The sequence below is a fragment of the Priestia sp. 3CA3 genome, from assembly GCF_056836725.1.
In genome coordinates this window covers 1-57,671 of record NZ_JBXENJ010000002.1, presented here as the reverse complement: position 1 = coordinate 57,671, position 57,671 = coordinate 1, and the positions used below count along the sequence as shown (strand labels likewise).

Sequence of the window (57,671 nt, the reverse complement as noted above, 5' to 3'; positions counted from 1 at the left end):
TACGTAGGATACCGACTATTCTTTTCTCAGCCGAAAAAAATGATTTTGAAATAAAGTATTTACAAAAAATAGATAATAATGGTAAGATGTTAGAAATTAAATGCCGTGAAGAGAAAAGTAGACAGCGCGTATTCTTAGCAGAGAGCTCCGGAAGCTGAAAAGGAGCAAGAAAAACGCTGTTGAAACAAGCCTCTGAGCAGCGCATTGGATCTAACGTGATAGTGCGACGGCTGCTTCCGTTACAAAGCTAGAGTATAAGCGAAAGCCGTACTCGACAAGGTTTATATGGCGACATATGAACAAACTAGGGTGGCACCGCGATTCATAATCTCGCCCCTAAGACACATGTCTTGGGGGTGGGATTTTTTTATTGACAAAAATCAATAGTGAAGCGGAGGCCTTTCTTTTATGAAAAGTAAGCTGTTGTCTTGGAAATACCCGTGTTTATTGCTGTTTGGAATTGGCACTAGCAATATCGGCGACTGGATTTATTTGATCGCTTTAAATGTCATGATGCTTGATATGACGAATTCGCCGCTTGCGATTTCAGGGCTATACATGATAAAGCCGCTTGCTGCGCTATGTACAAATATATGGTCTGGAAGCTTAATTGACCGCATGAACAAACGGAAGCTTATGATGGTTTTAGATTGGACGCGCGCCGGGGTCATTGCTTGCCTTCCGCTCTTCTCATCCATACTGATCATTTATGTGCTGGTATTTATCATCAGTATGGCAAGTTCGATGTTTCGTCCGGTATCGATGGTCTATATTACAAAGCTTATTCCAACTGAAAAGCGAAAAAGATTTAATTCGCTGCGCAGTTTGATTGACTCAGGAGGCTTTCTTCTTGGTCCGGCCGCAGCAGGTGCGTTATTTATGGTTGGAACGCCCGCGTTTGCTATCTATGCCAATGCTGCAGCGCTCGTGTTGTCAGGAATGGTTACTTTATTAATGCCTAACTTAGATATAAAAACAAAAACTAAAGAAAATAAACTCTCTGTAAACACCATTCGAGAAGATTGGAAAGCGGTGTTTCGTTTCAGTAGAGCCAACAGATGCATTATAACCATTTATGTATTATTCAGTTTCTTGATGGTCATGGCCACGGCAATTGATTCTCTTGAAGTTTCATTTGCAACAAAAGTCATTCATTTGTCCGAAAGCGAGTACGGGTTTTTAGTGAGCGTAGCAGGCGCTGGTATTATGATTGGCGCAGTTGTGAATACACTGTTTGCTAAGAAGCTGTCCACGAACTTTCTAATAGGTGCCGGCAGTGTAGGAGTATCGCTTGGCTATTTGCTGTATGCGTGTTCGTCTTCTTTTCAAACCATGGGAGCGGGATTTTTTAGCTTATCTTTTGCGTTAGCTTTTGCAAGTGCTGGTTTTCAAACCTTTTATCAAAACAGCATTCCCGTTGACATGATGGGGAGAGTAGGAAGTATCTATGGGCTACTTGAGTCACTGCTAATTATTATGATGACCTTTCTATTCGGAATGGCTGCACACATTGTTTCAATTCAAGGAGCTGTAATTGGTGGAAGCCTGATCATGCTTTTAAGTACGGTTGTATTGTTTTTGTGCACGTTAAAGCCGGCGTTTTATAAAATAAGTTTAGTCAAAAAACAAGGAATCTAACGCATAGGTACTAATGGACAAATAAGCTAAGAAGCCGATAAAAAGAAATGAATACAGAATAAAGGGTGAGAAAGCACAGTGAAAATGAAAGATGCGTTAAAGAAAAAAGGAATGTTTGTTAAAAAATTATCGAATCAAGGTGAATTCTTCCGGAAGCGGTGGGAAAATGAATTTGCAGATGCTTTAAGCGCATCGCAAAAAAAGAAAATTTATATGGATCAGTTTCTGTGGCATACGTTTAGCTATGAAAAGCTTCCTTGCTTGCAAGAGGAACAAGCGGTTCAAGCGTTTGAGAACCAAGTTAAGAACGACTGTTATTTGCTGTTTGAGCATGATGAACGAGTGCTGCAGCTATCTAAATGTAAGCATCTAACAAGCGCTGATTTAAGTGAAAATACAAACATGTATTTAGAAGATTTATATGTCGTAGATAAAGACTTTACATGGACTTATGTGATTACTCATGAAAGCTCATGTGGACCTTACTTTTACCGCACGTAAGTAAAGATAGAGCCTGCCGATTAATACGGCAGGATTTTTGTTATAAAAAACATTTTATAAATTAAAAGTAATTATAGTAATTAAATGGTTTTTTAACTGAATTTATTGGGTATTTATTACTAACTATTATCCATCTCTCTCCTATATCTATATTACCATTTGGGATTTTTTCAAAAAATAGGATATGAAATTAATTTTTTGTATGCTAAGGTAATTACTGCTAGTAAGCTTGTCTTACAAAATTCGGTTTAAAAAGGAGGTTTTTGTATGAAATGGTATTTACATGTGCTAAAAAATTATGCAACGTTTCAAGGAAGAGCAACACGTACAGAGTATTGGATGTTTGTCTTATTTAATTTTATTATTTCTTGCGTGCTTTCAGCTATTGAATTCATGACAGAGAATCCTACATTTTTGTTTACAATTTACGCTGTGGCAGTCCTAATCCCATCACTTGCTGTGACGGCACGTCGACTGCATGACATAGGAAGAAGCGGGTGGTGGCAGCTCATTACTATTATTCCGATTGCCGGAAGTATTTTTCTATTAATTCTTCTTTGTCTACGAAGTGAGTCGCAGTTAAATCGTTTTGATGTACCTAATAAAGTTGCGTAGGACTTAAACGGTTAGGTAGTTTAATTTAATAAGCAAAGAGAGGGTTTAAAAATGTACTGGTATATAAAAGCGTTAAAAAATTATGCGACGTTTCAAGGAAGAGCAACGCGTACGGAGTATTGGCTGTTTACATTATTTGCTTATATCTTTATGATCATTCCATATATCTTGGTTTTTATCGATTCACTTGCAGTATTTGGAGTTATTTTAGTATTACTTTACGGAGCAGCAATGATTCTGCCTTCACTTGCAGTTACTGTTCGCCGACTTCATGATACAGGAAGAAGCGGCTGGTGGTATTTAATTAACTTTGTTCCAGTTATTGGAGGCATTTGGCTGCTCATCTTACTTTGTCAAAGAAGCGAAGTAACAGCCAATATTTACGATACAGACACGCAGGCGTCTTAACCAGAGTAGTTTATTAGTTTAAAAAGTTAGTAAACTAAACGTGCGAATTGTATCTAAATTAAAAAGAGGTTGGGACAAAAGTAATTTAGTTGAAGGGAAATCCGAACTAATTAAGATTCTTGATGGAGAATCCAATTAGTTCGGATTTTTTCATAGCGTGATTGTGAACGTGAATTTTATGTGTATAGGTTCTTCTAGCGCCGCCCGCGGAAAGCGAAGCCTTGCACGGAAATCAACGGCGGTGTCATAAGCGGTTCAGCTCATGTATCTGATTTGTTCGTCTTTAGATTGGATTGATTTCATTATGTCTCAATCTCTTTTTTTCATTTTCCCATACGCTGCTGGGAATTTCTTTTCGAAGAACAGGTGCAATATCACTTGCGAAGCGCTCTAGCTGTTCGCGCTGTTCTGCTTCGCTTAGACCGTCTACGCTGATGCTCAGCACTTCGTTTCCATAAGCATGGTGATAGTCTATTATTTTTTCAATGATTTGCTCTGGGCTTCCTACTAAAGCAGGGCCGTGTTGAACGATGTCTTCTAGTGACGTGAATGGCGATTGATTATGCTTCGCTGCCTCTGTATTGCTAAATGCGTTATAGTATGGACGATAGCGGCGAATCGCTTCTTCCGTTGTATCAGAAATATATAGGCTGCTCGCCCCCGAACCGACGATGGCTTTGCGTGGGTCATGGCCATAATAAGTAAAACGTTCCCGGTAATGGTCAATCAGCGCTTTATATTTAGCCTGAGGGTGAAAGGAATTGGATGAAAATAGCGGCTCTCCATATTTAGCTGCAAGTTCTGTAGACAGCGGGCTTGACGCGCTTCCATGCCAAACGGGAATAGAAGGCTGAAACGGCCGAGGCTGAGTCGTAACGTTAGTTAAAGGCGGACGATAACGGCCGCTCCACGTGACATTTTCTTCTGTCCAAAGCTGTTTTAAAAGAGCGTATCTTTCAGCAAGAGACTCCCATTGTTCTTCTTCTGTAATGCCAAAAAGCGGATAATGACGCGGGTCATTGCCTTTTCCGATAATCAGTTCAAGCCGTCCACCCGACAGGTGATCAAGCGTTGCGTAATCTTCAGCTACTCGTACAGGATCTAAAATGCTTAGAACGGTAACGGTAGTAAGAAGACGAATGTGTGCCGTTTTAGCAGCGATTGCACTTAAAACAACGGGAGGAGAAGAAGACAAAAAAGGAGCTCCGTGTCTTTCGCCGACTCCGTAAGCATCAAAACCTAATTTTTCGGCAAGCACTGCTTGATTTAACACATGCTGAAATTTTTCTTGAGCAGTGAATGTTTCTCCAGTAACCGGGTTCGGGATGTTTTGAATGAGACTAAATAAAGCAAATTTCATACGTTTTACCTCCAAAAGATAAAATGGTGGACGACAATAAAAAAAGCAAACGTACACGCATTATCGTGTCCATTTGCCTCCAGTTGACTGGTAGATATGTAGTTTCAATGTTTTATTAGTTGTATCTTAAGCGGTAGACACCGAGCTGTCAAGATAATCTTTTTCTAAAAACCCACTTGATTTATCGGTTAACTAGTATTATGATGTGAATAATCTTACAAGAAGTAAGCCCACTGGTTAACCAGAGGCTCTTGATGAAGTAGCTGCTTCATCAAGAGCCTCTTTTTATTACATAATAGAGGGATTTAGGGGAGGAACGTATGAAAAAATATTGGCTGTTTTTACTTTCAATTGTAGTAGCTGTGAGCGTGGCAGGATGCGGAACAAACGCATCTTCAAGTGCAGGAGAAAAGAAAGAAAAAGATGTTCAAACGATTGTTGTTGGAACAGGCACTCAGTTTCCTAATATTTGCTTTATTGATGATAAAGGCAAACTGACCGGCTATGATGTAGAAGTAGTAAGAGCAATCGACAAAGAGCTACAGGATTATAAATTTGAATTTAAAACGATGGAATTTTCAAATCTGCTTCTCAGCTTAGAAAGTAATAAAATTGATATGATTGCTCATAACATGGCTCAGAACGCTGAGCGAAAGAAAAAGTTTTTATTTAATGATGAAACATATAATTATTCTCCGCTTTATGTAACAGTTCCTAAAAATCGTAATGATATTCATTCATTAAAAGATTTAGAAGGTAAAAAAATGATTGTAGGAGCTACAAGCAATGCGGCTGTCTATCTAGACAAATACAATCAAAAACACGGCAATAAAATCGATGTAGTTTACGCCGGTCAAGGTGCGGATGATGCCACAACGCAATTAAAAACAGGCCGGGCAGATGCTACGCTTGCGACACCATTTTCCATCGACTTTAGCAATCAAGCGCTAAAATTTCAGCAAAAAACGGTTGGAGATATTGTGATTAATTCAAAAGTGTATTTTATGTTTAACAAAAAAGACGAAAAGTTAAAGTCGGAAGTTGACGAAGCGATTAAAAAGCTGAAAAAAGACGGGACGTTAAAAAAACTCAGCACAAAATGGCTAGGAGAAGACTACACGGTGCAAAATTGACTATAGCAAAAAAAGCAGCTGTCCATACAGCTGCTTTTTTTGCATGATATAAATCCAATAGATAGAAGAAACGATCTGCAAAGAAAACAAAAATTAGTGTATAGTAGAGCTATAAGTACTATAAAAGCAGGACCGCAGTAGGAGGCCATTCATTGATTACGGATTTACAGCGCGGAGATTTCTTTCAAAAAGGACATCGTTATCGCAGAAAACAAATTCATAAGCTTTATAAAGGACAGGAACAAAGCGAAATATCAACGCCAAAAGCGCATCCATATATTTTTATTTTCACAAAAGAAAGCGGAAGTGAATACGGTACAGGGCACGGATGGAACAAAGATAAAACCGCTTTTTTCTATACGGGGGAAGGCCAAAGAGGATCGATGCAGCTCATTAAAGGCAATAAAGCGCTTCGTGAACATTTTTTATCAGGAAAAGCCGTTTATTTATTTCACTACGTGGAGCCGGGAGTGGTCGAGTTTGTTGATGAAGTGACGTATATCAATCATCAATTAGAAATTATGTGGGATTCAGACGGAGAGCTGCGTGAAGCCATTATTTTTGAACTTGAACGAAATTCCGTGATTGAGGAAAAAGCAGCACAGCTGGATGTTTCAGCTTATTCAACTGAACAGCTTCGTCATATGGCGTTAGGGAAAGAAAAAAAGACAAGTATTTATGAACAAACGGCAGCTCTTGGACAATATGTTCACAAACGCGCAGCGGGTATTTGTGAAGCCTGCGGAGAAAGCGCGCCGTTTATCGCAAAAGATGGAAGCTCCTTTTTGCAAATGTACTATCTTTCAAAGCTATCAAAGAGCGGACTCGCTAAACCAAAGGACGCTGCGGCACTATGTCCCAACTGTCATAGTCGTCTACGCTACGGGAAAGATAGTGAAGTATATAAAGAAGATTTGATTACTAAAATTAATGAAAAAGAAGCAGGAAAGAAAAATGAGTAATATCGTCTTTTTCATTTTATAAAAAACCGTCTCTAGGCAGGGTAGCTGCCGAGGCGGTTTTTTGTATGTAGAATGACTTCAAAAAATAAAGACAATAAAGCGTATAAAAATAATAGAAAAACAGATAATGAAAAACTGAAGCTTTCGTTTAGAAAATAGTAAAAGCTGGGGTGATGTGCTGTGGCAGACAAGTATGACTGCGTCATTATAGGTGGAGGAATTGCGGGACTTCAAGCTGCTATTCAGCTTGGAAGATATAAGCGCAGTGTATTGGTTATTGATTCAAAAGATGGACGTTCCAATCTCTGCAAAAATTATCAAAATATATTGGGATGGCCTGAGGGAATAAGCGGGCAAACTCTAAGAGAAACGGGGAGGCAGCAAGCAAAAAGCTACGGCATTCAATTTGCAGAAGAACGTGTCCTTCAGTGTGAAAAAGAAATAGAAGGGTTTAACGTCATTACAAACTCTGCGAACTACGAAGCAGCTACTTTACTGTTTGCGACGGGAGTAGTAGACCGGATTCCGCTTGAACTTCAGCAAGAGCTATATCCTTGTATGGGAAAAACCGTATATGTATGTCCCGACTGCGATGGGTATGAAGTAAATAATAGAAGGGTATTAGTACTAGGGTCAGGAAAAGCAGGAGCCAGTTTATCTCTTACGTTAACATATTGGACAAATGACATTACGTACATTAATCATGACAAAAAAGAGATTGGACCTTTAGCAGATACCTTGATGCAAAAGGGAATTACCTATAAAGAAGCGGCAATAAAAAAAATCATAGCTGAAGCAGAAATGTTAAAAGGAGTCATCCTCGAAAACAATGAAATCGTCTATGGTGAAAGAGGTTTTTTAGCGTTCGGAGGAAATAAAGTTCGAACAGAATTAGCGCATGAGCTCGGAGCAGAACTTTTAGAAAATCAGCACATTATCGTAAATCCGCGTACAAAAGAAACAAATGTTTCAAGTGTGTGGGCAGCAGGAGACATTGTGGCTCATTCTGAACAAGTGACGGTAGCGATGGGAGAAGGTTTACAAGCTGCTATTTGGATACACAAACGCTTGTTAGAGCTTTATGAAAAATAATTGTTTTTTTATAAAAAAGTTAAGATTGCATGTTTTGTTTCCTTTTTGTTAGGGAACTGGAAATAAAAGAGAGATAAAACCTGATTAAAAACAAGGAGAAGGAGTGTCAAAAAAGTGGTATATAGTCAAGCAGTAAGAAAGCCTGAGTTTCAACAAGCGGAATCGGAAGGGTTAAATGAAGCCATTCACGAGTACATAACTCGTCGTACACGTCACAATGCACCGGTTGTGGATGCGCTTCGATATATTATGACCATTGAACATAAACATGAACGTATGCAGATAGCGGCAGAGCTGTTCGGATCAGCTATTCAGCGTGTAAAAGATCAAGATATTGTTCAATATCTAAAAAAATGCGGAAGCTACAAAAGAATTTCTGATACGATGGAATAAAAACGTTTTCTTTGAAAAAGCGCCTTAATGAAAAGGGGCTTTTTTGTTTGCCTTCCTTTTACGCTTGTCAGTACGGCCAAAGATATTTTAACTTATGGACAAGAAGGCGGAAAAATTATGGCTAAAAACGGCTGGCTTGAGGAGCCTCCAAGTATGGAAGACCGAAATAATTTAATTAAATACACGGCTGTTTTCTCAAACATTGTTATTTTTTAAGATGCCAACTTGTGACACATTAAAAAGTAAGAAAATCACGTTATTTATATATGGTTGACGAATCCAACTCACAAGAGAATGGAATAATGAAAATCCAACCATAGTTACAAAATGAAAAGAGCGTTCTTTATAAAAATTATTTAAAAAACAAAAAATGCTGTTACTCTGTTTTGGTGAAGAGAAAAATGGAAACGAACATTTTAATGTATTATATTGAATTGTGTTCTAAATAATTATTTATAGGAAAGGATGGGTATCTTCTTCCAAGAATAGAGTATAATCACAATTATATAAAAAAATGAAGTGCTATGGGGCGAGTTGTATGAAACAATTGATATTACTTACAAGTTTACTAGGATCTTTGCTAATAAGTGGCTGCAATAAGAAAGAAGCCATGAGCAAAGATGAAATGAGAAACACAGCGGAAAACGTAGCTATTGAATATCTAAAAGTAGAAGAAAACATTGATTTCGTGGTGGATGATGTTGAATTTGCGAATGGCGTAGGTGTAGAGTCCGTATCCGTAAATGGTCATGTGAAAGGTCACAAAGAAAAAGGTATCTCCGTCTTCTTGAACACGGCGCAGGACTTTAAAGTACAGGGCCTTGGCAAAGATTAATGTTAAAAAGCAGACCTCCTGTTGCTTTTTCTTTTGTATACGCTATTTTTACTAGCAATTGCTAAGCAAAAAAAATAATTTGTGAAACTATCTTACATAATGATAGACGGGAAAACATTTCATATTTATAATTAAACTATTAAATGAGTAAAAGGAAGGTGAGTTAAAAGTCTTTTGGTTCGTTTTCATAACAAAATAAGGGGGAGATAGTTTGCTAGATCAGCCTGTCATTGCCACGATGCTTATTTTAGGAGTCATCGTAATAGGAGAAATTATATCCATTTTAACACGAGCAAGGATTCCCATGCTTTTAGTATTTTTAATGATGTATCTAGGTTTATTGTGGACAGGTATTTTTCCAAAAGATTTAGCTGAAAAGTCTAATTTTGCAACGGTAGGGGTTATTTTAACAGCTCCTCTTATCGTTCATATGGGTACGCTTATCCCGCTAAAAGTAATGAAAAGACAGTTTAAAGCGGTTCTTATTGCACTTTCAGGAGTGGTTGTTTCAGGCGGTCTTATTCTTCTTGTTATTACGTTTGTTTTTGATTACAAAACAGCTGTGGCTGGAGTAGGGCCTCTAACTGGAGGATTAGTAGCTTTTTTACTAACTTCTGACAAGCTAAAGGAATTAGGTCTTGTTAGCTTAATGACAATTCCAGTTCTCGTTATGGCGTTCCAAGGTGTAATTGGTATGCCGCTTGCCTCCAATTTTTTAAGAAGATATGCGTTAAAACTACGAGAGGCAACTGATGAAAGTCTATTTGTTGCAGCAACTTCAGAAGGGCTAAACATTGAAGAGCCTTCTCCTGCCGCAGCAGCGGTGGTAAAAGAATCCCGATTTAACTCACCCATTATTTTATTATTCAAGCTGTTTGTTGGCGGTGCGCTTGCTATTATGCTTGAACACTTTACAACCATTAGCTATAGCCTATGGTGTTTAGTAATTGGGATTATTGGGACAAGGTTTCATTTTTATGAAGAAAGTATGATGGAAAAAGCCAATGCATTCAGCGTTGCTATGCTGGGACTGGTATTCAGCGTTGTTCTAACGATGGGAAGCATTACGCCTCAAATGCTAATTGAATATTTACCACAGATTGCTCTAATCTTAGTAGTTGGAGCTGTTGGACTCATTGTTGGCGGATTTATTAGCTCTAAGCTTTTAGGATGGCATCCATATAAAGGAATCCCTGTTGCGTTAACTGCGATGTTCGGTTTTCCAGGAGATTACATATTATGTGAAGAAGTAAGTAGAAGCGTAGCGCGTAATAAAGAAGAAGAAAAAGTGATTTTTAACGAACTTTTATCTTCTATGCTTGTAGGTGGTTTTACAACAGTTACGATTGCTTCCGTTGTTATAGCCAGCTTGTTAATGAAGACCATTTAAGTTTAAAAGACTGAAAAATCAGAAAGGTTGGGGTCGAAATGGAAAAATTATATGCAAAGCTAGATGAGCTGTATGGTGAAATTGTGAGTATTCGAAGACATCTGCATCAATATCCGGAGCTATCGTTTCAAGAAGTAGAAACACCAAAATACATTGCGGCATTTCATAGAGAGTTAGGAAACGAAGTGCGAACAGAAGTCGGAGGAAGAGGTGTTGTCGCGTATTTAAAAGGTGGAAAACCAGGACCTACCGTTGCTTTGAGAGCAGACTTTGATGCGCTGCCCATCCAAGAAGAAAACGATGTTCCTTACGCATCTCAAATACCAGGCGTTATGCACGCATGTGGTCATGATGGACACACTGCTTCATTGTTAGGTCTAGCAAAAGCGTTAAAAGAAATAAAAGATGATCTACCGGGTACAATTGTATTTATTCATCAGCACGCAGAGGAAAAGACTCCTGGAGGAGCCATTGCGATGATTGAAGATGGATGTCTAGAAGGGGTAGATGCTATATTTGGAACCCATTTAGCGTCGATGGTGCCGGTTGGCTGTATAGGCTATGGAATTGGACCGATTGCCGCAGCAGCAGATGGGTTCGAAATTCATATTCAAGGTCAAGGAGGACATGGTGCACAACCGCATATGACTAAAGATGCAATTGTAGCTGGAGCCCAAATTGTCATGGCGCTTCAGCAAATTGTTAGCCGGAAGGTAGATCCATTAGAACCTGCGGTAGTGAGTGTCGGATCATTTGATGCAAAAAACGCATTTAATGTTATTGCAGATAAGGTAGTTTTAGAAGGTACTGTGCGAACTTTTAATGAAGATGTGAGAGCGTTAATAAGAAAAGAAATAGAAGAAATCGTAAGCGGAGTTTGTACAGCAGGGGGCATGACCTATAAATTTACTTATCACGAAGGCTATCCTGCCGTTGTAAATCCCAAAGAAGAAACGGAATTTATTATCGACTTAGCAAAGAGCGTTCCAGGAGTTGACGTGATTAAAGAGCAGCCTCCGCAAATGGGCGGAGAAGATTTTGGTTATTATCTTCAGCATGTAAAAGGTGCGTTTGTTATTACAGGAGCAGAGCTAAAAGGCAGAGATCATGTTTACCCGCATCATCACCCTAAATTTGATATCGATGAGCGAGGACTGCTTATTGCTGCGAAAGTCCTTGGTAATGCTGCGGTTGCGTATTTGTACGAAGCTCAAACTATGTTCACAGAAGAAGTAGTAAAATAATAGTTTACAGTATGAATAGAAAACGAGGGTGGGACAAAGCAAATTATGTCCCACCCTCGTTTTTTTAATCCTGAGGTTCTACTATCGTTCCATCATACGCTGACTGGTAAATAGCTCGTATGTCTTTTTCATGAAGAGGCAAAGGACTGCGAGCAAGAATTCGTTTTTGCTGAACCCCATCTTCAGTCAGCTTTTGTAATGCATGTTCTGGAATATCAAACTCTCGAAGCGTTTGAGGAATTCCAACGTCTTTAACAAGTGACTCCAGCTGTTTCACACACTGATAAGAAGCTTTTTCTTCTGATAAAGAGCTAGGGTTTCCGCCCAGTGCTTCAAAAATATCACGCATCTTTGCTACGCAGCTGCTGCGTATGTAACCCATCACATATGGAAGCAGTACGGCGTTTGATTCACCGTGTGAAATATGAAACTGTCCACCTAAGGGATAAGCAAGCGCATGAACACCGGCTACACCTGCGTTAAAGAAAGCAAGTCCCGCTAAATAGCTTCCGTAGCTCATCTGAGTTCGAGCAACTTTATCTTCGCCATTTTCTACAGCTGTTCGTAAAGAAGAGCTAATCATGCGTATAGCCTTTAGTGCTAAGGCGTCTGTTACTGGGTTTGCATTTACCGATACATAAGCTTCAACAGCATGAGTTAATGCATCAATTCCTGTAGCCGCGGTTACTTTAGAAGGTACGCTTAGGGTAAGCTCGGGATCTACAATTGCAGCGTCTGCAAGCAAATAGTCGTGGGTCACAACATCTTTGGTGCTTTCAAGAGATAATACAGAAATATTTGTTACTTCTGAGCCCGTGCCGGAAGTGGTGGGAATTAAAATTTTTGGAAGCCCTTTTTCCGTAATTTGTTTTGTGCCAGTTAAGTTCAAGTATTCTTCTACAGCTCCGTCGTGAACGGCTAAAACGGCCGTAAGTTTTGCTAAATCTAATGCGCTGCCGCCGCCAACTCCAATGACTAAATCAAATTTTCGGCTTTTTGCGTAAGATACGAGTTTTTCACCAAGCGCTAAGGGCGGCTCTGGTGCCGTATCTGCATATACATCTACTTCGTATCCATTTTGGATAAGAGGAGCACTCACTTTATCTACAAGTCCAATGTCTTTTAACACGGGATCTGTGACGATTAAAATATGAGCAGGGTCATATTTTTTTACTTCGGGAAGCAGTTGCTGAAGTGATCCCCATCCTGTGTAGCTGAGAGGGGTGAAAACTAGTTTTGAAATGGTCATTTGTTTGCCCTCCGATTTATAGAAAATTTTTTTATATCAAGCAGCTGCTTGATTTCATTCGTAATAACCTTCAGTAGATTTGCGGAACTGCTGAAATTGATTTGCATCGTGACCAAACCAAACTTGCGAATTAGTTTCATAGGCTAAACGGCGTATACGTTCAACCGTGTTTGCATATCCAAGAGAGTCGTAGATAATACCGGGTGGTTTAACAGGAGGACCATAGCTCTCAGCTGTATAGATTGTATCGGATGCTAAGATAATGCCACCTGTTTCAGGCAAATGAACATGAAGACCAAGCATACCCCAAGCATGTCCGCTTCCAAAATTCAAGACATTAATTCCTTCTGCCAGTTTGATGGTATCTTCGTTTCGTTTAATCGTTTTCCAACGAAGGTCATTTTTTATCCAGGCATCAATGTCAGCCCAAATGTAAGCACCTTCTTTTTGATTGCGTGCATAAGACTGAAGAGTGCCGTTTAACTCATCTTCATGAACGATAACAGTGGCGTTAGTGAACAATTCTAAGCAGCCGGCATGATCAAGATGAAGGTGGGAGGCAACAACAAATTTAATTTCTTTAGGGTCAACCCCTAATTGTTCTAATCGATTTGGTAAATAACATTCTTCTGTAGCGGAGTAAGGAAACATTTGTTGAGTTGCTTCAGTCCAACGCCCTTGTGGTCCCATTGATTCAGGGTTGCAGGCTGTATCAAACAGAATTTTCCCTTCAGGATGATCAATTAATACAGTATAAATTGGAAACTCTACAAATTCCGTAGGTGCATGAGGGTTCTTAACAGTTGCTGGGTTATGCATTGCAAGCATCCAGTTTTTATCCATTTGCATCGAGCCGTTGTCCATCACATAAAGCTTTGGGTTAGGTTTGATAATATTACACATATAATAGCCTCCTAAACGTAGTTGAATTTTTGTTTGCGTTTTCAAAATGACTTTATACTACATTTACCCTATATGCTGGAGAGAATAATCCTTTTTAAAATGGATAGACTCTTTCCTATTCTTTCAACATACTAGACTGCAATTTTTATGCCAGTATTTGAAAAGTAAATATTAGCGCAGTTTTCCTTGGTTCTTATAACCAAGTGCTGAAAAAATTCACCGCTTTTAGAAGGAAAAAGGCTATTGTGCATTGAATGGTTAGTGGTGAAAAGTTTCACCATATGTTGGCGGAAATTCACCATAAGAAAGGAATGCAAAACAATGACTTCTTTTAAAGGGAAAAAAGATTTGACGAACGAAACGTTACAGGCCATCATTGAATTCTCTACGGACGGAATATATGTAGTAAATAAAAAGGGAATAACGATATATGTAAATGAAGCTTATGAAAAAATCACAGGAACAAATAAACGAGACGTATTAGGAAAGCATATGCAAACCGTTATCGATGAAGGATATATTGATCAATCTGTTTCCCTACTTGTGTTAGTAGAAAAACAGCAGCGCTCTATTATGCAAACCATTTCAAGCGAAAGAGACGTTATGGTAACAGGAAATCCAGTGTTTAACAAACAAGGTGAAATAGAGCTCGTTGTGACCACTGTACAGGATATTACACAGTTAAACGCAGTTAAAAAAGAGCTTTTAAAGGTACAAGAGTTTTCGCATATGAATGCAAATAAATACGCTGTAAACGTGAATGGGTCGGAACAGCCCCTAGTGTTTCAAAGCAATAGGGTGAACTTGGTTTATCAGCAAGCCAAACAAGTAGCTCCGTTTCCTACAAGTATTCTTCTATCAGGTCCCTCAGGATCCGGAAAAGAAGTAGTCGCTAACCTTATTCACGATTTAAGCGATAGAAACAATCAGCCATTTATTAAAGTGAACTGCGGAGCCATTCCTGAGCCGTTGCTAGAATCGGAGTTGTTCGGCTATGAAAAGGGAGCTTTTACTGGCGCTCGAACAGAAGGGAAAATAGGACTGTTAGAACTCGCTGATGGCGGAACCTTGATGCTTGATGAAATTGGTGAAATGCCGATTTCCTTGCAAGTGAAACTGCTTCGAGTGTTACAGGAAAAGCAGGTACAGAAAATTGGAGGAACTAAAACAAAAAGTATCGATATACGAATCATTTCGGCAACAAATCAACATCTAGGAGAGCTTATTAAAAAGGGGAGGTTTCGTGAAGATTTATATTACCGTTTAAAGGTAGTCGAAATCAGCCTTCCGCCTCTATCTCAACGTAAAGAGGATATCAGTTTACTGGTTGATCATTATGTTTCCTACTTTTGCAGCTTGTATTACGTCCAAAAGCGCATATCAAATAAAGCGAAGCAAGTATTAGAAGCTTACCAATGGCCAGGAAATGTAAGAGAGCTTCGAAATATGGTGGAGAATATGATTGTGTCTGTTCCTGGAGAAACAATTGAAGCCCATCATTTACCTTTTCATACTTATCATGAAGATGAAAAATGTGATTATTTACCTCTAAAAAAGAAAGTGGAGCAGTTTGAACAGCGACTCGTTAAAGAAACTATTCAACATTGTTCATCACTCCGGCAGGCAGCGAAAGAATTAGGTATCGATCATTCTACTTTGATAAAGAAACTAAAAAGATGGGAATGTAAAGAAAGAGAGGAGCAGGCTTGAGATATGTAACAAAAGAATTAGCTCAGAAAATTGTCGGTAGAACAATGGAGATTATTGATTGCAACATTAACGTGATGAACGAAAAAGGAGTCATTATTGGTTCTGGTGACAAAAAGCGAATGGACCAAATTCACGAAGGAGCGCTAATGGTATTAAAAAGCGGCAGTTCTTACGAAATTACTCAGCAGCAGGCTGACTCGCTGCGCGGAGCCAAACCGGGCGTGAATTTGCCTATTTTCTTTAACGGAGAAATTGTTGGAGTCGTGGGATTAACAGGACTGCCAGAACAGATTCGTAATTACGGAGAGCTTGTGCGTATGGCTGCTGAAATGATTTTTCAAGAAATGATTTTAATAGAGGAAATTCAGTGGGATGAACGATTAAAAGAAGAGGTGGTTCATCAGCTTCTTCAACAAGAAGAGCCGCTGGATTCCTTATTTTTTGAACGAGCGAATCGGTTTAATATTAACTTATACCTTCCAAGAATGGCACTAATTATTAAAGCTGAAAATCGCCATGAAGTTATGAAGGTTGTAAAGAAATACATAGCTAATAATGATCTATACGCTATGCTTCCAGACGGAGTGGTTTTATTGAAATCTATAGAAGCGGGCAGCGCTAGCAGCTATGCTGAACAGCTGGAAAAACAGCTTCGTGCGTCTGGTATGGTGTGTAAGTTATCTGCAGGATCTGTTCAAGCTGACTTTAAAGGCCTTCATGTATCGTATCAGCAGGCGAAAGATACGCTTGCTGTTGGTTCAAAGCTTCATCCAGAAGCTGATTTCTACAGCTATTCGGATTATCAAATTCCCGTACTGTTACGTCAACGCGCCGGTTTTCAAGAAAATCATGATCTGTTGCAATACTATGAAAAGCTTAAGGAATATGATAAGAAAAAAGAGCTTATCGAAACGTTAACGATCTACATAGAAGAAAATGGCGAAGGAAGCACGGCAGCTAAAAAGCTTTTTATTCATCGGAATACGCTAAGCTACCGTCTAGATAAAATTCAAGATATCACGGGAAAAGATCCAAGGAAAGTAAAAGACCTTCTCGAACTGTATGTAGCGCTACTGCTATCTAAAATTTCATAATTGTGCACGTGCATAAAAGATCTTGCGATAGCAAGGTCTCTTTTTGTTGAAGTGACTAATGAAAGAATTAAAGGTAGCGCTTACAATTAGCACTGGGGATAGAAGAAATAAGAAAGGGGATGCTTTATGGACGTTCAAGTAAGCGCATTAGGCGCTATTTGTGCATTAGTAATTGCTATTATATTAATCTTAAAGAAAGTGGCTCCCGCATACGGAATGATAGCCGGAGCTTTAATTGGAGGACTGATTGGCGGAGTTAATATTGCTGATACCGTTAATTTAATGATTGAAGGGGCACAAGGCATTATTCCCGCAGTGCTGCGGATTCTTGCAGCTGGTATATTGGCCGGGGTATTAATAGAATCGGGTGCTGCAGCGGTTATAGCAGAAACCATTGTAAAAAAACTTGGGGAAACAAAAGCGCTTTTAGCTCTAGCGCTAGCCACACTCATTCTTACGACAGTAGGTGTGTTTGTGGATGTGGCTGTCATCACAGTGGCGCCTATTGCTTTAGCCATTGCTAAACGTACGGGTATGTCAAAGCCTGCTATTTTACTGGCAATGATTGGAGGAGGAAAGGCAGGAAATTTAATGTCTCCTAATCCTAACGCTATTGCTGCTTCGGATGCATTCAATATTCCGCTTACATCCGTGATGGCTGCAGGAATCATTCCCGCTGTATTTGGCGTAGCGGTCACTTATCTAGTAGCCAAACGATTAGTGAAAAAAGGAACAATGGTTCAAGCTGAAGAAATAGATACAGTGGATGCAAGCAGCTTGCCGCTGTTTTTAACGGCTATCATAGCACCAATTGTTACGATCGTGCTGCTGGCACTGCGACCGCTTTTTGACCTTAATATTGATCCAATGGTTGCGCTTCCAGCAGGAGGAATTGTTGGTGCCATTGTGATGAAAAAAGGAAAACAGCTTAATACATATGCTATTTCTGGATTAGGGAAAATGTCAGGTGTAGCCATTATGCTGCTCGGAACGGGGACATTAGCAGGAATTATTGCTAACTCTCAGCTAAAAGACGTTATTATTCATGGCTTGTCTGCCATTGGATTGCCAGCTTATGTTTTAGCACCGGTTTCAGGTATTTTTATGTCAGCGGCAACCGCTTCGACAACGGCAGGAACAGCAGTCGCAAGCCAAGTTTTTGGCTCGACGATTTTAGAGCTAGGCGTTTCTGCTTTAGCCGGTGCTGCTATGGTTCATGCCGGAGCGACCGTACTTGATCACCTCCCGCACGGAAGTTTTTTCCACGCAACGGGCGGAAGTGTAAATATGAAAATAAAAGAACGCTTAAAATTAATACCGTATGAATCGCTGATTGGACTCATTATGGCCATTATATCCACGCTTATATTTGGTGTATTAAAGCTATATGGCTAAAAATAAAAGGAGTGTGTGCGGATGAAAATTGTAATTGCACCGGATTCATTTAAAGAAAGCTTAACGGCTCTGCATGTTTGTGAAGCAGTTGAAAAAGGAATAAGAACTCATTTTCCAGACGCTGAGATTAGTAAAGTACCTATGGCAGACGGTGGAGAAGGAACCGTTCAGTCGCTTGTGGACGCGACGGGCGGACAAATTATACAAGCTAAAGTAACGGGACCTTTAGGTAAAGAGGTGGAAGCTTTTTACGGAATTCTTGGAGATGGCAAAACGGCTGTTATTGAAATGGCAGCCGCTTCAGGCCTTCATCATGTCCCTGTCGATAAACGAAATCCGCTTATCACAACAACGCGAGGAACTGGCGAGCTCATTCTTAAAGCGTTAGATCACAAAGTGAAGCATATCATTATTGGCATCGGAGGAAGTGCTACAAATGATGGAGGAGCCGGTATGGCAAAAGCTTTAGGCGCAAAGCTTCTTGATGCTAACGGAGCAGAAATAAAAGAAGGAGGCGGCAGCCTAGATCAGTTAGCCTCTATCGATCTGACAAACTTGGATTCTCGGCTTGCTGAAGTCAAAGTAGAAGTGGCGTGCGACGTAGACAATCCGTTAACGGGTGAAACCGGAGCATCCGCTGTGTTTGGTCCTCAAAAAGGTGCGACTCCGGATATGGTTAAACGGCTTGACCGTAATCTAGCTCATTACGCAGCAGTTATTGAAAAAGAAATAAATATTCATATCCAAAGTGTTTCTGGTGCTGGAGCGGCAGGAGGACTAGGAGGCGGCCTGCTGGCATTTTTATCTGCGGAGTTAAAGCCAGGTGTAGACATTGTCATTGAGGCAACTCAGCTAGAAAGCTATATTAAAAATGCCGATCTTGTCATTACCGGTGAAGGAAGAATAGATGGACAAACCATTTACGGAAAAACACCCATTGGCGTAGCCAAAACAGCAAAAAAGCATAGCGTTCCGGTGATAGCGATAGCAGGGAGCATTGGAGCGGGAAGCGAAGCTGTGTATGAACACGGTATTTCGGCTTTATTCAGCGTCGTGCCCGGGGCAGTGACTCTTCCGGAAGCGCTAGAAAAAGCTGATGAAAATATTGAAAGAACGGCTAAGAACGTAGCGTCAGTTATACGCTTAGGCATCAAGTGAAGAAGTTACAGTTTTTATTGTTCTCTTTTTAATAAATGGTAAAAGGGCTCTTCCATCAAAAGAGGCCTTTTTTTCGTTTAGGGCTGAAGTAAGCTGCTATCATTCTTTTAAATTTTATATAGGAAATAGAACTAAACGTTTTCTGAAGCGTCATAGTAAGTAAGCAGTTCTAAAGGTTCTCTCGCATTCTCGTCTGCTTACTAACTGCTACTTATGGAAAGGAGAGGTTAACGTGCAAAAAAAGTTTAGGTTCTTGAGAATTTTACGAAACATGATAGTAGCTATGTTAGAAATATGCATCATTTGGATTGTAACGAATCAAGTTATAACGGCAGTAGAAAAGAAAAAGTACCCGCCTATTGGTCAATTAGTAGAGGTTAATGGCAGAAATATTCATGTATATACAAAAGGTAAAGGGGAAAATACAATTGTACTACTAAGCGGCTTGGGAACGACTGCGCCTGCACTGGATTTTGAACCTTTAGTAAATGAACTGTCGAAGGATAATAAAGTTGTGGTAGTAGAACCATTTGGATACGGATGGAGTGACATTACGAATAAAAAACGTACCGTAGAAAATAGTGTAAGTGAAATGAGAGAAGCTTTGCAAAAATCGGATATAAAAGGTCCGTATATATTAATGCCGCACTCAGTTTCTGGCGTTTACAGCATGTATTATGCAAATAAATATCCAGATGAAGTAGAAGCAATTATTGGAATAGACCCTACGTTGCCAAAAGCGCTGGATTATTTTAAAGAAGAAGCACTGAATATACCAAGTTTGATGAGTGTTTTAGCGCCAAGTGGACTTGCGCGCTTAGCCCTGCTTACTAGTCCTAATCAGTATCTACCGCTAGCCAAAGAAGGAACGTATACAACAACAAATTTAAAAATGACAAAAGCAATATCCAGCTGGAAAGGCTACAACAAAAACGTCATCGATGAAGCAAAAGAACTGAACAACAATATAAATAAAACCGTCGATATGTCATTTCCTTCAAAGATGCCCGTAATGATTTTTACTAGAAAAGTAGACAAAGAACCAAAAGAGGGAAAATCAAATATTACGTTTTACCAAAATCAATTAAGTCACGTATCGTCTCAAAAGCTAATCGTTTTACAAGGACATCACTATTTACACTGGACGAAGTACAGAGAAATGAGCAAATATGTGAATGATTTTATAGATACATCTATTAATTCAAGTACAAGGAAATAAAGGATATAAGAAAAAGGAGTCCGAACCATGGGTCTCCTTTTTTATAGGAAAGAATCAAATCTAGTTAGCTGTATAGCTATAAATGTTATAATTAACCAATCGCTAGAATGATTTATATATAGAGGAGGCAAATCATGATTAAAGCCGTTATTTTTGATTTAGACGGGACACTATTAGATCGAGACAGTTCGTTAAAATGTTTTATTCAAGATCAATACGAGCGTTATAGTGAAGAGCTAGCACACATACCGAAGCAGGAATACATATCTAGATTTATCGAGTTAGATCACAAAGGCTATGTATGGAAAGACAAAGTATATCAGCAGCTTTTGAACGAATATGATCTTTCGAATCTAACGTGGGAAGGGATGCTAGATGATTACCTTCACTATTTTCCAGCTCACTGCGTTCCGTTTTTACATATGGAGGATGTACTAAAAGAGCTAAAGAAAAAAGGGCTGTTGCTAGGCATGATTACAAATGGTTTTACGGACTTTCAGTGGATGAATATTAGAGCGCTTGGAATTGATCACTATTTTGATACCATACTTGTTTCCGAACAAGAAGGCATTAAAAAGCCGCATAAAGATATCTTTTTGCGAGCATTAAAAGCGCTTGATGTGTCGGCTGAAGAAAGTGTATATATCGGGGATCATCCAGAAAATGATGTGCTTGGTGCAAGAGGGGCGGGCATGCATGCTGTATGGAAAAAAGACGCTTTCTTTGACGGGAATTTTACAGATTCATATGTAATAGAGGATTTAAAAGAGCTGTTGAATGTCATTAATGAGTTTCAAGAGAACTGATGTGAAAAGGAGAAACACGATGAAAACCGAAGTTCGTCTATTGACTGATGAAGATCTTAAAGAAGCAGCAATCATCTATACAAATGTTTTTAGTGCTTCACCGTGGAATGAGCCTTGGAGCATGGACACTGCTTATGCTCGTTTATACAATATCAGTAAAACTCCAGGGTACGTAGGAATAGGTTACTTCCACAGTGAAAATAATAAACTCATAGGATTTATAGCAGGAAATGAAGAACAGTGGGCGAACTATAAGACGTTTTATGTAAATGAAATTTGTGTGTTAAGCAGCACTCAGCAAACTGGCATAGGAACGAGTCTTTTATCTTTCCTTAAAGAGCTACTTATACAAAAAGAAGTGAAAGAAGTCTACGTGTCTACAGAAAGAGGCCAAGGCAAACCAGAACGTTTCTTTGAAAAGAACGGTTTTGTTACTCATGAATCTCGTATACTGATGGCGGTAAATGTAGATTGAATATAAGTGAATGGGTGTAGGGTATCCGTTTTGTTGTTCTAGGAGGAACGGTTTATAAAGCAGGAGGAAATAATTTATGATTTTTTCGCTACTAGTTTTAGCCGCTATTTTAACGGTGAGTATTCCGCTGCTGATTATTATTGTTAAAACAGTTTGGCAGCGAAAGCTTCCTCGTAATTACTATACGCCGTTTGACTATCTTGCTACACAAACAGAAGAAGAGTTTCACGAAGAACAAAATGAACGAGAAATAGAAGAAAAAGAAGGAGATGCCAAAAGAAGAAAAAGCTAAGGTGATATGTGTATCCTTCTTTGTAATACTAGAAATAAACAGGCTATAAACCGTGTTAAGGAGTGGAATTGACTCTTTGTTTTTTACAAACGTAAATCATTTGAGTGCTTTGGTTGGTCAAAGCGCTCTTTTTCCAATCTCCGTAGACGCTCGTAATCATAAATCCGCTACGTGTTAAAAGATGTTCCATTTCTTTCGGGAACGTGTAGCGTAAATCTATTTTCGATGTTATTTCTTTTATGATTGTTTCGTGATCTCTTATCTTTCTAGTTGTGAGGTTATGCTGAATTTGTTTGATGGCATCATAGTGGCTGCTTATGTAGACGTCTGTTGTATATCGGGTGTCAGGATCTTGATAGCTTTTCCAATATTCTTCTGCTTCTGTTGACGTTAGCTCTTCTATAGAAGGAAAACGTATTCCAACAATAAAGGTTCCACCGTCGTTCAAATGCGTATAAACGCCGCTTAAAAAGGCGTGCTGCTCCTCATTTGTTAGAAAATGCTGAAATGAATTTCCTACGATATAAATAAAGCCGCTTTTTATTTTTAAGTCGAGTTTGGTACAGTCTTGTTCTACCCATTTAACAGATAGCTTTAAAGCCTCTGCTTTCTTTTGTGCTTCTTGCAGCATGGGTGGGTGAATATCTACTCCAATCAGTGAATGTCCCGCTTTTGCTAATGGAATGGTCGCACGTCCTGTACCACAAGCTAAGTCAAGGATTATTCCGCTTTCCTTAGCTGCTTCTGTTAGTAAAAAAGCAACGTCTTCTGTATACTGCTCATTTTCATCGTCGTATAAAAGAGGGTTATTATATTCTTCTAAATTTGTTAACATAAAAGCGGACCTCCGTGTAGGTATATTTTTACATAATTATAGCAAAAAAAGAGCTGAAACTAGTTTCAGCTCTTTTTTTTTACAGCCCACCCCTCCACAATTTCCGTAAATTCACTTAGGTATTCTTCAAATATCCGTTTTCGATGTCCGTTTGCTCCGGATGGATGAGGAAAGCCAAATAAATACGTATGCCGAGAAAACGAAGGTTCACGCGAAAGTTTTCTTAAAACATTTTCAACTGCTTTTCCTAGCGGAATGATTAAACATGGATTCTTTATTTCGTTCAATTCCTGTGGAAACACTTCAAAAGCATAGTGTGAAAGAAGCGCTGATCGTTTAATTGGCGGCTGATGACCCGTATAGTTTTTTCCTTTGTAAAACACAGGATACTTTAATACGGACGTGGTATGCAGCATATCTCGCTGTGAAGCAAATAACTCAGCGGCACTGTCCATACCGATCGCTTTTTGAACGCCGCATCGATTTAACATGTCTATTAAATTTACTCTCATCGTTCCGCTAAAGCTCGCGGCTTTTTTTGTTTCGTACAGTACTTGTTCAAGCGGATGATGATGGGACAGGCTGGAAACGCATTGTTTAAAAGCGGTTTTCATTTGAAACCAGCCCGGTGTGATGCCGGCAATAATAATATGAGCTTCTGGATTTATGTAATCGTTATGGGGTGAGTAGTACATGCTTAATCCATTTTCTTGCCGAATTAAAAAATCTTTTTGCAACAGCTGTTCTTTCGTGAAATTCATATTATGCAATTGTTGAAGGGCAGGCAGACATTGTTGAAAATAAGAATGTTTGCTAATCATATGCTCTCTCTTTCCTTATCAGTATTTCTTCTTTTATTTTCCCCAACAAACCGTTTTATATCAAATATGAACAAATTCTTACGAAAATTAATATTTACTAAAAGTTTACTTAAGTTTTAGTGCAGTGTGATAAAAATAAAGTAGTAATAGCAGTGATTTTGTCATTTTAACGGCGGAACTAGCAAAAGAAATGAAGAATTTTGGATAATATTTTAATAAATTTACTGAAATTTTAAAATTATTTATTGAAAGCGTTTTATTAATGTGCTATTCTTCCAATATAAGAGATAAATATTTAGTAAAAATAGAAGATTATAATAGAGAGGTAAAAAGATGGCAACTTTAAAAGATATAGCGGCGTACGCTAATGTTTCCAGTTCAACCGTATCCAGAGTACTAAATAATGATCATACGCTTTCTGTATCTGAGGTTACCCGTGAGCGCATTCTTCATGCAGCCAAGGAGCTGCAATATACGCCTGTGAAGATACGAAAAGGAACGGCAAACGGAAAAGACATAGAAGCTCCAAGGATAGGTATTATTTTTGCTCAATCGCTTGAAGAAGAGTTAGTAGACCCTTTTTTCTCTTCTATTCGCCATGGAATAGAGAGTGAATGCGCAGAAAAGGAAATTTTTACAGTAAAGTCATTTAGACTAAAAGGCATGAAGCAAGAAGAGCTGCTGCAGGATCTTGATGGAGTAATTGTAGTGGGAAGAGTTAGTCCAGAAACGGTTCAAGAAGTGAGCAATCATTTAGATACTATTGTTTTTATCAATCACAAAGCGGATGAGGATTTGTACGATTCGGTCATGATTGATTTTGAGAAAGCTACTAAACATGCATTAAATCATTTATTTGACCTCGGTTATAAAAGAATTGGCTATATCGGAGGGACAGAAAGAGAACATTATATCAATGGAAGTTCTATTATTGAAGATCAGCGTCAAACGGTTTTTGAACGCGTTATGCATGAAAAAGGCCTGTTCGATTCTGAGAAAGTTTATGTCGGCGAATATTCAATGAATGAAGGATATGAGCTGATGGGACAAGCGATTAAGCAAGGAAATCTTCCTGAGGCATTTTTTATCGCAAGTGATGCAATGGCGATAGGAGCGATGCGTGCCCTGCAGCAATCAAATATAAAGGTTCCTGAAGACGTAGCGATTGTAAGCTTTGATGATGTGGATGTCGCAGCATTTGCGAGCACGCCGCTCACCACAGTTAAAGTATATACCGAAGAAATGGGAAGGCAGGCTGTTAAAATGCTAGTAGATCGGTTAAGCGGCAGGTCCATTCCTTTAAAAGTCATGGTGCCGACCAAACTAATTTACCGTGAAAGCTGCGGAGCTTTGCTCAAGAAGCAGTAACCTAAAAGTTATAACTTGAAAGGGGGTGATAGAAAAGCAGAATTCATACATAAAGAGTGATAAGGGGGAAGAAAAATAGAAAAAATCATAAAAAAGGCAGGTTAAAAAGCCCTAGAAACTACATACTTATTGGCAGATAAATATGTAGATGAAAAAGCTTTTTCATTTCTAGGACTCTTTGAACCTTTGTAAAAGTATAGGATTAAATTATAAGTGACTTTATTTCGTTGTGCAATGAATTTGTCTATGTACAAATAACTGAATATTCAGTTATTTGTGTCTTGATAGAGTATAAGGAGGAAAAAAGATAAATGAAAAAGCTTACGTATCTTTTTGTTCTATTACTAGTCTTTTCTGTTGTGGCAGCGGGCTGCGGAAATAAAGAAGCGGCAACAGGCGGAAATGGGAAAACAACGCTAACGCTTTTTTCTACGATGAGTAATAAAGGCGAGAGAAAAGCGCTTCAAAACGCGATTACAGAATTTGAAAAGCAAAATCCAGATATTAAAATTGATGCAAATTTTCCGGGTAACGGCTATGAAGATATGCTTCGTGTGAAAATGGGTGCAAATGATATGCCGGATTTATTTGATACGCACGGCTGGTCTCAGCTTCGCTACGGGGAGTATGTAGCAGATTTAAAAGATATGGATTGGGTTCAGCATTTGGATCCGGCGCTAAATCAAATTTTAAAAGATAAAAGCGGCAAAGTGTATGCGTATCCTTTAAATCAAGCAAAAGACGGAATTAGCTATAATGCGACGCTGTTAGAAAAATACGGAATAAAGCCTCCTAACACAATGGATGAATTTATAACAGCGTTAGAAACAGTAAAAAAGAAAAGCAAAGGAGAAGTAGCGCCTCTATGGATCCCAGGAGGGGAAAATGGCAATATTGCTCAAGTGTTTGATCAGCTGGCTACACCTCAGCTTATTACAGCAAAAAATAAGAACTATGCTAAGCAGTTGGAAAAAGGGACATTCAATTGGTCAAACTATACGCCTCTAGCAGAAACAATGGCAGAAATGAAGAAAAAAGGGCTGCTGAATGAAGATGTATTAACCGCAAAAGTATCTCAAGCAACGGAATTAATGGCTCAAAATAAAATTGCTTTCACATTTGTGGGCGGATCTCTTGGACCGGATGCAACAGAATTAAATCCTGAAGTAAAAGTAGGAACTGTACCGGTGCCTGCTATTCATAAAGGGGGCACGCAAAGCTGGATTGGCGGAGAGCGCTTTACCCTTGCTGCGTGGAAGGATTCTAAGCACCTTAAAGAAGCTAAGAAATTTATTGAATTTGTGTCACAGCCGGAAGTTGCCAAAAAGATTGCCGAAGGAACGTCTTCAGCATCGGCTCTGACAAACAATAAAACCCAAAACTACTACTCTGAATACTACGATAAGTATAGCGATATTAAAGTTGAGCCATACTTCGACCGAAAGTATTTACCGAGCGGTATGTGGGCAGTGATGTCTTCTACAGGTCAAGAATTGCTAGCGGGAAGTTTAACGCCAAAGCAATTATCAAAAGAGATGGAAAAAGAGTACAAGCGTCTCAGTAAACAATAAAATAGTGTGCAAAAGTTCCTTGTTCGCTAAGAAGCAGGGAGATAGTCTTCTGCTTCTTTTCAACACAAGCTGAAATAGGAGTGAACACGATGAATGAAATAGTCAGGAAAGAGTCGGTTTCCGTAGTAAGAGATACGGAAAAACGAAAGAAAAAATTAAAAACAGAGTCTTCTTTATGGTGGATGTACCTTCCCGGCTTAGTAATTATCACCGTTTTTATTATCTATCCTTTTATTAACGGAATTAGACTTTCCTTTACTAATTGGAATGGATTTTCACAAACATACGATTGGATTGGGCTCCAGCAGTATAAACGTTTGCTTGCAGACCCAACGACTTGGCTTGTGATAAAAAATACGCTGCTCTACGGAATAGGCAGTACAATTTTCCAAAACATTATTGGCTTGTTGTATGCTTTGCTTCTCAATCAAAGCATTAAAATGAAAGCTGTAACAAGAACAATTGTCTACCTTCCAGTTATTATCAGCCCAATTATTATGGGGTATATCTGGTACTTCTTTTTTGCCTACCAAGGAGGCGCTTTAAATGACCTTCTTGTATTTTTAGGCTTTGAGAAGATTAATGCTTTGGGGACTCCGGAGCTTAACTCTTGGATTATTGTGTTCGTCAATACGTATCAATTCGTTGGAATTGCGATGATTATTTATTTAGCGGGGCTGCAAAGTATTTCAAAAGATTATTACGAAGCGGCGCAGCTTGACGGAGCATCGGCTCTTCAGCAGTTTAAAAACATTACGCTTCCACTGCTCATGCCTTCGATTACAATTAACGTCGTTTTAAATATTATCGGAGGTTTAAAACTGTTTGACGTCATTGTTGCGCTGACAGGAGGAGGGCCTGGAGATGCATCGCAGTCAATGTCTACTTTTATGTATGATTTATATTTTAGAAGACAAGACGCCGGCTATGCTGCAACTCAAGGTGTGTGCATGGCGCTCATTATTTTAGTCATTAGCTTATCAGCACTTGTGTACTTTAAGCGAAAGGAGACAGAAGCGTGATGGACTATACAAATAAACGGAAAAAACGATTTTTTACCTTTCTAGCGCTTTGTATAACGCTCGTTCATATTGTCCCTTTTTATATTCTAGTTACGACTTCTTTAAAGGCAACCGGGGATTTTAGTTCAAAATGGGTATTTCCAAAAAGCATACACCTTGAAAATTTTACAGCGGCTTGGGAGCAAGCGAACTTAGGAAATTCTTTTGTTAATACATTTATCATTACGTTCGTTTCGGCGATTCTGCTTATTTTTTTAGGATCAATGGCTGCGTATCCTTTAGCGCGACGCCAAACGAAACTAAATAAGTACGTCTATTTTATCTTTATCGCCGTGATGGTAATACCGCCTTTAACAGCACTAGTTCCGCTGTACAAAATGGTTGTGAATATGGGGATGATGAACACGTATCAAATTGCTATTTTAAATAATGTCGCAGCATTTTTGCCGCTAACGATCTTTTTATATGCGAGCTTCATTCGCTCCACTATTTCTAAAGAGCTCGAGGAAGCAGCAAGAATCGACGGGGCCGGCACGTTAACGATTTTCTTTAAAATCGTATTTCCGCTGCTAAAGCCTGTCACTGCGTCTATTTTAATTATTGCAAGCGTCTATATTTGGAACGACTATCAGTTTGCAATTTTCTTCCTTCAAGATAAGGAAATGCATACATTAACCGTTACGTTAGCGAGCTTTTTTGCCGAAAATCAAAATAATCTTAGCTTAGTAGGAGCAGCTGCAATCATTGCGATGCTTCCAATGACCATTTTATTTTTAGTGCTACAAAAATACTTTATTGCAGGGCTTTCATCAGGATCTGTAAAAGGATAAAACCAATACGAGGAAGGAAGATGACGATGTCTAAAATCACATTTATCGGAGCGGGAAGTACAGTTTTTGCAAAAAATATTTTAGGAGACTGCATGTTTGTGCCTGCTTTAGCTGGCTTTGAGTTTGCACTTTACGATATAGATGCTGAGCGTTTAAGAGATTCGGAAAATATGCTAAACAATCTAAAAAAAAACTACAAAGTGAATATTACGGTTAAAGCCTATTTGAACCGCAGAGAAGCTTTAACAGGAGCAAAGTATGTGATTAACGCGATTCAAGTAGGCGGATACAAACCAAGCACCGTCATTGATTTTGAAATTCCTAAAAAATACGGCTTGCGTCAGACGATTGGAGATACAGTAGGAATTGGAGGAATCTTCAGATCACTGCGCACGATTCCAGTGCTGTTTGATTTTGCAAAAGATATTGAAGAAGTATGTCCGGATGCGCTGTTTTTAAATTACACCAATCCAATGGCAACACTAACGGGTGCAATGCTGCGCTATACAAATGTAAAGACGGTAGGCCTTTGTCACAGTGTTCAAGTATGTACAAAAGATTTATTTGATTCTCTCGGAATGGATCATGAAGGAATACAAGAGAAAATCGCAGGCATTAACCATATGGCATGGCTGCTAGAAGTAAAAAGAGATGGACAAGACTTATACCCAGAAATCAAGCGTCTGGCAAAAGAAAAACAAAGAACAAAGCATCATGATATGGTGCGTTTTGAGCTAATGGATAAGTTCGGTTATTATATTACCGAATCGTCTGAGCATAACGCAGAATATCATCCATACTTTATTAAACATAAATATCCAAATCTTGTTGATCAGTTTAACATCCCTCTTGATGAATATCCGCGCCGATGCGAAGAGCAAATCAGCAATTGGGAATCCATGAGAGAAGAAATGGTTAACAACAGTCAGTTAACTCATACACGTTCACATGAGTACGGCTCTAGAATCATTGAAGCAATGGAGACAAACGTGCCGTTTAAATTTGCGGGTAACGTATTAAATACCGGAGGCTTAATTAGTAACCTGCCGACAAAAGCGTGCGTAGAAGTTCCATGTGTTGTAGACCGAAGCGGTATTATGCCGACTTATGTAGGAGACTTACCAGAGCAGCTTGCGGCGTTAAATCGCACGAATATTAATACGCAATTATTAACTATTGAAGCAGCTGTCACTAGAAAAAGAGAGCACATCTATCAAGCAGCGATGCTAGATCCTCATACAAATGCGGAATTATCCATGGATGACATCATTCGTATGTGCGATGATTTAATTGAAGCCCACGGTGAGTGGCTGCCTGATTTTACAGGGAAAGTGAATCAATACGTGTAAGAAAAGAATCCTCGGCTGAGATCAGCTGAGGATTTTTTGTACTTAGGAAAAGAAGGGAATATCATCCAAATGGATATTGACATTTAAAAATGTTCATCATACACTGTAAGAAGCAAGTCATTTTATACTAAGAAAGGAAAGGTACCGTAGACAATGGATAAGTAATCCTATTTTTTTAGACATTCTTTTAAAACTTTATTTTAAATGAACATTTGTCTAGATAGGATTAGTCTGTACATTTTTAGGTGCCATTTCTATATGTCTTATATGAAGTGATTTCTCCCTTTTTTTACTCTATAAAAGGGTGCATATTTGCGTATGCCTAATTATGACCTCTAATCCTCTCTAGAAATCCTAGGGAGGTTTTTTTATGTTATTGTTAGAAGCTATAAATATTGAAAAAAGCTATGGAGATCGCCTGCTGTTTCAAGCGGAGAAGCTTCAAGTACATCGCGGAGAGCGAATTGGAATTGTTGGGAAAAACGGAGAAGGCAAATCGACGTTGCTTCATATTTTAATGAAGAAAATGAGTCCAGATCAAGGGATTGTGCAAACATATGGCCGTTCCTCACTGATTCCGCAGCTTGATGTTCAACCTACATCTGCCGTTTCTTCTGAGATGAAAAGTCAGTGGAGTGTGCCAACTGAAGCGGACTTTCTTAGCGGAGGAGAAGAAACAAGAAAGAAAATTGCATCTGCTCTTTCATCCGGCGCGGAACTGCTTGCAGCCGACGAGCCAACGAGCCACTTAGATGTAAAAGGCGTAGAGAAATTTGAAGAAGAAATGAAGTCTTTTACAGGCAGTCTGCTGCTGATTTCACATGACCGAGAATTATTAAATCGCCTTTGTACGTCCATATGGGAAGTAGAAGACGGCAAAATTAACTGTTATGAAGGCAATTATCAAGAATATGTGACGCAAAAAAAACACGCGGTTGAAAGACAGCAGTTTGAATATGAACAGTATGTACAAGAAAAGCAGCGGCTTGAACTGGCGTCTGAAGAAAAAAGCCAAAAATCAAAGTCGCTTAAAAAAGCGCCGAGCCGCATGGGCAATTCTGAAGCGAGACTTCATAAGCGAGCGGTCGGAAAACAAAAAGCGAAGCTAGATAGAAGCGCAAAAGCGATTGAAACAAGAATTGAAAAGCTGGAGAAAAAAGAAAAGCCAAAAGAAATGGAAGAAATTCATTTTGACCTATCGCAGTTTCACCAAGTGCACAGCAAGCAGGTACTGAGCTTTGACAAAGTATCAGCATCAGCTGGTAATCATATCTTGTTTCAAAACCTAAAAGGCGGTGTGAAGCCAGGAGCGAAAGTAGCGATTGTCGGCAAAAACGGCGCCGGAAAATCTACGCTGCTGAATATGATTGAGCAGCGAACAGAAGGAATTACGGTTGCGAAGCCTGTAAAACTCGGCTTTTTCCATCAGCGCCTTGAAAATCTAGATCCCGCTAAAACCATTTTAGAAAACATTAAAGAAGACAGCCCGTACACTGAACAGTTTATTCGTACGGTGCTATCGCGCTTACTTTTTAAACGTGAAGACGTGTATAAAAAAGTAGAGATGCTAAGCGGAGGAGAACGAGTCAAAACGGCATTAGCAAAAGTCTTTTTAGGAAACTATAACGTTCTTCTTTTAGATGAACCGACCAACTATCTTGATCTTCATACAAAAGAAGCGCTTCAAGAAGTGTTAAAAGCTTATCCAGGGACGATTTTATTTGTGACGCACGACCGCTATTTTGTTAAAAAGCTTGCGACGCATGTTTTGACGTTAAAACAGTCCAAAGCGGATCTCGCGGCGATTGAAGACACGGGTAAAAGCAAAAAAGCGTCACAGCAGCAAAATGAAGCGGAGAAACTTGCGCTTCAACTAGAATTAACAAAAGTGATTAGCGAGCTTTCTATCACCCCAGAAGGAAAAGACAAGCAGCGTCTTGAAAAAAGATACGAAGAGCTTTTAGAAGAAAGAAAACGATTAAATAGAAAGGAAGGGTAATATCACTTCACCTAACAATGAATACAATGATGTTACTGAACATCAAAAGCGTATTGAAGGAAAACTAACGGATATGAATGTAAAAGGAACGCCCAAAAGAATAAAATTGATTGGCTATGGAATCATCATTTTCTTTGTGATTCTTATCCTAACGATGATCATCAGCGTATTTATCAATTAAAATAAAAAACAGCCGCTTCAATGTTGAAGCGGCTGTTTTTTATTTGCCTACTTTTGTAACAATGGCATCACCGTTTTTTCCAACTCGTACAGTAGCAAAACGAGCTTCGCTTTCTACTTTGCTGCCGGTTCCTTCTGGAATAAAGTAATGCTCAATTCCGTACTGAATTCCCCAGTCGTGATAGCTGCCCGTAATGACAACGTCTTTTTCTTTAGAAGTATACGGCTTATTCCAGTCATCATCCGCTTGGTAGATTTTTGCGTATTCATACACGCCTTGTTTGTCAGGGCGAAGAATGAGCTTCACTTTTTCACCGTCTTTCACATGAGGTAAGGTAACGTGCGCAATGTCGTAATTAAGCTCAACATAATCGCCTTGCAGCAGCGAGCGCGGATCGATTGGCTGTAAAGCGAGCTTAATTTCTTTTCCGTTTTGAAGAAGCACTTCGTTTTTAGTGAAAATGCCGCCCAGAATAATGAGCTGAACAAGAATGATGATCCATACAGCGGTTCGGCTGCGGTCAAGAAACGACGGTTGCGGCTGATCAGGCGTTGACAGGTCCCATTTCCTGCTTAGGAAAAGAAAGATCAGGCCTAAAATAACGAGCACAAGTGATTTATTAAATAAATCCCACACAAAGTCGTAATATTTCATCGCTAAAAAAACAAACCAGAAAATCATGCCAACAATAAAATCATACTTTGGCTCTTTTCGTACCGTCACAAATAAAAAGACGGTCGAAATTACAAAAAACACCGTACAGTAAATAATATTTAAAAAAGAAGGTTCGCTTAATTCAGTCAGCGACAGTAAAAAGATAAAAGCAAGAAGCAGCGCTGCTTTTTTAAACGCGTGGTGCACGTTTATCGCGTACACAGCGGCATTTAATAGAAACAAAGCGAGCAGCACATAATCTATTTTGATAGTGTCATAGTAAGCAGTCGGAACCTTTATTAACAGAAGCCCTTGCACTAGCACAAAAAGCAGCAGGCGAACGGGCGTATGCTTTGTGAATACTAAAAGCGCTACAAGTGCGATGACGTAGATAAAAAACAGAATGTCGTTCACAAAAAAAGAAGCGCCGCCGCTAATTAATACGCCCATCATTAAAAGCGTATATTTCACGGTTGGAATATCTGCTTTAATCAAATAACATGCCACAATCAGCAAAACGCCAATCACAAGCATTCCGTTTGTTGGGTACGTTCCTGTAATAAGTGTGACAAGTCCTCCTAAAGAGCTGCTGCCGATGACCGATGCAATGGCCGTAATCCCAATCACCGCTATTCGTTTGATTACGCGGAGCGAGGTTTTTTGTGCTGACGTGTTAGCAGTGAGCCATTTGACAAACCATACGCTTGCACCAATAAATAAAATCACAAATCCTAAAGCTAAGAACAGTGACCATTCAGCGTAGTGTTTAAAAATAAAAGAGAAAAACTGTTCAATAACAAATAAAGCAAATGCCACGATGGAAATCCCTAAAAACGACCTTTGCGGCTTCACTTTTGAAAAATAAAAAAAGGAGCTTAGTAAAAACAGCAAATAAAAAATAATAAGACCAATCCGTAAGCTAGAGCTGCCTGTGAAATCCGGCAGGGAAACAGTTAAAAAAATGTAGTGAAACAAACAAAACGCCGCATACATGATCACAGGAGACGAGAGGTGTTTCTTTTTTATGATCCAAAAAATGAGTAAGTTCACAAACGCCATTCCTGCGTAAAGTAAAAGCGTCTCGTATTCACCTCGCTGTGAAACTGCGCCTGTTGGTGAAATGAAAAAAGCCATGGTGAATTGAAATAAAACAAACGATAACACATAAAACGGCTGATACTTTGTAAAAAAGCTAAACAAAATAACCGGCACAAGCCAAATTAAAAACAGCCAGTACGATTCAGCGTGCGTGTTGTAAATTTGAGAAAGAAGCGCGATGCTTAATCCAAATGAAAGAGCGCCGGCCAAAAGCGTCCAGTGACTTAAAAACGCCTGCTGAGGAAGCAGCTTTCGCACCGCAAACGCACTTCCGTAAAACAGCAGCATCAGCCCCACGCTCAGCGCAATTTTAATGTAGCGGTCAAAGCCTTGCCAGTTCGATGCAAAGAAATATAAAATGCCGGACAAAACAAGAGCCAATCCCAGTAAATAACCGAGTCTTACGAGCTTTTCTCTCATACTCAACCTCCTCTTTATATTATGTATATACTAGCGCATGTTTAAATATTTGGAAATAGAAAGAATGAATGCGTTTTAACAAAAAAATTGTGTAAAAAGGCCTTTTAGTGGCGTGGAAATAATAAGCAAAGTAGTCCGAAAATCTTGATAAATTGTCAATGGTAAGATAGTTTTGGTTATTTTATCCTGAAGAGTGGGTATTGAACTAAAAACCTACATTATTCCCAAAAAATATAAGAAAACATGCCGATGTGCTCTCTTTCTTTATTTGATAAGCTATAAAAGGGAATTACTGTTAGAGAAACCAAGAGATAGATATGAAGGAAGTGTCATCATATGAATGAGATGTTTGTTGCTCATCTGTATACCCAAGTGAAGCAGGCACATGAAGATATCCAGCAGCTTACCGCTAGTAAAAACACGTTAACGGAAGTCAAAGGAGAGCTTGAACGTGCAAAGGAAAAGGTAAAAGAACCAGAGCTCACTTCCGCCACTTGGTCAGGCAGCCTTGCTGTTGGGTTTGAAGACATCCGTACGGCTATGTTAGACAAATACGATGATTTGCTGACCCGTCAGCTGACGGATGCCCTTGCGACAATTGATGCAAAAATTACGGTGCTTCAATCGGATATACAAGGGATGGAACGCGCCATTAAAATGCAAGAAGACGAAGCAAAAGATAAGGTGTGATGCAATATGGCAGACGAAATTAAAGTAATAGATGGTGAAATTAATAGAACGCTTAGTGACCTAAGCGCTGCTGCGCAGCAGTTTCAGCCGCTTTTTCCGTTTCACGTCGGAAGCGGACAAGAACTAGAGGTGCTCGATGAATTAAACCAGCTGAACCAGCAGCTTCAAGCGTTAATTGTGGACTACAAGCAAACGCTCCTCGATGATTTAAACGCCACCAAAAAATCCGTGCAGTCCATAAAAGAAGCAGATGAAAAAGCTGCAAATGCCGCTAAATAATGTTCGTATTTTATATAAAGCTATCAAAAACAACCTTTCAACCAGCATAGATTTGGCATTCAAATAAAAAGGTTTTATTTAGCGGATGATGCAAGCCTTGTAAAGAGGAGCATCCGCTTAGGTTTAGAAAAATGACGGGCGATTGTTCGTTAAACGTTTGTTGTTTTTCTACATCGATACAGCTAGGAGGTTACAGGTTATTGAAAACACTTGATGTCGATGCTTTTCACGAAAATATTCAAGCTATCTTAGACTCTATTAAAAGTCAAAAAGAACAAACTCAGGGCCTGATTTCACAGGTTCAGGCATTTTCAAGCTTAGATGATGCGTTTAAAGGAAAAGGAGGAGAGGCGATTCGGTCTTTTTACGAAACGGGACATGCTTCTTTTTTAACGCTGTATCATTCATTACTCACTTCCTATGAAGCTCGACTAACTCAAATCACACATGCGCTGCGCTCATTCGAATCGAGCGAAGACGGCTACATCACGCAGCCCTTTCTACAAGACACTATTCCCGCGCATTTAAATCAAACAAGAAATACAACCGTTTCGCTTGTCGATCAAGCGAATGCAGCGATTCAAAAAGTCAGTCACCTTGCTTCTGTTTCAGCGCTTAACGACCAAGGTTTTCTAACAGAAGTAGAACAAGCAAAAAACAAAGCGGACAAAACGATGAACGATTTAGTCCGTTTTGACGAACAGCAAACGCAAAGCCTTTCAGCCATTCAAGATCAGCTGACATCTTTAAACTCGCTGCTTTCTAAAGTGAAAGCTGGGTTTCAAAATGGTTCCATTCAGCCGGGCAATGTAAGTGAGCTGAGCGCGTTGGCGAAAAAAGCGATGACCGATTCAGGAGGCGTCTCGGTTTTTGAAGAAGGTATTCCAACAACCTTGACAAGAAAAGAAAAACAAGAGAAAGTGATAAAGGAAGTAGGCCTTAAAAAACTGATTCAACTTCAGGCAATGACGCCTGCTGAGCAGTTAAAAGAAATTCACAAGCTTGAAAAAAACTCGCCTTACATAAGAGAAGTGCTAACGCAAATTCAGCAGGATACAGCACCTGCTAACATGAAAAAACTAGCGGAACTGTCACCTGCAGAGCAAGCAGTGGAACTTGAAAAAAGCCCATACCTGCAGGCACTCAACGATTCTTCAACTGTGGGCATGCTAGCGTCTCAACAGATTCTTCAAAACGCTACGGGCGTTGAGGGAATGCTTATGCAGTCGGTGATGAGTCAGGGGCAGATTAGAGATGTGACACCTGAAAAAACTGCTGAATCCTTTGACTTTACAGAAATCTGCGAGAACCCTGCGGCTAAAAAAGAAGAAACTGGTATAAAAGCTGTAGTCAAGGACGTAGGAGAAGGTGCTATAACTTTAGCAAAAGGTACAGTTACGGGTACTAAAGGCGTAGCACAAGACGTTTGGGCCGGTATGGGAGAGAGAGCAGATAAACGGTACAACTCCTTGTATGACTTTGGAAACTATATAACGATGGGCGGATTTGATGGCGCTGTTTCCTTCAAAGAAGGCTTAATTGAGCGAGGAGAAAAATCGTTTGATTCACCGTATGACTTTGTCAATCACGCAACGATGGGACTCTTAGATGTAGGACAGCAAGCACTTAATCCGGAAAAACCTCTTTCAAAAGAGCACTGGGAAAACAGCATGTTTCTGTTTGCGAGCGTAATTGGAGGAGCGAAACCCGCAGGAGCCGTAAAATCCGTTCCAAAAGTAACAAACGTTCCGCGTGTACCTGCCCATAAAGCGACCAAAACACTAAGCGATATGCGAAATGTCGTCAGCCCAAAAGCAGCAAGCAATTGGTCGAAGAAGGTATATGAACCTGTTCAGAAGAAGCTTCAACCTTTATTAGATGCTGAGATACCGACTTTACGTCCTCAACCTCAACTGTTAGGGATAGGAGAGGCGTTACCTGGAAAGACCTTTGGTGAAGCGTTACATGGGTTAACGACGTATAATATTGGACGTGTTTCAAAAGGCCAGTCGAATGCGTTGGAGAAAGTGAAAGAGCCTGGTGGTAAGGGTAGGGGTAATCCTGAAAAATCAGATGGGAATTTTAAAGAATATAGAAATGCTAGTCTAAATGAAATAAAAAAACAGTTAGGTATACCAAGGACACAACACCCTATAAGTCAAAAGATGGTTCCTTTAACTGATGGAGCAGGAAATAGAATATTAAATGAGATGAAACAGCCTGTAATGACAAGAGAATTGACATACGAAATAAATGGTCAAACAGTAATAATACAGGATCATTCAGCAGGTCATAAGTTTGGAGAAGGGGGGATTGGTGATCAGCCACCTCATTACAATGTAAGGCCTCCAGAGAATACAAGAACTGGTAAAGTAGAAGGAATGGAGGATCATTATTATTTTAATAAAAGAAATAAAAAATAGGTTATATATTTCATGTAGATATGTATTGTATTTATATCAGAGATATAGTCTTGATTAATTATAAAGCGTGTAAGAGATAGACAACGTATTAATAGAAATAGAGGAGTGTATATATGATTAACTCGAATAGGATAATGAACCCTCAAGCAGTTACAGGCATTTTTGGTAGGATGCCAATGTTTAACAATTCTGAATTATTGAGTGTTCAAATAAAAAGAGATGGTCCGACATTATTTATTCAATTATCTACTAAAGAGATTGTAAAAAATAAGCCTAAACGGTGGGGCGAATGGGACATAGTATATATTGAAATGTCATTTTTGGGTGTGAAAGAATTGGAAATCAATTCATTTGGAACTATTAATGAAATTGAGGAATTCGAAATTGAAGATATTGGGGAAGGGGGATCTATAAAAATTCAATGTACTAATAGAATGTCTATTACGTGTTTATTTGACTGGGCAAGGATTGAACAAATAAATCCTGGTTTAATAGGTACACCATAAGAATTTATTAAAAAAGGCATAAGTATAAGAACAAAAAAACTTTGTATTTGCATTAAGAGTGCACGATAGATAGAATATATTTATTTAGATGAATATGGACAATGCCAAGGTTGTTTCTGGTGCCACAGAGGATTATTTGAATGGAAATTATTTCACCAGGAGAAAAAACAAAGCGGTATTGCAATGTTTGATATACTAAAAGAAGGCGATTTTAAGTTTGAATTTAGCGGTTTTGGTAAAAATCGTGGTATTTGGACGTTTACACGAGAGAATATTCAACCAAGCTCAATAAGAACCAAAACAAGTCACGTGCTAAGCGTGGCTTATTTTGGTGGAAGCTAATAATAACCACGACGCATGAACGATTTAACTAAACAACTTTGAAATAAGAGAAGCATGTAAGGTGCTACTCTTTATCAATAACTATGTCCTATGTAAAAGTCAACATACATGTTAGGTTTTATAACATAAATTTCTGAATAATCATTTACTTATTCACTTATTTCATGGTATGTTATATGACATAGATATTGTAACTTGCAATATCTGTTGAGAATTAGCTGTTGTAATATATACTTATTTTTCTAGATATGCACCTCTGGACAAGTTGGTGTTCTATACATATATATACGTCTACGTATAACTAGTCAAAAAGAATGAAGGCTTTTCTATTTATAGTGCTGATTGTTCTTTGGGCTGAGTATAGTTATAGTAGGTGAAATTTTCAAGACAGTTATTTTGGTTTTTAAGCTGAATTTTTGGAATAGTTTGTTATTTTATCAATCGATGCTTTGCCACTTAGAAGTAGGTATAAAAGTTTACTAATAAAAGAAAATGCAGACGGAATTTAATAAGTTTTTTGGAATTTGTGGGCGATTTTCTCACTTTTTTATCATTTTTGAATAGTTTATAATCATCAGACAATTATACTGTGATATAGTTATAAGTGAGACAGAAAAAGGTGTGTTCTTAGGTCGCACCTGAATTTTTTTACTACGTAAGCAGGAGCGCCTACATCTTTTTACAAATATAGGGGATGAGGAAGGTTATAATGAGCAACGTACAGAAAAAAACAGACGTTATCTTAATTGGTGCCGGAGTCATGAGCGCAACTTTGGGATCATTACTCAAAGAGTTAGCACCTGAATGGGACATTAAAGTATTTGAAAAACTCGCAGACGCAGGGGAAGAAAGCTCGAACGAATGGAATAATGCAGGGACGGGCCATTCTGCGCTGTGCGAACTAAACTATACATCAGAAAAAGCTGATGGATCTATAGATATAACGAAAGCGATCCGAATTAACGAGCAGTTTCAGCTGTCAAGACAGTTTTGGTCTTATCTGGTAAGCAGCAAGTTGATTCGCAATCCGCAAGATTTTATCATGCCAATTCCGCATATGAGTTTGGTACAAGGGGAAAAAAATGTATCGTTTCTGAAAAAGCGTTTTGAAGCGCTGTCAAACAATCCGTTGTTTCAAGGAATGGAGTATTCCGACAGTGCTGACAAACTAAAAGAATGGATTCCGTTAATCATGAAGGGGCGCACGTCAAATGAACCGATTGCCGCAACTAAAATTGATTCGGGAACAGACGTAAACTTCGGTGCTTTAACACGCATGTTGTTTGACCACCTGAAGAATAAAGGGGTTCACGTTCATTACAAACGAAGTGTAAAAGATATTAAACGTAAAAGTGACGGTATGTGGGAAGTAAAAGTCGCAGATGTAGACAGCGGCAAAGTTGAGTACCACACGGCAAAGTTCATCTTTATCGGAGGTGGAGGCGGAAGCTTGCCTTTACTTCAAAAAACAGGTATTCCTGAATCCAAGCATATTGGAGGATTCCCGGTAAGCGGATTATTTATGGTATGCAATAACCCTGAAGTCATTGCGCAGCACCACGGGAAAGTATACGGAAAAGCCAAAGTCGGAGCTCCGCCAATGTCAGTTCCGCACCTTGATACACGCTATATTGACAACAAAAAGACGCTGTTGTTTGGTCCATTTGCCGGCTTTTCACCAAAATTCTTAAAAACAGGTTCGAACCTGGATTTAATCAGTTCTGTAAAGCCGAATAATATTTTAACCATGCTAGCAGCAGGCGTCAAAGAAATGGCGTTAACAAAATATTTAATTCAGCAAGTGCTGTTATCAAATGAAAAACGTGTCGAAGAACTGCGTGAGTTTATCCCGAACGCGAAAAGCGAAGACTGGGATATCGTTGTAGCAGGCCAGCGTGTGCAGGTAATCAAAGACACGGAAGCCGGAGGAAAAGGAACGCTTCAGTTTGGTACAGAAGTTGTAAGTGCCGCTGATGGTTCGGTTGCTGCACTTCTTGGCGCTTCGCCTGGTGCATCGACGGCGGTTCACGTTATGCTTGAAGTATTGGAAAAATGCTTCCCAGAAAACATGAACAAGTGGGAGCCAAAGATAAAAGAAATGATTCCTTCCTATGGCATGTCGTTAGTTGATCATCCAGACTTCTTTAACGAAATTCATGCGTCTACTTCACAGACGCTTGGTTTAATTAAAAAAGAGTCCGTTTATAGCTAAAGATTTTACGCCGCAACAAACAGCACATGCGTATGTGAAGAAATCTACAGGCGTGCACAAACACCACCTTTTCTTGAGGTGGTGTTTTAATGGTCTTTATATGTAGAGTTTGATTTAAGAGCGGTATTGATTGCTTCCAGGCTGAACTTTTAAATGCTTCCACGCCGCAATTGCATCATCGCGGCTTTTTCCATTGTTTTTCGGATCCTTAAAAAAATCGCGAATAAAGCGGTTGTATTCAAACTCAGGCGCAATTTCTTTTTGATAAGAAGGCTGCTTTTTTCGTTTTTCTTCTTCATGCCACGCTTTTACCACATCTCGATAGGTTTTCCCTACATTTTCTTTAAAGTAGTTTTGAATATATGTGGAAAAATGAAACGTAGGATGAATGGCTTTCTTAAAAAAAGCCCGTACTTCTTGACTGCAGCGGTGATTTTCCCCAATGACGGTATCTAATGTTAGCGGCGCTTGTGTTTTAGAGGACGAGCGTCTTTTAGAAGGTGCTCCTGAGTGTTGAGTGTTACCGGTTGTTAAAAACACTTCAATTCTTTTTGAAAGTTCCATTTTAGATCCAGACGGGCTCATGTTGTTTTTACGGCAAAATTGCTGCAGCTCGGTTTTGAGCCAGTAAAAATCCGTGAAGTCATTGATAGATAAATTTTTTGAAAGTTCGGGTCTCATTGTTTTAACCTCCATATATTTACAAATTGATTATAGAACGTTTGTTCTTGTTGGTCAATTGTTTTTAGAGAAGTACGAAGCAATGTCTTTTATGTTTCTTCCTACATAGTGAGAAGAAATAGGCTGTTTATTCATCTCTCTTGCCCAAATAGAAAGCTGGCCGATGTGATGGATTTCATGAATGATGATGTGATGCAAAATGTCAGCTTCCGTGTAAGAAGTAGAATCCCAAGGGACTGTTGCGTACCTTTTGTTGGAAAAATTCAAATGACTTAGAAAGTCGGCAATTTCGGGTCTATGTGCAGAAGAGAGTGCTTGAAGCTTTTCGAGCGTATCGTGTTCTTCAAAAGAAAGAACGATATCTGGTTTACCTTGGATGGCGCGTATCCAGCTGTCTTCCACATCAATAATATGAAACAGAGTTTGTAAAATGCTGCCCGTTCCTCCAGTCCGCTTCTTCAACAGTTCTTCTCTAGAAAGTTGATAACACCAGCTAAACCATTCATCTCTCACTTGCCAATTATATTCAAAAAAATGAATCATCTACCACACCTCACATGTTTTTTTACCTCTTACTAAATTAGATTAAGGCTTGTAAATTCCTTTGTAAAAAGAAGAAAAAACGTCTAGGCAAGAGATCTCTTGCAAATTCCAAAATCAAACAATTACAATAATAGAAAGGAGTTGATCACATGACGCTACATAAAAAAGTACTTTCTACAATTCTAGGAGGAGCTGTCGGAGACGCTTTAGGCGTTCCAGTTGAGTTTAAAAAACGCGATACATTTCGGATCACAACTATGACAGGCTACGGTACATACAACCAGCCTAAAGGAACGTGGTCAGATGATACATCTCTGACGATGTGCTTGATTGATAATCTACTAGAAAAACAAGATGAATATGATTTAATGCAAAAGTTTGCGAACTATTGGTCGGATGGCTACTGGACGCCGTACGGAGAAATGTTTGATATTGGCATCGCAACAAGCGAAGCGATTCGCCGCTATAAAAGCGGACTTCCTAAAGAAGAGTGGGGAGGAAGCGCTGAATACGACAATGGAAACGGAGCGCTTATGCGTATTGCCCCGCTTGCGTTTACACTATGTGATGAACCTAGCTTTACAAAAAGAAAAGAAGAAATAGAAAGAATTGCTCACGTCACGCACCGCCATGTGCGCTCTACGCTTGGCTGCATTATATACGTGGAGCTGCTTATTCGTCTTCTTGACGGCAACGAGCCTTTTGAAGCATATGAAAACGCGGTAAATCTCTGTCAAAAGCAGTTAACAGGTACGGAGTATGAAGCAGAGTTTTCTGCGTATGAACGAGTGTTAAACCTAAGCTTGCCGCACGCAGCGAGAAATGCAATCGGGTCAACTGGATACGTCGTCAGCTCGCTAGAAGCATCGCTTTGGTCTTTTCTGCAAAGTGATGACTACGAAGAAGCTGTACTTACTGCTGTGAATTTAGGAGAAGACACAGACACAATAGGCTTTATTACGGGTACTATGGCAGGAGTATATTATCAGCTGGAGGGCATTCCTGAAGAGTGGGTTTGTCAGCTTGCTAAAAAAGAAGAGTTAGAGAAGGCTTGTAAGAAGTTTGCGGATATATGTTAATGGATCATAAAAATTACTCAAAAGTTCGGAGGAGATAAAGTGAAGTTTTGTATGGATTTTGGCGATACCAATTTTATTGGAGTGGCAAACGCAAAAGAGTACCAATCATTTGTCGATGAGGATTGGGAGCTAGACCAGCTTCTGAACCACTTCGGCAGTGAAATGAAAAAGAGAAATATCCTAGTATGTCAAATGACAGAAGAAGGAATTGAACACTCCTGGAACGTAGAAGTGAAGATTGGAACAGAGTCGGATATAGGTACATACTTTAGAAAAGCAACAGGTTATATAAATGTAACCAATCATCAGCTTTATCTCGTAGATTATGACTGCCTTACGATGGCCGCCCAGTTTGAAGATCAGTCTGTGCCTGATCAAAACTGTTCTAAGTATAGAATTGATATTAAAAACGGTATGTACAAGGTCGAGCTTATTCAATTTTATAATGTTGATCAAGATGAGTATACAGGAAATGACCAAACGGATCTTTTATTGAACTTTATTAAGATGGAGCATGTTGAAGAAACAGCCAATGAGGTATTTTGGTGTACGTATTAAGTAGTAAACGTACCGTAGGCTACTAACTTAGAGGCGTAGTGTGCCGTTCTAAGGCATTCTATCTTATTTATATACTCACTGAAACCCTCTGGCTTTGTGTCAGAGGGTTTTTATGGTCAAAATTATTTATAGTATACTTTACATACAAACTTCACGTTAAAGAAAGGTGATCACAGTGCCAAATGCATGGGATGCAGAACAAATCGTATCAGCAGCGCTTTCCAAAACGCTAATCGAGACGCAGTTTCCAGAACTTGCGCCCGCTAAAGTTTCACTGCTTGGCTACGGCTTTGACAATACGGTTTATCAAGTAAACGACCGCTTTGTGTTTCGGTTTCCAAGAAGAGAACTCGCAGTGAGGCTATTAAAAACAGAAAATCAGCTTTTACCAAGTCTTGCTTCTCAATTGCCTCTATCGATTGCAGAGCCCATTTTTTTCGGTAAGCCGAATGCAGCATATCCTTGGCCGTTTACGGGCTATCACTACGTGCAAGGAACTCCGCCTGCAAGATTAACAGAAGAAGAGCGCATACAATCCGCTTCTGTACTAGCGAGGTTTCTTCGCACGTTACATCACTATCCTTACTCAAAAGCGCAAGAGCTCAGTGTTCCGTTTGATGAGTTAAATCGGCTTGATATGATGAAGCGAAAGCCTGCGCTAGAGAAGTATGTCAAGCAAATGAAAGAGCGTAATCTTTATTCAAAACAAGAGATTCTTGAAGACTATGTAAATGACATACAAGAAATTAAGTATCAAGAAAAACATGTACTAGTTCACGGAGATCTTCATATTAAGAACATGATTGTTGATCAAAACAATATGGTTTCAGGCATTATTGACTGGGGGGATGTTCATATTGGTCATCCGGCAGTTGACCTAGCGATTGCCTATAGCTTCTTACCATCTAAAGGAAGAGCTCGTTTTTTCAAAGAATACGGAGAAGTAGATGAAGAAACGCACAGGCTTGCAAAATGGAAAGCCGTATTTACAACCGTAGTGCTTGTGGCACATAGCTACGATCAAGGAGATAAACAAACGTTAGAAGCGGCTCTAGAAAGCTTGAAGCTGATTTTTCAAGAGTAATAAAACTGTAATAGAATTTCTGTTCAATTCCTGTATAGTTAAGAAAGGATAAAAATAAAAACAACAGGTGAAGCAAACGATGAATACAAGCCACTGGAATGAATCAGCAGCACATTTACTAGAAAGGTGGATACAGCTATATAAAGAAAAGGAATCTCTTATTGGAGAAAAGGAATCTTTAAACATGCTAAAAGAAGAAGTAGACGGGATGGATAAAGAAAAATTTCTCTCCATAGTAGAACGTCAATTGCAGAAACTGTATGACGAACTGGAAAAAGAACGGACAGAGTACAATATGAACAACAGTGAATATACAATGGTGACGTTTCTTTCAAGCGACTATCAGGAGTACGTAAACAAGCGTCAAAGCAATATGAGACAGATTGAACAGTTAACAAGCATACATAGAAGTGTTACAGAGCTTTTCGGAAAAGAACTTTTTTCTGAAGCGGATATGGTGGCGTTTAGAAATGACTTTTTTCAACTAACAGAAAAACATGCTAACGCGTCATCGTTAAAAGAAATGAAGGAAAACTGGAATACGTATTTGCCCGCGTTCGTTGACTTTCAAAAAAAGCATGAACATGTAAAACAAGCGACAGCCACAGTACTCGAAGAAGACAAGAGTTTAAAGCAAGAATGGCATCAGCTAAGCAAAAATAAAGTAGTGACCAAACAAAAAGCAACCGCCTTTCGCACAAAGCAGCATGAGCTAAATGAAAACATTCGAAAAGCCACGACTGCACAAAAACAGTTACTCGAACTGCACTGGCCGGATGTTCGCAGCCAGTTTGATGCGCTACAAGAAAAAATGAGTAAGAGTCTTTCTACCGTGCTGAAAGAAACGGAACGCAGTATGGAAGTCATTAGCCAAAACGATGCAAATGAACACGCCAAGTTAAAGCAATCACTTAACGACCTACATGCAGTCCACAAAGTTGACGTTCATCAAACGTGGTTAGCGGCTTTTATTAAAAAATCACGACCATTTTTTAACGAACTGAGTGAAGATATAAAGGCTACTCGATGTCAAGAGCTATGGAACCGAATTTACGGCATGTATAAAGGAATAGCAGTAAACGAGTTTATTGTTACCTACGAAGAATTATTAGCACTTCAGCCGCTTGCCAGTGCAAAAAGTACAGAAATACCAGGGTCATTAGCTCGGTTAAAGCTAGATATAAACCCTGTTACGCTGCCAGCCTACGCAGACTTTCCCGTGCTCAAAAAGCAGCAATCATCACGGCGCACTTTTCCTATTTTAATAGGAGGAGCTATCCTCCTTGTCTTGTTACTGACGATTGTATATATGAATCGTGACAATCAAACGGCAGAAACAAGCTCAGATATAAAAGTTACGGCCAGCACGAAACCGTTAAAAAATGAACAGCCTAAGCCAGATGCTGTCAGCAAAACGGAGCTTGAAAACTTTTTTATCTCCTATAAAGCTGCTTACTTTTCAAGTTTAAACAGCGGAGACTTTAGTGGGATGGCACCTTATATCGACTCGAATCAGCCAGTGTATAAACAGCTGAAAAGCTACATCACATCACTTGCCGGCAAAAACGTATCGTTTGCTAACGATCAGTTTCTTGTGACAAAAACAGAGTCACATGATGATGGAACCTACAGCATTTATACAAACGAAGTGTACACGTTCACCGACTCATATGACGCGAGCACGCAGTTTAAAAAAGAACGAATTTATCATGTGAAAGCTGCTGGCAAAGACAAACTTCAAATTACTAAAATTGATACATTAACAGATGAGCAGAAGCCGGTGGAAGAGTGAATGGTTTCTGAGAGATTATGAACAACCGCTAGTTCCTTTTTGGAGCTAGCGGTTGTTGTGGTTGGAGGCGACTTTTCCTTTTTTGGTAGAGTGGTAGCGACTATTTGTGAGTCTTTCATTCATTAAGCTCATGTCTCTCCTAGTATAAGTGTGGTAGTATCGAACATGTATAAAATATAGGTCGTAACATAAGTAAAAGGAGGTGCTATGATGAAAAAACGCACAAAAATAGTTAGTGCAGTCATTGCTGGAGCTACTATTTTAATAGGAGGTATATGGATGGGAAATGAAACCCGTTATCCAAACGTCCCCGCTTTTAATGATCACTTTACACGAGAATTTTTAGAAAAAGATAAAAAAGTAGATGATGGATTTTATGAGTTTAAATCGAAGACAGGGCAGTATACGATGTGGTTTCCAGAGGAGTATCAGTTAATTCATGAAAATAAAGAAGACTACTCTCTCAATGGAAATGCTTATGAGCGATGGGTGGCTTCTTCGGAAAACTCCTTTAATAATAAAAATGGAATTTCATACATAAACGTAGAACTGGCAGAGAAGGTAAAAGAAAATAAGGAGGTAAATGTAGAGAGTCTGTTCAAAAAGAACCTACATGTGAATCAACCAAAAAAGATAGAAACAGCGCATATCAGTATATATTACGATTCAGCATATACATATTTTAAAGGAACTGAAGAAAAAGTTGTAAAGAACAATATCAAGTATGTTCCAAATACATATGTAGCATATATAGCAGATGAAAATACGGATAAAGTAATCGAGCTTTATTACAAATACACTGGAGATCATTTAACAGAGAAACAAGGGGAAAAACAAGAAAAATTCATTTTTAAAATGCTGAAAAGCGTAAAGTTCTAATATCTAATAGGGGAAATAGGCAAGAATGAAAAAGGAATTCGTGTTCATAAAACAACAAATTCCCTATTTCAATACTCTTCTCAAAAAACATTAGCAATTCCAGTTTTTTTCAATGAAATGAAATGCAGGCCGTAAATTTGTTTTATTAGCAATTGAAATAAGAGCGGGCACCACCGAAGGATCTGTTTTAGAGAAATTAGGAATCCGTGGATTCAACCTGAAAAACTGATCGCCTAAAAGTTCAGAGCTAACCATTGATTCATAGTAGCTCGATCCACCAGAGATAATCTGAAGAAACGGCAGCAACGGTTCATTTGGAGATCGGTCTAAAAGCACCCCCCAATTCGGCGGAAGGTCCTCTATATCTTCGGGGCGTATGTTATCGGCACTCACCATTCCCCATCCCTTTGTATCTCTTCTTAATTGAGTTGGCTGTTCACCTGTTCCAATAGATAATACGGCAATTTGATCTAACGGCTGCTTTGCTTTTCCGACTGCAAACGCGATACTAGCTGTACTGGTGTTAGTTGCTACTGTATACCCATCCACATAGTTTTGATAAGCTCTTTGCGTTGCAGGTGCAGCGCTGCTCCTAAGTATTACGTCACTTGCTTTTTCATTAAGATAGGGAGAACCAGGAAAATTATGAAATAACACAGGATTCCAACGATTCAGCTCCGGTGAAAATAAGTGAAAGGATGGCACAACAATTCGTTTCTTTAAGTCTCTAAGGCGAAGGTCTCGGGGGAAAAATGTTCGTATGGCTTTAATAAAACCAGAATAGGGTACTTGTTGGTTAAAAACAGGTCCGCCCGGTCGGGAAACGCTGAATGCCGGTAAGATTTGATCTTTAAAAAAATCAAACGTTTCTTCTGGTGATCTTCCGCTTGCTAACGCAAGAGCAGTAAATGAACCAATCGAATTTCCTGAAAAAACATTGGTTTCACTAATTAACTTAGGGTTTTGATAAGCCAATCTATTCAAAAGTTGTAAACTTAAAGCACCTAAAGTGCCGCCTCCATCAAAGGTCATAATCCGATATTTTGTCAAAGGTGATTTCTCCTTTCGAATCCCATCAGAGGTATCATTCTGTATATGTTTATTTGATGTGTTGCAGAGGTATGAGTATCTCTTTTACCCCTCCTTTAGAAGCCAGGTTATGCAGATGAACATTCTTAGAAATAAATAAAGACTCTAACGAACCAAACCATCGGCTAAATCTTAGCCGATGGTTTTATTTGAGTAGATGTTGTTAATAAGGAACATTTCCTTGCTTAATTACAAAAATAAGAACAAGAAAGAGTATGAAAATGGAGATGAAGCTGAAAATATTATACTCATAACATTTCGTTCCTTCTTTTAATCTTTTCGCTCCCTTTATAAGTGCAGGCCAAATCTAAAATAGCCCTTTTAAAGAAATTAAAGGAAATATAGTGCCCGTTTATACAACATTTTATTGTAAGATAGATTAGTTGCATATGAATCGAATATTAGTAGGTTCACACTAACTTACCTATTATTAGTGTAAGGAATCAAGAAAGAGTGAGGGAAAGGTCAAAATGTCTAAGACAAGGTATAAGAACCAAAAAGAATCCAATGAAGCAATTGCAAAAGCTTATATAGAGAACGATTATACAAATAGTCAAAATAAGCTGTTGCTAGTATCAAAAGCTAATTACAGGAAAAAAAGTTCAAATCTATGCTACTCGTCAGTAGACGATAAAGGTATGAATTTTTATGAATTTAACAACAACGCTGAACAGAATTTAATGTTAATTGAGCGGTATGAATGGGCTGATTTCTCTAGCGTTACAATTGACCATAGCATTGCAAAATCAGTATTTACATTTGTAGGTCATGGTGAAAATAGGGATATTACAATAGAGGTAAAAGGAAAGGAAGTAGAGCAAGTTATTCGTAACCACTCTTCTATGGAAGTTAACGTAGTAAAAAGACCTGTCTGGACTAAGGTATTAGGATATCGTTCACAGACAACTTGGAAAATGTTTATGGCTTCGACTGTTTATACATTAATTCTTTTATTTATTTTAAATGCTTTGTTACCAGCATCTACTCATAATTTTATTACGGGACTATCTTTATTCCTTTTCCTTCTAAGCATCATAGGTTTCCTTGTTGGATTAATAAAGCCAAAATGGGTATTGCCTAAATTTAAAGTCAAAACAAGAAAACGTGTATTATTTTCTTATCTATATTTAATTCTTAGTTGTTTATTTATTGTTGGAATCTTTAGTGATGAAGAATCAACATCTACTCCTGCTTCAACTCAAGTAAGTTCTTCGCAAAACAGCGTCACTGTTGCATCTAAAAAAGATGTTGCTGATAGCAGCAAGCAAAAAGTTGAAAAGAATGATAGTGATAAAGCAGTAAAAGAAGAGAAAAGACAAAAAGCTGAGGAGCAAGCGGCAAAAGAAGAAGCAAAACGAAAAGCTGAGGAGCAAGCGGCAAAAGAAGAAGCAGAGCGTAAAGCTCAACAACAAGCAGCTAGTCAACAGGCTACAACAAGCAGTTCTACTAGCAGCAGTGGAAATTATAAGCCATTTGAAAATGATCCGAGTGATGATCAACAGTCTAATATGTCTTGTTCGGGTCAAATCAAAGGTAACAAAAACTCGAAAATTTACCACGTACCTGGCGGAGCTTATTATGACAGAACTCAAGATAACATTGTTTGGTTTTGTTCAGAAGCGGATGCACAAGCAGCTGGATATAGAGAATCCCAACGATAAAAAATGTATGCAACCTTTAAAAGCTCTCCTATATGTTTCTTGGAGAGCTTTTTTCTTTATGAGAGGATTAATATAACGTATGTATTAAAGGCACAGGACGAGTAAGTTTTAAAAGCAGAAAAGATATGAAAAAAGAATACTTTGAACAAAATAATTTGGGTAAGAAAGCTTAAAGTAAAGTTTTGTAAACGCGTCTGTAAATAAAGTTCACTGGCCCATCTAATGCTGTCATATAATAGAATTAGCTATTATACTTATATTTATTAATACTTTTTCAAAAACGGTCTTAGCTCTAAGGTTTTAAATAGTTTTATAGATGGGAGTTAAAGCAAGCTTATGAACAGAGAAGAAGTACTACAAAAAATAAAGAACTTAAACATCTGGAAAAAAAGGGATCAACGAGCTCCGCACAAACCATTGTTGATACTGTATGCCCTAGGTCAGCTACAGGCCAAGCAACGAATGCACCTGCCGTATAGGGAGGTGAAAATCCCTTTAAAAGAGCTGCTTATGGAGTTTGGACCTTCTCGGAGTTCCTACCATCCAGAGCATCCTTTTGTTCGTTTGACAGGAGATGGAATATGGGAGCTAAGCGAAGCAGTGGATAAGCGTAGCTTTACAGATAAATATTTACATTGAAAGTAACGGAATCGCGTTATGTTCAATGCATCATAAATTATTTGATCGAGGAGTTTTTACTTTTTCAGATCATAATGAGCTGTTAGTGGCAACTCAAGCGCACGGGACGAATGGATTTGAAGAATGGCTTATGAAGTTTCACGGGCAAAAGCTTAGAGATCCTATTCATCCGGCGTATCAGCCGAGTGAAGATTTTCTTGGGTGGCATGTTAGAGAAGTATTTAGGGGACCTGCTAGATATCAAGCAGGTGATATAAATTAATTTTTGTGAATGATAGATTGCTGCGTCTATAATTAGGAAGTGATTTACATATTGTAATGTCAGTTAAAATACGTTCAAGAAGATATAGACGGAGGAAGAAAGATGCTACGAAAAAGCGGTGCGAAACGAATACAGACTTGGTTTTACGATGAAGATCCAAATGGGATTAAAGTATCTGAGGTGCCGAATACAACGATACAGGCTGTATTCATTCCCAGAAATAGTTTGAAAGATTTAAAGGGTGAAAGCGAAGTAGAAAAGCCCGGCATTTATTTTTTATTTGGAGAAGATAAAGAGGCATATATTGGAGAGGCAGAAGTGGGATATGAACGTTTAAGACAGCATGCTAGTCCATCAACAGGTAAAAGTTTTTGGGATGTGGCCGTGTTAATTGTCTCTAATGCTTCTCAAGATCAATTAGATAAAGTTGATGTAAAATACTTAGAACATATTTCTTATCTAGCAGCCATGCGCTCTGGTACATATGATATTAATCAAACCGTTCCCACAAAACCGTTTGTGCGTGAATTTAGACGAGACGACCTGACAGATATTTTTAATGTTATTAAAGTTTTACTTGGTGGGTTAGGCTTTTCCATTTTTGCGGATGCTTCAAATGGAATAGAATATGAAAGCGAAGCTGTACAGTCTGGTGACATACCAAAGATTGAAGCAGAGCAAGCGATAGAAGAGGTTGTTCAAGTTGAGACACATTTGTCAAAAGATATAAAATCAGTAATAGTAGAGGACGTTCTATATTGTAAGCGCCGAGATGCGTATGCGACCGGGAAATATGTTAGCGATGGATTTCTTGTCTATAAAGGAGCTTTGCTTGCGAGCGAACAACAGCTAGAAGGAGCTAAACTTAAAAGGCAGCAAGACCATATTAATACTTTTCTAGAAAACGGTGTACTAGAAATAAAAGATGGTAGATACATGCTGGTACAAGATCAAATTTTTTCTTCTATCTCAGCTGCGGCAGTGTTTGTGACACAGCGAAGAAGCAGCGGAACTTCTGAATGGAAAGATAAGAACGGAATAACAGCGCGTAATAAAATCGAACAAATGTTAAGTGCAGAAACAAAATAACCTAGATCTAAACCTTTGGATCTCAATAAGGATTTCAAAACATTGACATTCCCTTCCAAACCGCATACAATAGCTACTAATAAAAGCACACAAATTCGTTGAAGAGAATCAGTACGCTGCAAGTTTGTTCCACAGAGAGCTGGTGATAGCTGAAAGCCAGTGTTCAAGCCGCAGGGGAATATCCTCTCTGAGAAGTCAAACTGAACGATAAGTAAGTTTGAACGGTAGTCTACCGTTAAAAAGAACGCGTATGATTGTACGTTGCTGAGTGCTATTGATGAACGGATCAATAGAAGCCAGGGTGGTACCGCGGTTTAAAACCCGTCCCTAGTCATAGGGACGGGTTTCTTTGTGTGCTTTTAACTTTAAAAGGAGTGGTATCACATGAAAGAAGTGAATGTAAGGGAGTCTTCGCAAGAGCGCGAACAGCGTATCCAGCAGCAGTGGCAAAAAGGAAATGTGTTTCAGCAGTCGGTTCAAAACCGAGAAGGGCATCCTTCGTTTGTATTTTATGAAGGGCCCCCGACAGCCAACGGTCTTCCTCACGTAGGGCATGCGCTTGGCCGGACGATTAAAGACGTGGTGGCTCGTTATAAAACGATGACAGGGCATCAAGTGATCCGAAAAGCAGGCTGGGATACGCACGGACTGCCGGTAGAGCTCGGTGTCGAAAAGCAGCTCGGGATATCGGGGAAGCATGACATTGAAAAATACGGCGTAGAAGCTTTTATCAACAAGTGTAAGGAAAGTGTGTTTGTGTATGAAAAACAATGGCGCACGTTCACGGAGCAGCTTGGCTATTGGGTTGATATGGAAGACCCTTACATCACCTTAGAGAATTCATACATTGAAAGCGTATGGAACGTGCTTGGCACGATTCATGACAAAGGACTTCTTTATAAAGGCCACCGCGTATCACCTTACTGCCCGAGCTGTCAAACGTCGCTGAGTTCGCATGAAGTAGCGCAAGGGTATAAAGATGTAAAAGATTTAACGGTAACGGTGAAATTTAAAGTGAAAAACCGCGATAATGAGTATTTTTTAGGGTGGACGACAACGCCTTGGACGCTTCCGTCAAACGTGGCGCTTGCGGTGCATGAAGAGATGAACTACGTTCGCGCTGAGCAAGGCGACAGCGTGTATATAGTGGCAGAAGCACTTGCAGACAAAGTGTTAAAAGGAGAGTATACGGTTTTATCTCATCATAAAGGAAATGAGTTAAAAGGGATGTCATATGAGCCGCCGTTTGATTTTGTGAAAGTGGAAAAAGGGCATGAAGTCGTAACGGCTGATTACGTAACGGATCAAAGCGGAACGGGTGTTGTTCATTTAGCACCTGCATATGGTGAAGATGATTACAGAGTCGTAAAAGAAAACGGCTTTTCGTTTGTGAACGTAGTGGATGAAAAAGGACAGTACACGTCTGAAGTGCCGCCTTTTCAAGGACGTTTCGTGAAAGACTGCGACGTTGATATCGTTCGTTATTTAGCAAATGAAGGCGTGCTGTACCATAAAGAAAAGCATGAGCATAGCTATCCGTTTTGCTGGCGATGCGACTCGCCGCTTCTTTATTACGCAAATGAAAGCTGGTTTATCCAAACGACGGCGTTAAAGGAACAGTTTTTGAAAAACAATGAAAGCGTGACGTGGTACCCGGATCATATCAAGCACGGTCGCTTTGGCAACTTTTTAGAAAATATGGTGGACTGGAACATCAGCAGAAAGCGCTACTGGGGAACGCCGCTGAACGTATGGGAATGCGGGGAATGTGCGCATCAAGTAGCTCCGAAAAGTATCAAAGAGCTTCAAAATCATGCGTCTCATTCCGTTGATGACAGCATTGAACTTCATAAGCCTTATGTAGATGACGTGCAGCTGACGTGTCCGGTCTGCAGCGGAGAAATGAAGCGAACGCCAGAAGTGATTGACGTTTGGTTTGACAGCGGCTCGATGCCGTTTGCGCAGTATCACTATCCGTTTGAAAACAGCGAGCTGTTTCAAAAGCAGTTTCCAGCAGACATTATCGCAGAAGGAATTGATCAAACGCGCGGCTGGTTTTACAGCTTGATGGCAGTTTCAACGCTGTTTACTGGAAAAGCGCCTTATAAGCGCGTTTTGTCTCTTGGCCACGTGTTAGATGAAAACGGTCAAAAGATGTCTAAAAGTAAAGGAAATGCGCTAGACCCTGTTGATCTTATTCATACATTTGGTGCGGATGCGCTTAGATGGGCGCTTTTAGCAGACAGTGCACCTTGGAATCCGAAGAAATTTTCAGAGCGGGTCGTGCAAGAAGCGAAGTCAAAAGTGATTGATACACTTGTGAACGTGTACGGCTTTTACGTTCTGTACGCCAAGCTTGACGGCTATAACCCTGAGCAAACGTATGAATTGAAAAAAACAAAATTGGATGAATGGATTCTTTCGCGTTTGCATAGTACGGTTAAGCGAGCAACAGCACATCTTGAAGATTACGGATTTACAAATGCCGCTCGTGAAATCGCAGCATTCATTGAAGAGCTAAGCAACTGGTATGTACGACGTTCTCGCGATCGCTTTTGGTCAGAAGGGATGGACGGCGAAAAAGCAGCGGCTTACGATACGCTTCATGAAGTGTTAGTCACGCTTAGTCAGCTGTTAGCACCGTTTACTCCTTTCGTTGCGGATGACGTTCATGAAAATCTGACAGGGAAAAGCGTTCATTTAGCAGACTATCCTGTGTATGATCAAACCAAAGTGAATGAAAAGCTGGAAAAAGAAATGGCAGCGGTGCTTCAAGTGGTGGAACTAGGCCGAAGCATCCGAAATACGCATTCGTTAAAAGTAAAGCAGCCTCTGCAAAGTCTTTCGCTTGTGGTAACGGAAGAAGATGTAGAGTGGAAAGCATATCGTGATGTCATCAAAGATGAGCTTAATGTAAAGAACTTTAACGTGGAGCAAGACGACGACAAACTTGTTTCATACGTATTAAAACTTGATTTTAAACAGGCTGGACCAAAGTTCGGGAAACAAGTTAATGAGGTCAACCAAGCGCTGAAAAACCTTTCAGAAGAGAAAGGAAAAGAGTTTGTTGAACAAGGCAAGCTAAGTGTTACGCTTGCTTCAGGAGAAAACCTAACGCTTGAAACGGCAGACGTACTTGTTGAAAAAGTGCCAAAAGAAGGTTTTGCGGTTGCATCCAACGGCACGTATACTGCGGTGTTGGATACGGCGTTAACCGAAGAACTTGTGCAGGAAGGAGTCGCTCGTGAAGTAATTCGAGCGGTTCAAGACTATCGTAAAAAGCTGGATTTACCCGTGAATTTACGTATCGATTTGGAGCTTAGCGGAGACGAAGAAGTGCAGAAAGCTGTCGAGAAGTTTGAAACGCTGCTTCAAGAAAATCTTCTGCTGCACAGTCTCAGTGTGAAAGAAGCCATCAAAAACGGAGAGACGGTAAAAGTCGGAACAAAGCAAGTTACGCTTCGTGTTTTAAATCAGAACTGATAAAAAGCACTTACCTCATAGCAGGTAAGTGCTTTTTTACCTTTAATCAAACTGTCCGAGAACATTTTTAAGACTCGGCCAAACGATTTCAAAAGGAGCCGCTAGTACATACTCTTTTCCGTTTTCATCTTTAAAGTGTTGAACAAAACGATATTTTCCTACTTTGTAGTTAGGAGTTGCGATATCTAGTTTGAGTGATTTCCCTGGCTTCAGCGTGACGGTTTTATCAGGAAACTCCAATCCGTTTAGCACAACTTCGTACCACTTTCCGTCTTTTAAGTGATCCGCCGTATTTTCATAAGGAATCGTTAAGGTATGCGTCGAATTGTTTTGAATAACAAAAAAGCCAAACTGCGTTTTATCGTATTTTTTACTGATAGCAGATAGCGTAATAGTTCCCCCGTCAGTGTTAATGGAAGAAGGAATGTTTTTTTCTTGTTTGGCTCCAAGTTCCATTTTTTGACCGTTATAATCGATATAGCCAAAGATACAAAACAAGATAATAAAAATGCCTAGTATTAGTAAAAGTGTTCGTACTATTTTCAAGAGCTTTGCACCACCTTTTTATCACTCTTCCATTATACGGAAAACTTCTTGTTTGAAATAGTATGAATTTACATTTCCTATATCACTTTTTTGAAAGGAATGATTGAAATGAGACAAATTATAGCCATGGGCGGCGGAGGTTTTTCGATGGAGCAGGATAACTTGCTTCTGGATCAATACATACTTTCACAAGCTCATATAGATGTGCCGAAAATCTGTTTTATCCCTACAGCCAGCGGAGATGCCGATAATTATATAGAAAGGTTTTATGAAGCGTTTGAGAAGTTGGTATGTACACCGTCTCATTTATCGCTGTTTTCACCAAACTTTATAGATTTAAAAGCATATGTGATGCAGCACGATATTTTGTATGTAGGCGGCGGTAATACAAGGAATATGCTTTCTTTATGGAAAGAGTGGGGACTTGATACAATTCTAAAAGAAGCTTATAAAAAAGGAATAATCTTAGCAGGAATAAGCGCAGGTTCGATTTGCTGGTTTGAAGAAGGCGTCACCGATTCAATGAACAATAAACTGTCTAAAATCGACTGTTTAGGATTTTTAACGGGCAGCAACTGTCCTCACTACGACGGAGAAAGCAATCGAAGACCTTCGTATCATGAGTTAATGGCAAGCAGGGAAATGAAAGAAGGCTACGCTGTAGATGACGGAGTCGCGCTGCATTTTAAAGATGAGAAGCTATCCGCGTCAGTTAGCTCAAGGTCTACAGCAAAAGCGTACGCTGTTGATCGAAAAGAGGAAGAAGTAATTGAACGTGAACTCCCGGTGACCAATTTGGGTAATCACAAGCAATAAATGGCCGCTTTTCATGTTTCTCTGTATAAAATGGAGCTTATTCGTACATACATAAGCAGAGATTCTATATAGGAGGGTGCTTCAGTGAGTTATAAACAATACTGGGGAAACATACATGAACAAAGCGATAAGCTCCAGGAGTTATTATCGTCGTATTGGCATCAGTACTCAGATTTCGGAAACTGGCAGTTTTGGGTGGTGGTTGCTTCGCTCGTTCTTCCTCTTGTGTTGTTGTATTTTACCGTAGATCGGACGAGGATCTTTGAGGTGTTTTTCTTCGGTTACACAGTGCACATGCTCTGGGCATATATTGATATTGCACTTGGGAGAAGCGGTCATTTAACGCACACGTTTTTTTTAACGCCGCTGCTTCCAAACGCAACGAATATTACCGCTTCTATTTTGCCGGTAGGCTTTCTGCTGCTTTATCAATATTGTACGAATCACCAAAAGAATTTTTATCTGTATACGATTCTGCTGAGCGCTGTTTTTTCATTTGGACTGGCGCCCCTTGAACACCATTTTAAATTTATTGATTCAGGAAAAGGAATGAGCTTGTTCTGTATTTTTCTGATTGATATAGGGATAACGTTAGTAGCGTATTGGTTTACAAGGCTGCTTGTAAAAGCAAAAGCCGCAGCCTATCGTAAAGCGGAAAAAGAACGTTGAAAAAATGTTTGAATGTTATTAGTTAGGGGTATACATGTATTTAAGATAAATTGAGGTGAAAAAATTGTATTATTACCGCATTTCAGAAGGACAAGGCGAAACGTACTCTGAAACAATTGTTATTCATGAAGAACAATTTGATCAAGGTACATTTGAAAAAATGGTGAAAGAAGCGATGGTCGATAAGCCTGGCAAAATCGATCAAGTGGATATTGTGAAATATTTAATTGGACATTATCATTTCCAAGTTGCATATATTGAAGCCGCTTTTCACAGTACATATACAGATTAATAACGTTATGTATTCGTTAAAAAACCCCGTTGCACTG

General features: G+C 39.2%; 54 protein-coding genes, 1 pseudogene and 2 other annotated features (1 of these 57 running past the window's edge). Of the genes and pseudogenes, 45 read left to right on the top strand and 10 right to left on the bottom strand.

Annotated elements, in window-relative coordinates; all coding sequences use genetic code 11:
- The 5 genes from AC1VNJ_RS05075 to AC1VNJ_RS05055 all read left to right on the top strand — a co-directional run.
- On the top strand, window positions 1-54 hold the 3' end of the coding sequence (locus AC1VNJ_RS05075; protein WP_013057473.1) for an AmiS/UreI family transporter. 561 nt of this gene lie to the left of the window's left edge; the window shows 54 of its 615 coding nt (coding positions 562-615); the start codon falls outside the window, past its left edge; the stop codon is at window positions 52-54.
- Between the two features lie 42 nt (window positions 55-96).
- Window positions 97-341: a binding site (T-box leader), on the top strand.
- A 67-nt stretch (window positions 342-408) separates the two neighbouring features.
- Window positions 409-1,638, top strand: coding sequence for an MFS transporter (locus tag AC1VNJ_RS05070; protein ID WP_482640394.1), 1,230 nt, complete (start codon window positions 409-411; stop codon window positions 1,636-1,638).
- 78 nt (window positions 1,639-1,716) lie between these two features.
- A complete protein-coding gene (locus AC1VNJ_RS05065; protein WP_034268792.1) occupies window positions 1,717-2,139 on the top strand; it encodes a DUF4275 family protein in 423 nt (140 codons plus the stop codon).
- A gap of 267 nt (window positions 2,140-2,406) precedes the next feature.
- The gene (locus tag AC1VNJ_RS05060) at window positions 2,407-2,754 is read left to right on the top strand and encodes a DUF805 domain-containing protein (protein ID WP_482640393.1); all 348 of its coding nucleotides are present in this window, start codon (window positions 2,407-2,409) and stop codon (window positions 2,752-2,754) included.
- Between the two features lie 51 nt (window positions 2,755-2,805).
- The gene (locus AC1VNJ_RS05055) at window positions 2,806-3,162 is read left to right on the top strand and encodes a DUF805 domain-containing protein (protein WP_098999499.1); all 357 of its coding nucleotides are present in this window, start codon (window positions 2,806-2,808) and stop codon (window positions 3,160-3,162) included.
- A gap of 283 nt (window positions 3,163-3,445) precedes the next feature.
- Here the strand turns inward: AC1VNJ_RS05055 and AC1VNJ_RS05050 are convergent, their stop codons facing one another.
- Complete coding sequence (locus tag AC1VNJ_RS05050) at window positions 3,446-4,522, bottom strand: LLM class flavin-dependent oxidoreductase (RefSeq protein WP_482640392.1); 1,077 nt, start codon at window positions 4,520-4,522, stop codon at window positions 3,446-3,448.
- Between the two features lie 320 nt (window positions 4,523-4,842).
- Here AC1VNJ_RS05050 and AC1VNJ_RS05045 point away from each other — a divergent pair, with 320 nt between their 5' ends.
- The 8 genes from AC1VNJ_RS05045 (at window position 4,843) to AC1VNJ_RS05010 (ending at window position 11,571) form a co-directional block, all read left to right on the top strand.
- Window positions 4,843-5,655, top strand: a complete 813-nt coding sequence (locus AC1VNJ_RS05045; RefSeq protein WP_482640391.1) for an amino acid ABC transporter substrate-binding protein — start codon at window positions 4,843-4,845, stop codon at window positions 5,653-5,655.
- Between the two features lie 152 nt (window positions 5,656-5,807).
- Window positions 5,808-6,617: an SRA domain-containing endonuclease gene (locus AC1VNJ_RS05040; RefSeq protein ID WP_098113128.1), complete on the top strand. Its 810-nt coding sequence runs from the start codon at window positions 5,808-5,810 to the stop codon at window positions 6,615-6,617.
- Window positions 6,618-6,797: 180 nt separating this feature from the next.
- Window positions 6,798-7,709, top strand: a complete 912-nt coding sequence (locus AC1VNJ_RS05035; protein ID WP_311264629.1) for an NAD(P)/FAD-dependent oxidoreductase — start codon at window positions 6,798-6,800, stop codon at window positions 7,707-7,709.
- 114 nt (window positions 7,710-7,823) lie between these two features.
- Complete coding sequence (locus tag AC1VNJ_RS05030) at window positions 7,824-8,102, top strand: hypothetical protein (protein ID WP_482640390.1); 279 nt, start codon at window positions 7,824-7,826, stop codon at window positions 8,100-8,102.
- Window positions 8,103-8,129: 27 nt separating this feature from the next.
- Window positions 8,130-8,318, top strand: coding sequence for a hypothetical protein (locus AC1VNJ_RS05025; RefSeq protein ID WP_482640704.1), 189 nt, complete (start codon window positions 8,130-8,132; stop codon window positions 8,316-8,318).
- A 322-nt stretch (window positions 8,319-8,640) separates the two neighbouring features.
- The gene (locus AC1VNJ_RS05020) at window positions 8,641-8,937 is read left to right on the top strand and encodes a hypothetical protein (RefSeq protein ID WP_482640389.1); all 297 of its coding nucleotides are present in this window, start codon (window positions 8,641-8,643) and stop codon (window positions 8,935-8,937) included.
- Between the two features lie 211 nt (window positions 8,938-9,148).
- Entirely contained in the window at window positions 9,149-10,327 is a 1,179-nt protein-coding gene (locus AC1VNJ_RS05015; RefSeq protein WP_482640388.1) for a hypothetical protein, read from the top strand.
- A gap of 38 nt (window positions 10,328-10,365) precedes the next feature.
- Window positions 10,366-11,571 carry a M20 metallopeptidase family protein gene (locus AC1VNJ_RS05010; protein WP_482640387.1) on the top strand — a complete coding sequence of 402 codons (1,206 nt, stop codon included), beginning with the start codon at window positions 10,366-10,368 and terminating at the stop codon, window positions 11,569-11,571.
- 64 nt (window positions 11,572-11,635) lie between these two features.
- On the opposite strand, the gene AC1VNJ_RS05005 is transcribed toward AC1VNJ_RS05010, so the two are convergent.
- Window positions 11,636-12,820 (bottom strand): iron-containing alcohol dehydrogenase, encoded by a 1,185-nt coding sequence (locus AC1VNJ_RS05005; protein ID WP_482640386.1) that lies wholly within the window; start codon window positions 12,818-12,820, stop codon window positions 11,636-11,638.
- A gap of 54 nt (window positions 12,821-12,874) precedes the next feature.
- Window positions 12,875-13,723 carry an AhlS family quorum-quenching N-acyl homoserine lactonase gene (gene ahlS, locus AC1VNJ_RS05000; RefSeq protein ID WP_034268775.1) on the bottom strand — a complete coding sequence of 283 codons (849 nt, stop codon included), beginning with the start codon at window positions 13,721-13,723 and terminating at the stop codon, window positions 12,875-12,877.
- Window positions 13,724-14,044: 321 nt separating this feature from the next.
- Here ahlS and AC1VNJ_RS04995 point away from each other — a divergent pair, with 321 nt between their 5' ends.
- The 8 genes from AC1VNJ_RS04995 (at window position 14,045) to AC1VNJ_RS04960 (ending at window position 21,872) form a co-directional block, all read left to right on the top strand.
- Window positions 14,045-15,433, top strand: coding sequence for a sigma-54 interaction domain-containing protein (locus AC1VNJ_RS04995; RefSeq protein WP_482640385.1), 1,389 nt, complete (start codon window positions 14,045-14,047; stop codon window positions 15,431-15,433).
- Window positions 15,430-16,527, top strand: a complete 1,098-nt coding sequence (locus tag AC1VNJ_RS04990) for a sugar diacid recognition domain-containing protein (RefSeq protein WP_033579321.1) — start codon at window positions 15,430-15,432, stop codon at window positions 16,525-16,527. The genes AC1VNJ_RS04995 and AC1VNJ_RS04990 overlap by 4 nt, the downstream gene beginning before the upstream one ends.
- Before the next feature lie 126 nt (window positions 16,528-16,653).
- Complete coding sequence (locus tag AC1VNJ_RS04985) at window positions 16,654-17,922, top strand: GntP family permease (protein ID WP_153253027.1); 1,269 nt, start codon at window positions 16,654-16,656, stop codon at window positions 17,920-17,922.
- 21 nt (window positions 17,923-17,943) lie between these two features.
- A complete protein-coding gene (locus AC1VNJ_RS04980) occupies window positions 17,944-19,080 on the top strand; it encodes a glycerate kinase (protein ID WP_482640384.1) in 1,137 nt (378 codons plus the stop codon).
- Between the two features lie 271 nt (window positions 19,081-19,351).
- A complete protein-coding gene (locus AC1VNJ_RS04975) occupies window positions 19,352-20,299 on the top strand; it encodes an alpha/beta fold hydrolase (RefSeq protein WP_482640695.1) in 948 nt (315 codons plus the stop codon).
- Window positions 20,300-20,433: 134 nt separating this feature from the next.
- Window positions 20,434-21,105: an HAD family hydrolase gene (locus AC1VNJ_RS04970; RefSeq protein WP_482640383.1), complete on the top strand. Its 672-nt coding sequence runs from the start codon at window positions 20,434-20,436 to the stop codon at window positions 21,103-21,105.
- 19 nt (window positions 21,106-21,124) lie between these two features.
- A complete protein-coding gene (locus AC1VNJ_RS04965) occupies window positions 21,125-21,580 on the top strand; it encodes a GNAT family N-acetyltransferase (protein WP_482640382.1) in 456 nt (151 codons plus the stop codon).
- Window positions 21,581-21,656: 76 nt separating this feature from the next.
- Window positions 21,657-21,872 carry a DUF3951 domain-containing protein gene (locus AC1VNJ_RS04960; protein ID WP_482640381.1) on the top strand — a complete coding sequence of 72 codons (216 nt, stop codon included), beginning with the start codon at window positions 21,657-21,659 and terminating at the stop codon, window positions 21,870-21,872.
- A 55-nt stretch (window positions 21,873-21,927) separates the two neighbouring features.
- On the opposite strand, the gene AC1VNJ_RS04955 is transcribed toward AC1VNJ_RS04960, so the two are convergent.
- Together AC1VNJ_RS04955 and AC1VNJ_RS04950 are read right to left on the bottom strand one after the other, a co-directional pair.
- Window positions 21,928-22,707: a class I SAM-dependent methyltransferase gene (locus tag AC1VNJ_RS04955; protein ID WP_482640380.1), complete on the bottom strand. Its 780-nt coding sequence runs from the start codon at window positions 22,705-22,707 to the stop codon at window positions 21,928-21,930.
- Window positions 22,708-22,772: 65 nt separating this feature from the next.
- Complete coding sequence (locus AC1VNJ_RS04950; RefSeq protein WP_482640379.1) at window positions 22,773-23,528, bottom strand: uracil-DNA glycosylase family protein; 756 nt, start codon at window positions 23,526-23,528, stop codon at window positions 22,773-22,775.
- Between the two features lie 333 nt (window positions 23,529-23,861).
- Between AC1VNJ_RS04950 and AC1VNJ_RS04945 the strand changes: the two genes are divergently transcribed.
- The 6 genes from AC1VNJ_RS04945 (at window position 23,862) to abc-f (ending at window position 31,667) form a co-directional block, all read left to right on the top strand.
- Complete coding sequence (locus tag AC1VNJ_RS04945; protein ID WP_154992434.1) at window positions 23,862-24,896, top strand: LacI family DNA-binding transcriptional regulator; 1,035 nt, start codon at window positions 23,862-23,864, stop codon at window positions 24,894-24,896.
- Between the two features lie 311 nt (window positions 24,897-25,207).
- Complete coding sequence (locus AC1VNJ_RS04940) at window positions 25,208-26,467, top strand: ABC transporter substrate-binding protein (RefSeq protein WP_071273730.1); 1,260 nt, start codon at window positions 25,208-25,210, stop codon at window positions 26,465-26,467.
- A gap of 89 nt (window positions 26,468-26,556) precedes the next feature.
- Window positions 26,557-27,489 (top strand): carbohydrate ABC transporter permease, encoded by a 933-nt coding sequence (locus tag AC1VNJ_RS04935; protein ID WP_033579310.1) that lies wholly within the window; start codon window positions 26,557-26,559, stop codon window positions 27,487-27,489.
- Window positions 27,489-28,319: a carbohydrate ABC transporter permease gene (locus tag AC1VNJ_RS04930; RefSeq protein ID WP_028412981.1), complete on the top strand. Its 831-nt coding sequence runs from the start codon at window positions 27,489-27,491 to the stop codon at window positions 28,317-28,319. The genes AC1VNJ_RS04935 and AC1VNJ_RS04930 overlap by 1 nt, the downstream gene beginning before the upstream one ends.
- A gap of 26 nt (window positions 28,320-28,345) precedes the next feature.
- A complete protein-coding gene (gene melA / locus AC1VNJ_RS04925; RefSeq protein ID WP_311264621.1) occupies window positions 28,346-29,668 on the top strand; it encodes an alpha-glucosidase/alpha-galactosidase in 1,323 nt (440 codons plus the stop codon).
- 370 nt (window positions 29,669-30,038) lie between these two features.
- Complete coding sequence (gene abc-f, locus AC1VNJ_RS04920; protein WP_482640378.1) at window positions 30,039-31,667, top strand: ribosomal protection-like ABC-F family protein; 1,629 nt, start codon at window positions 30,039-30,041, stop codon at window positions 31,665-31,667.
- A 220-nt stretch (window positions 31,668-31,887) separates the two neighbouring features.
- Here the strand turns inward: abc-f and AC1VNJ_RS04915 are convergent, their stop codons facing one another.
- Window positions 31,888-34,020 (bottom strand): GDYXXLXY domain-containing protein, encoded by a 2,133-nt coding sequence (locus tag AC1VNJ_RS04915; protein WP_482640377.1) that lies wholly within the window; start codon window positions 34,018-34,020, stop codon window positions 31,888-31,890.
- Window positions 34,021-34,356: 336 nt separating this feature from the next.
- Between AC1VNJ_RS04915 and AC1VNJ_RS04910 the strand changes: the two genes are divergently transcribed.
- From AC1VNJ_RS04910 to AC1VNJ_RS04885, 6 genes are all read left to right on the top strand, one after another.
- Window positions 34,357-34,710 (top strand): YwqH-like family protein, encoded by a 354-nt coding sequence (locus AC1VNJ_RS04910; protein WP_482640376.1) that lies wholly within the window; start codon window positions 34,357-34,359, stop codon window positions 34,708-34,710.
- Window positions 34,711-34,716: 6 nt separating this feature from the next.
- On the top strand, window positions 34,717-34,989 hold the full coding sequence (locus AC1VNJ_RS04905; protein ID WP_014459698.1) for a DUF5344 family protein: 273 nt from the start codon (window positions 34,717-34,719) through the stop codon (window positions 34,987-34,989).
- A gap of 200 nt (window positions 34,990-35,189) precedes the next feature.
- A complete protein-coding gene (locus AC1VNJ_RS04900; RefSeq protein WP_482640375.1) occupies window positions 35,190-37,412 on the top strand; it encodes a T7SS effector LXG polymorphic toxin in 2,223 nt (740 codons plus the stop codon).
- A 113-nt stretch (window positions 37,413-37,525) separates the two neighbouring features.
- A complete protein-coding gene (locus AC1VNJ_RS04895; RefSeq protein ID WP_243494762.1) occupies window positions 37,526-37,918 on the top strand; it encodes an immunity 50 family protein in 393 nt (130 codons plus the stop codon).
- Window positions 37,919-38,101: 183 nt separating this feature from the next.
- Complete coding sequence (locus AC1VNJ_RS04890) at window positions 38,102-38,260, top strand: hypothetical protein (RefSeq protein ID WP_155726330.1); 159 nt, start codon at window positions 38,102-38,104, stop codon at window positions 38,258-38,260.
- Window positions 38,261-38,969: 709 nt separating this feature from the next.
- Entirely contained in the window at window positions 38,970-40,472 is a 1,503-nt protein-coding gene (locus AC1VNJ_RS04885; protein WP_482640374.1) for a malate:quinone oxidoreductase, read from the top strand.
- Between the two features lie 114 nt (window positions 40,473-40,586).
- Here the strand turns inward: AC1VNJ_RS04885 and AC1VNJ_RS04880 are convergent, their stop codons facing one another.
- Window positions 40,587-41,153, bottom strand: coding sequence for a DUF6434 domain-containing protein (locus tag AC1VNJ_RS04880; RefSeq protein WP_482640373.1), 567 nt, complete (start codon window positions 41,151-41,153; stop codon window positions 40,587-40,589).
- A 54-nt stretch (window positions 41,154-41,207) separates the two neighbouring features.
- On the bottom strand, window positions 41,208-41,696 hold the full coding sequence (locus AC1VNJ_RS04875) for a DinB family protein (protein ID WP_482640372.1): 489 nt from the start codon (window positions 41,694-41,696) through the stop codon (window positions 41,208-41,210).
- Between the two features lie 149 nt (window positions 41,697-41,845).
- Between AC1VNJ_RS04875 and AC1VNJ_RS04870 the strand changes: the two genes are divergently transcribed.
- The 5 genes from AC1VNJ_RS04870 to AC1VNJ_RS04850 all read left to right on the top strand — a co-directional run bounded on the left by AC1VNJ_RS04870 (window position 41,846) and on the right by AC1VNJ_RS04850 (window position 47,088).
- Complete coding sequence (locus AC1VNJ_RS04870; protein ID WP_482640371.1) at window positions 41,846-42,775, top strand: ADP-ribosylglycohydrolase family protein; 930 nt, start codon at window positions 41,846-41,848, stop codon at window positions 42,773-42,775.
- Between the two features lie 51 nt (window positions 42,776-42,826).
- Window positions 42,827-43,333, top strand: coding sequence for a hypothetical protein (locus tag AC1VNJ_RS04865; protein ID WP_170836809.1), 507 nt, complete (start codon window positions 42,827-42,829; stop codon window positions 43,331-43,333).
- 175 nt (window positions 43,334-43,508) lie between these two features.
- Window positions 43,509-44,417, top strand: a complete 909-nt coding sequence (locus tag AC1VNJ_RS04860; RefSeq protein WP_482640370.1) for a phosphotransferase — start codon at window positions 43,509-43,511, stop codon at window positions 44,415-44,417.
- 79 nt (window positions 44,418-44,496) lie between these two features.
- On the top strand, window positions 44,497-46,209 hold the full coding sequence (locus AC1VNJ_RS04855) for a TcaA NTF2-like domain-containing protein (protein ID WP_482640369.1): 1,713 nt from the start codon (window positions 44,497-44,499) through the stop codon (window positions 46,207-46,209).
- A gap of 210 nt (window positions 46,210-46,419) precedes the next feature.
- Window positions 46,420-47,088 (top strand): hypothetical protein, encoded by a 669-nt coding sequence (locus tag AC1VNJ_RS04850; RefSeq protein WP_482640368.1) that lies wholly within the window; start codon window positions 46,420-46,422, stop codon window positions 47,086-47,088.
- Between the two features lie 90 nt (window positions 47,089-47,178).
- On the opposite strand, the gene AC1VNJ_RS04845 is transcribed toward AC1VNJ_RS04850, so the two are convergent.
- A complete protein-coding gene (locus tag AC1VNJ_RS04845) occupies window positions 47,179-48,138 on the bottom strand; it encodes a patatin-like phospholipase family protein (RefSeq protein WP_482640367.1) in 960 nt (319 codons plus the stop codon).
- Between the two features lie 509 nt (window positions 48,139-48,647).
- On the opposite strand from AC1VNJ_RS04845, the gene AC1VNJ_RS04840 reads away from it, so the two are divergent.
- The 4 genes and pseudogenes from AC1VNJ_RS04840 to ileS all read left to right on the top strand — a co-directional run bounded on the left by AC1VNJ_RS04840 (window position 48,648) and on the right by ileS (window position 55,311).
- Window positions 48,648-49,838 carry a sunset domain-containing protein gene (locus tag AC1VNJ_RS04840; RefSeq protein WP_482640366.1) on the top strand — a complete coding sequence of 397 codons (1,191 nt, stop codon included), beginning with the start codon at window positions 48,648-48,650 and terminating at the stop codon, window positions 49,836-49,838.
- Between the two features lie 336 nt (window positions 49,839-50,174).
- A pseudogene (locus tag AC1VNJ_RS04835) lies at window positions 50,175-50,739 on the top strand (HNH endonuclease).
- 102 nt (window positions 50,740-50,841) lie between these two features.
- On the top strand, window positions 50,842-51,828 hold the full coding sequence (locus AC1VNJ_RS04830) for a GIY-YIG nuclease family protein (RefSeq protein ID WP_482640365.1): 987 nt from the start codon (window positions 50,842-50,844) through the stop codon (window positions 51,826-51,828).
- Between the two features lie 89 nt (window positions 51,829-51,917).
- Window positions 51,918-52,160 (top strand) — a binding site (T-box leader).
- Window positions 52,161-52,212: 52 nt separating this feature from the next.
- A complete protein-coding gene (gene ileS / locus AC1VNJ_RS04825; protein WP_482640364.1) occupies window positions 52,213-55,311 on the top strand; it encodes an isoleucine--tRNA ligase in 3,099 nt (1,032 codons plus the stop codon).
- 42 nt (window positions 55,312-55,353) lie between these two features.
- Here the strand turns inward: ileS and AC1VNJ_RS04820 are convergent, their stop codons facing one another.
- Window positions 55,354-55,857: an immunoglobulin-like domain-containing protein gene (locus tag AC1VNJ_RS04820; RefSeq protein WP_028413031.1), complete on the bottom strand. Its 504-nt coding sequence runs from the start codon at window positions 55,855-55,857 to the stop codon at window positions 55,354-55,356.
- Window positions 55,858-55,965: 108 nt separating this feature from the next.
- Here AC1VNJ_RS04820 and AC1VNJ_RS04815 point away from each other — a divergent pair, with 108 nt between their 5' ends.
- The 3 genes from AC1VNJ_RS04815 (at window position 55,966) to AC1VNJ_RS04805 (ending at window position 57,634) form a co-directional block, all read left to right on the top strand.
- Window positions 55,966-56,673 carry a Type 1 glutamine amidotransferase-like domain-containing protein gene (locus tag AC1VNJ_RS04815; protein ID WP_482640363.1) on the top strand — a complete coding sequence of 236 codons (708 nt, stop codon included), beginning with the start codon at window positions 55,966-55,968 and terminating at the stop codon, window positions 56,671-56,673.
- Window positions 56,674-56,757: 84 nt separating this feature from the next.
- Window positions 56,758-57,342 (top strand): hypothetical protein, encoded by a 585-nt coding sequence (locus tag AC1VNJ_RS04810; RefSeq protein ID WP_482640362.1) that lies wholly within the window; start codon window positions 56,758-56,760, stop codon window positions 57,340-57,342.
- Between the two features lie 55 nt (window positions 57,343-57,397).
- A complete protein-coding gene (locus AC1VNJ_RS04805; RefSeq protein ID WP_226313298.1) occupies window positions 57,398-57,634 on the top strand; it encodes a hypothetical protein in 237 nt (78 codons plus the stop codon).
- The last annotated feature ends 37 nt before the right edge of the window (window positions 57,635-57,671 follow it).

What these genes read in the sequence shown, in the direction of transcription:
- AC1VNJ_RS05070 (WP_482640394.1), top strand. Translation starts at nt 409, where the DNA reads ATGAAAAGTAAGCTGTTGTCTTGGAAATACCCGTGTTTATTGCTGTTT.
- AC1VNJ_RS05060 (WP_482640393.1), top strand. Translation starts at nt 2,407, where the DNA reads ATGAAATGGTATTTACATGTGCTAAAAAATTATGCAACGTTTCAAGGA.
- AC1VNJ_RS05055 (WP_098999499.1), top strand. Translation starts at nt 2,806, where the DNA reads ATGTACTGGTATATAAAAGCGTTAAAAAATTATGCGACGTTTCAAGGA.
- AC1VNJ_RS05050 (WP_482640392.1), bottom strand. Translation starts at nt 4,522, where the DNA reads ATGAAATTTGCTTTATTTAGTCTCATTCAAAACATCCCGAACCCGGTT.
- AC1VNJ_RS05045 (WP_482640391.1), top strand. Translation starts at nt 4,843, where the DNA reads ATGAAAAAATATTGGCTGTTTTTACTTTCAATTGTAGTAGCTGTGAGC.
- AC1VNJ_RS05025 (WP_482640704.1), top strand. Translation starts at nt 8,130, where the DNA reads ATGAAAAGGGGCTTTTTTGTTTGCCTTCCTTTTACGCTTGTCAGTACG.
- AC1VNJ_RS05020 (WP_482640389.1), top strand. Translation starts at nt 8,641, where the DNA reads ATGAAACAATTGATATTACTTACAAGTTTACTAGGATCTTTGCTAATA.
- AC1VNJ_RS05010 (WP_482640387.1), top strand. Translation starts at nt 10,366, where the DNA reads ATGGAAAAATTATATGCAAAGCTAGATGAGCTGTATGGTGAAATTGTG.
- AC1VNJ_RS05005 (WP_482640386.1), bottom strand. Translation starts at nt 12,820, where the DNA reads ATGACCATTTCAAAACTAGTTTTCACCCCTCTCAGCTACACAGGATGG.
- ahlS (WP_034268775.1), bottom strand. Translation starts at nt 13,723, where the DNA reads ATGTGTAATATTATCAAACCTAACCCAAAGCTTTATGTGATGGACAAC.
- AC1VNJ_RS04995 (WP_482640385.1), top strand. Translation starts at nt 14,045, where the DNA reads ATGACTTCTTTTAAAGGGAAAAAAGATTTGACGAACGAAACGTTACAG.
- AC1VNJ_RS04985 (WP_153253027.1), top strand. Translation starts at nt 16,654, where the DNA reads ATGGACGTTCAAGTAAGCGCATTAGGCGCTATTTGTGCATTAGTAATT.
- AC1VNJ_RS04980 (WP_482640384.1), top strand. Translation starts at nt 17,944, where the DNA reads ATGAAAATTGTAATTGCACCGGATTCATTTAAAGAAAGCTTAACGGCT.
- AC1VNJ_RS04975 (WP_482640695.1), top strand. Translation starts at nt 19,352, where the DNA reads ATGATAGTAGCTATGTTAGAAATATGCATCATTTGGATTGTAACGAAT.
- AC1VNJ_RS04970 (WP_482640383.1), top strand. Translation starts at nt 20,434, where the DNA reads ATGATTAAAGCCGTTATTTTTGATTTAGACGGGACACTATTAGATCGA.
- AC1VNJ_RS04965 (WP_482640382.1), top strand. Translation starts at nt 21,125, where the DNA reads ATGAAAACCGAAGTTCGTCTATTGACTGATGAAGATCTTAAAGAAGCA.
- AC1VNJ_RS04960 (WP_482640381.1), top strand. Translation starts at nt 21,657, where the DNA reads ATGATTTTTTCGCTACTAGTTTTAGCCGCTATTTTAACGGTGAGTATT.
- AC1VNJ_RS04955 (WP_482640380.1), bottom strand. Translation starts at nt 22,707, where the DNA reads ATGTTAACAAATTTAGAAGAATATAATAACCCTCTTTTATACGACGAT.
- AC1VNJ_RS04950 (WP_482640379.1), bottom strand. Translation starts at nt 23,528, where the DNA reads ATGATTAGCAAACATTCTTATTTTCAACAATGTCTGCCTGCCCTTCAA.
- AC1VNJ_RS04945 (WP_154992434.1), top strand. Translation starts at nt 23,862, where the DNA reads ATGGCAACTTTAAAAGATATAGCGGCGTACGCTAATGTTTCCAGTTCA.
- AC1VNJ_RS04940 (WP_071273730.1), top strand. Translation starts at nt 25,208, where the DNA reads ATGAAAAAGCTTACGTATCTTTTTGTTCTATTACTAGTCTTTTCTGTT.
- AC1VNJ_RS04935 (WP_033579310.1), top strand. Translation starts at nt 26,557, where the DNA reads ATGAATGAAATAGTCAGGAAAGAGTCGGTTTCCGTAGTAAGAGATACG.
- AC1VNJ_RS04930 (WP_028412981.1), top strand. Translation starts at nt 27,489, where the DNA reads ATGGACTATACAAATAAACGGAAAAAACGATTTTTTACCTTTCTAGCG.
- melA (WP_311264621.1), top strand. Translation starts at nt 28,346, where the DNA reads ATGTCTAAAATCACATTTATCGGAGCGGGAAGTACAGTTTTTGCAAAA.
- abc-f (WP_482640378.1), top strand. Translation starts at nt 30,039, where the DNA reads ATGTTATTGTTAGAAGCTATAAATATTGAAAAAAGCTATGGAGATCGC.
- AC1VNJ_RS04915 (WP_482640377.1), bottom strand. Translation starts at nt 34,020, where the DNA reads ATGAGAGAAAAGCTCGTAAGACTCGGTTATTTACTGGGATTGGCTCTT.
- AC1VNJ_RS04910 (WP_482640376.1), top strand. Translation starts at nt 34,357, where the DNA reads ATGAATGAGATGTTTGTTGCTCATCTGTATACCCAAGTGAAGCAGGCA.
- AC1VNJ_RS04905 (WP_014459698.1), top strand. Translation starts at nt 34,717, where the DNA reads ATGGCAGACGAAATTAAAGTAATAGATGGTGAAATTAATAGAACGCTT.
- AC1VNJ_RS04895 (WP_243494762.1), top strand. Translation starts at nt 37,526, where the DNA reads ATGATTAACTCGAATAGGATAATGAACCCTCAAGCAGTTACAGGCATT.
- AC1VNJ_RS04890 (WP_155726330.1), top strand. Translation starts at nt 38,102, where the DNA reads ATGTTTGATATACTAAAAGAAGGCGATTTTAAGTTTGAATTTAGCGGT.
- AC1VNJ_RS04885 (WP_482640374.1), top strand. Translation starts at nt 38,970, where the DNA reads ATGAGCAACGTACAGAAAAAAACAGACGTTATCTTAATTGGTGCCGGA.
- AC1VNJ_RS04880 (WP_482640373.1), bottom strand. Translation starts at nt 41,153, where the DNA reads ATGAGACCCGAACTTTCAAAAAATTTATCTATCAATGACTTCACGGAT.
- AC1VNJ_RS04875 (WP_482640372.1), bottom strand. Translation starts at nt 41,696, where the DNA reads ATGATTCATTTTTTTGAATATAATTGGCAAGTGAGAGATGAATGGTTT.
- AC1VNJ_RS04870 (WP_482640371.1), top strand. Translation starts at nt 41,846, where the DNA reads ATGACGCTACATAAAAAAGTACTTTCTACAATTCTAGGAGGAGCTGTC.
- AC1VNJ_RS04865 (WP_170836809.1), top strand. Translation starts at nt 42,827, where the DNA reads ATGGATTTTGGCGATACCAATTTTATTGGAGTGGCAAACGCAAAAGAG.
- AC1VNJ_RS04855 (WP_482640369.1), top strand. Translation starts at nt 44,497, where the DNA reads ATGAATACAAGCCACTGGAATGAATCAGCAGCACATTTACTAGAAAGG.
- AC1VNJ_RS04850 (WP_482640368.1), top strand. Translation starts at nt 46,420, where the DNA reads ATGAAAAAACGCACAAAAATAGTTAGTGCAGTCATTGCTGGAGCTACT.
- AC1VNJ_RS04840 (WP_482640366.1), top strand. Translation starts at nt 48,648, where the DNA reads ATGTCTAAGACAAGGTATAAGAACCAAAAAGAATCCAATGAAGCAATT.
- AC1VNJ_RS04830 (WP_482640365.1), top strand. Translation starts at nt 50,842, where the DNA reads ATGCTACGAAAAAGCGGTGCGAAACGAATACAGACTTGGTTTTACGAT.
- ileS (WP_482640364.1), top strand. Translation starts at nt 52,213, where the DNA reads ATGAAAGAAGTGAATGTAAGGGAGTCTTCGCAAGAGCGCGAACAGCGT.
- AC1VNJ_RS04815 (WP_482640363.1), top strand. Translation starts at nt 55,966, where the DNA reads ATGAGACAAATTATAGCCATGGGCGGCGGAGGTTTTTCGATGGAGCAG.